Here is a 57,671-nt window from a genome sequence, read left to right as displayed (position 1 = left end):
TTAACAATTAATATGGTTATGAAAAAGTATATCTCACTTATATTTATTTTTGGATTTCTTTTTTTCTTTCAGAGCTGTTCATCACAGGGCTCATTAGATTCCAAAACAGTAGATGCACTGGTCAGTTCTCAGGAACTTACTTTTTATGGAGAACGCGCCAATCCAACCAACTATGATGTGATTAACGTTATGAATTCAATGCCGAATTCCACTTCAACCAGGATGCTGCAGCTTAATGGAGATTATACCATTGTTCTTACCAAAGACAATCTGGAAGTGGTGCTTCCTTATTTCGGAAGAGTATTCAACCCAAGCTACGGAAATCCGGATAAAAACAGTTACAGATTTACTTCGAAGGATTTCACCATCAGCAAATCCCAGAATAAAAAAGGAAAATGGACTTTAAGAATCAAGCCAAACGATGTAAAAAATGTAGATGAAATCAATCTTGAAGTCTTTAAAAACGGTAAAGCCTTTGTTTCTATGAGAAGCAGTGACAGACAGCCGATCACTTATGACGGATATGTTTCAAAAAACGAGGAAAAAGCTAAAGAAAAGGACAAACTTTAGTCTTTTGATAAGAATTTTTCAACAAATATTTTTGCTTCAGTACTTGGATTAGAAACCATTTCTGAAGCATTTTTTTTGTGCTGTACATAAGCTTCTTCCACAGAGCTGCTTCTTTTCATCATGGCCAGAATATATTCCTGAACCCAATATTCAAAACGCTTTTCTGCCTGCTGGGTACGGACTTCATTGAAACGCCCGGTTTTCTTTTTAAGATCAATGAATTCATTGAGTTGGGTATAAATCTCATCAAGACCTTCATTGTAAAGAGCGGAGCCCAGTAAAACAGGAATTTTCCAGCCTTTTTCTTTAGGTGGAATAAAATCCAGTGCGCGCTTCAGCTCAAGTCTTGTATTTTTTGCTTTCTGCACATTGTCCTGATCCACCTTATTAATAAAAATAACGTCCACCATTTCCATGATGCCCCGTTTGATGCCCTGCAACTCGTCTCCTCCTCCGATGATTTTAAGGAATAAAAACACATCGGTAATATCTGATACCAGCACTTCAGACTGTCCTACTCCAACTGTTTCAATCAGAATATAATCATAACCTGCCGCTTCGCAGATCATCATGGTTTCAAATGTGGTATTGGCAACACCACCTAGAAATCCTGAACTTGGGGAAGGGCGGATAAAGGCATTTTCCTCCTTGGCCAGTTCTTCCATTCTGGTCTTATCTCCCAAAATACTTCCTTTGTTGATAGATGAACTGGGATCAATAGCCAGAACCGCTACTTTCTTTCCGTTAGCAATTACCAATCTTCCGAAATTCTCAATAAAAGTAGATTTTCCGGCACCCGGAACCCCTGTGATTCCAACCCTGACAGAATTTCCTGTAAAAGGCATAATCTGCTTAAGAAGTTCTTCTGCCTGAGCTCTGTGTTCAGCTTTTTTACTTTCAACTAATGTAATAGCTTTTGCGATCAGACGTTTATTACCTGACCTTATTCCTTCAATTAGTTCTTCTGTAGAAAATTTCATTGATTCAAAAGTATAAAAATAACCTTCAAACTCCCATACAAACGGGCATTAATTTTATTTCTTCTAAATTAAAACTAGAGGTCATCTTATCAACGGGAGAGGGAAATTCCTACATTTGTTATTCATCAAAATTAAGAAACATGAAAAAAATATCCGCTGCTGCATTATTTATCTGCCTATTAATGGCTTCCTGTACTCCAAAGGCCTCCACAGCCGGACCTATAGGGCCTGCCGTTTCTACTGCAGAACAAATAGCACAAGGAAAAACAATCTTTGAAAATGCGTGCGGAAGATGCCATAAACTCCCGGATCCTACAGCGCACACGTCTGTACAGTGGGTAGGAATCATGAATTCGATGGCACCAAAAGCGAAACTGACCGATGAACAGCACCAGTGGGTTTACGATTATATTGTTTCTGTGAAAAAATAATCACCAAATCAAAATATGGGTATGAAAAAAATAATCTTAAGTATGGTGGCAGGTGCCGTGTTTATGGTATCATGCGGACCCAAAAGTACAGCTGTAACCGGACCAAAATATACTGCGTCTGAACAACTGGTTCAAGGGAAAACTATTTTTGAAAACTCATGCGCCAAATGCCACAAACTCCCTGACCCGGCTAAACATGACGATCAGGGATGGATTAAAACATTAAGCAGAATGGCTCCGAAAGCTAAATTAAACGATGAGCAGCACCAGATGGTTTATGATTATCTGATTTCTGCAAATAAGAAGTAGTGTTGGAGAGTTGGAGAGTCGTTGAGTAGGAGCGTTTAAGAGTATCGGTGGGCAAAACTTATCACTCATAACTTATAACTCTTTCAAACAGATTCCCAAACCTGGTTTTCCGGATAGGATTATTTTTCCGTTTTCCACACAATTTCCGGAGGCATAGTCGTTGGAGATCAGATTGGCTCCGTCTAGATCTGCAAAATCGGTAAGACCTGCCAGTACACAACCTGCGGATATACCAACGGTAGATTCTGTCATGCATCCGATCATTACTTTATAGCCCAGTTCTTTTGCTTTTCTGATCATTTCCAATGCCGGAGTGAGCCCGCCACACTTCATCAGTTTGATATTGACACTTTTGTAATATGGCAACAGCTCTTCAAGGGAATTGAGATCCTGACAGTCTTCATCTGCCATCCAGTTGGCCGGACTTTCTTTATTGAGAATTTTGTAATTTCCAACCGCTCTTGGCTGTTCAAGATAGGAAAACCGGGCTGTCATTTCATTTTCCTGAAGCCAAAGACAATCCTGATCTGTAAAGCTGGCATTGGAATCCAAAGCAATATGCCGGTTTAACCTCAACAATTTCTCAATATTATCCTGATGCAGCCCTTTACATTTTACTTTGAATCTGTTCCACTTGCTTTTTTCTATTTTCCGGATCTGGTCATTGATATCGGCCACAGAAATTGTAATGGAGCTTTCCACTAAATGATCGGAAGGAATCGTATTTAATTCGATAAAGTTCTTATTTTCAAGCTTTCCAAACAAGTCCCAATAGGCACAGTCCAAAGCAGACATTAAAAACGGATGCAGATTCATTGTTGAAAGGAAAGTGAAAAATTCACTGGGATGAATGATGGTCTGGTTTTCCAGCAATGTCTTTATCTCCTTTAATTTGGCAATAAAATTTTTAAGGTCAATCTGATAATAATCTATCGCTATACATTCGCCATAGCCTTTAGAGTTTAAATAAGATAATTCCACCAACAGGGCTTCCCTTTTGTCATAGTTTCCATAGGCAATGGAGAAGGTTTCTTTTAACTTCAGTTCTTTTATTTCCCAACTTATTCTCATACTCTAACTAATCCATTGTTCTACTATTTTAATCTCAACCCATTTACCGTTGATTTTCTTGTAAATTGCTGTATACCCACTCCCACTCAAATAGCCGCAGGAGATAGAATTTTCAACGATACACATTGTCTTCTCTTTATTAAAGAAAGGTACCGATAACTTTCGAAAACATTTATTCCCAAATTTCGTGCGAAATGCAACCCAAAAATCTTTTTTACCATTTTCTGTTAATTTGTCGAGGCCTTCCTCTGTAGCATACTGTAATGGTCTCTTTATTTTTGTTTTATCCAATTTGAAATTAAACGTGGTTTTTGCCTGATTTTTATAGTACGCAGAATCCCTCATTAAAAAAACGGAATCATACTTTAGGATAACACTTAACGGCAGGGATTCATCTTCTCTTTTTTCAAAAAGATAAACCGACTTTAATGGGACAATAAATATATCATTCTTCTCCTCAGTAGACATACGTTCATTATCAATTAGCTGATTCAAAACTTCATATCTTAAATCTAACTCTTCATCTATAACACTGGTATTCAGATTGATTTCACTTTTCTTACATGAAATCATTAATAATAAGACCAAAAAAATATACCCTTTCATATACTAAAGCTACAAAAAAAGAGACCACAAGTGATCTCTTTCATTATTTACAGCTTAATAATTTTATCTTACGATCAGTTTTTCAGTCTGTGCTTTTTCACCCTGCGTGATACGCACCATGTATACTCCTTTTTGAAGCCCTTTCGTAGAAACTGCTTTTTTAGACTGAGAATCTCTTGCGTCAGAGAATACTAATTTTCCGGACATATCAAACATTTTAATCTGAACGTCTTTTGAAGAAGTATCTAAATTACCCACAAAGAATTCATCATACGTCGGATTCGGGAAAATAATGAATTTATGATCTTCATTTTTAATATCCTGAGTGGCTAAAGCCGTATTACACTCATCAGGAACAATAAAACTTTCCACCTGATCATTCGCCGTTGCTCTCACTCCTGCTGAAGCACCTGTTCCCAATCCTCTTTTGGCAAATGCCTTCCAGATCATACATTTATCAAGACCGGCATTTCCAACTAAATCGGCCTGAAGGATGGCGTCACGCCCATCAATAAATGTCGGACTGCAAGCCTGCAGTTTAAGTCCATCTACAACTAGCTGCAGCGCTTTTGCATTCCCAGAAGTAGTACTTACCAGTACATCACTGTTATATCCGTATTTTTCGATGTATTTCCAGGTAAGATCCCAAAGCATGCTTGCCCAGATGAATCCTATAGCGTGTGAACCTGAAACCGTATTTGTATTTCCGTAGGTATAATTGTTTACAGCAAAATCCGGAGAATATTTTGCAGGTCTGATTCCCGCTCCTGTAGTAGGCTCTCCTTTTGTATACGTTCCCATTCCTCTTGCCAAAGCAGATGTATCACCCGGTCTTGTGGTCAGCATTAAAGCAAAATAATCAGACCAACCTTCACCCATCTGTTCTGCACTGTTGGTTGCAGAAAGACAGCTGTAGCCCTGACCTGTCAGTCTGTTTGAAATTCCATGCCCGTATTCATGGGCAATGATCCCATTATCAAGACTTGAATGTTTAAAACCATTAAAATCATTTCCTAAGGTAGCATTGATTGTGTTTCCGTTTCCAAGCTCGGTCACCATATACAAACCTTCTGTTTTTCCGATATTAATAGAAGGAATGGTTACCTGTCCTCCTGAAGTTCCTCCTCCCATAGCGATAGGGGTATCAGTAGACGGCCTGTAAACAATAGCTCCTACTGCACCGGCTTTCTGTGCATTTAAAACTTTAAGTCCATATTCACAGCTTGTGCTTGTAATCACTGCTATTTTTCCGGTAAGACTTCCCAACACGGGCTGAGTACATGCATCTGCAGGCACTGAAACGGCAAGATCACCTGTCACAGTCTGTCCGTCAAACAAAAGTTTTCCAAAAGATGCACTTCCGGTCATTACCTTAGGTCTGCTGACCGCTGTTGCCGGCGTATTATACTGATATCTTGAAATAGGGTCTGCTGCCGTCTGCGTTCTGTCATAAATGTACATCTGCATCCTTGGAGCAGCCAGATAAACCTGTCCGTTAATGGTTGTCTCATATCCTGAGCTGAAATTGGCGTTGTTCAGACCACTTCCGTCATACGCTTCTGCGTTTACGGCATCACCACCCATTCCTAAGTTCGTGAAGTTTTTGGTCTGATAATTTCTCGCAGCTTCCGTAAAGCCAAATTTATAGAAAACATCATGCATCTTATTATTCATATAAAAAAGATTCGTGATGGCTGCATCTCTGTGTGTGAAAGGGCTGATGTATCTTCCTTCGTCAAAAGGAAAATCAAAGTTCAGCGTACTTCCTCCGTCCGGCGAATATCCCGGACTATTGGTATTGTTCTGATCAGAATAGGCATACACGTTATTTCCTCTTGTATTGGTATAGCTGGTCACTCCATCAGAATGCCATCCTTCAGGAGAAAATGTAATATCCCAAGGACTATTAAGGAGAACACGCTGCCCAAATGTAGGTGCTTCTACAGGAAGTGGAAAAACATTATATGAAGCATTGGTAGGAGCAAGCAGACTGTTGGATGAAAGTTTATCCGATGCTCCTGCAAAAACTGCTGTAGCCGGTTCAGAACCTGAATACTGAGTACCGTTTGATTCTGATTCACTGTCTGAGTGGCTTTCATGCGTAAAATTACAGTCTAAGGTTAGATTATCTTTAGCAAGAACTTCTCCCGTATCTGCATCCGCTATTAAATGCCATACATCTGCTGAGTTTTTATCTGAAACAAAGAGTTCTTTTGCCAGTACATACACTCCATTTTTTTCAAAATATACGTTGGGAAGGTAGTCTACTTTAGAAATTTCATTCAGTTCCAGCTTCTGTTTAAGAAGATCTTCCGGGAAACTTTCTTTAGCCTTTTTCTGGCTGGCAACAGTGATGTCTTTTTTAAAATCGTTTTTTTCAGAGATAATTTTATCTTCTTTGATCATTACTTTACCCAAAGCATTGTAGACTCTAAGTCCTGCGTAGGTCTGCTGAACATTCACCACATTTACGCCTAAACTTTTGGAAGCATCTTCACTTAAAATAATAACTCCTGCTCCTCCATTTTTTTGAGCGATCTGTCCACTTTTCTGATAGTAATTCTGAATAAGCCCGTTTGAATTTTGTGCATTCATTTTGCCAAAAGCAAAGAATACGGCCACCGACACCGGCCATAAAAATAATTTTCTATCCATAAGGTTGTTTTTTTCGCAATAAAGTTATGATTTTTTAACAAAAAAAGATATTTGATCCGATATTTTTAATTAAATAAGATTTATTTTTTGCTTTTCTTTGATTTTTCCATTTTATTTTTAATAAATTTTATTCTATCCTTTAAAAAATTAATCATATTTTGATTATAGCTGTATTTTTTCGCTTCAATTAAAGGTTTCAACGCTTTTTTATATTCGAATCTGATCTCAAACAATAATGATTTTTGGATCAATATCCTTGATTTATCAATTCCTTTAATTTTTAAAGCATAATTGATGAGTTTTTCGGCTTCATCCAGATCTTCATTATCCAAAAGGCATTTGATATAGTGTAAAGGCGTGTTGAGATTCGCCACATTGCACTGCATGGCTTCTTCAAAATACATTTTTGCTCTTTCATAATCGGTGAGCATTTCGCTGTATATTCTTCCCATCAGACACAGACTGTCTGCATCTTCGGGATCGTAGGACAAAGCATAATTCAGGGCTTCCAGGCAATCCGGAAGGCTGTATGGGTAGTTGTCCAGAGCTTCAAAATAATATTTACTTTTAGTTAAGGTCATATCTGTCGTTTTTTAATTCTTTTTTCAGGATATTCCGTTGTTTTTTAAATGATTTATCCTGATGATTCTTTTTAAAATCTGTTCCTGAAAATGTACGGACCGGATTTCCTCTCTGCACCTGCAGATGATTGCTCCACGTGTCCCGCATTCTTTTTTCAAGCTGTTTGATATAAAGTCCGGTTACTTTTTCTTTCAACCGCATAATGGCCAGTTTTTTATTTTCCAGCTGCGACCGCGAATCCTGGGCAAATACGCTTTCTCCGGTGGGTATATGCACTGCACGGACCGCTGTATTTACTTTGTTCACATTCTGGCCTCCGCTTCCCTGACTTCTCGTAGTCTGAAACTGAATGTCTTTTTCATTGAAATTGATTTTCTCCAGCCCTTCCAGCTCGAAAACACCGATAAACCAGTTGCTTCTTTTGTGGAGTTTCCTGAACGTACTTTTCCCGGTCCAGCATATGCTTCCCAACCATGTTTTTAAAAATGTATCCAATTCTTTTGCTTTTAAAAGTAAGGTTACAGACTTTAAGGTCAGGTTTTCATCACCATTCTCGCGGTGAATGATTTCGTAATCTATTGTATTATTTTTTATTTCCTCAAGGAAGACCTTCAGTACTTTAGCAGTCACCCACTGGCATTCTAAAGGTCCTCGTCCTGAGGTTATTTGTATGAGTTTTTCCATTTTAATCTACTTTAGGAATTTCATTTAATTTTGGATGACCAACAGGGTCAATTCCTTTTTCCAGCAAATTTTTGGCAGCCATTACAGCCCAGCATTTATCACTGGAATGGATGTTTCTGTAAAAAGTCAGCAAAACATCCGGCTTAACAACAGTAAAACCTTCTATCTCAATCGTTTCGAGATCATTTTTTTCAAAGAAATCTATGGTAATTCTATGAGATTTCCCGTTTTCGAGTTCTACCGTTTTCTCATATCTCCTGAAATTTTCTTCACTCTGCAGATGATCATACCGGGTCCATACTTTCTGAAAACCTTCGTGTTGAAGGATCATGACTGTTTCTGCTGCATTTTCTTTTTTTACAAAAACATCAATATCCTTATGGTCGTGGGAATGTTTGTATTCCGTATGTCCTTTTTCCGACATAAAATGCCACGCCCAGCCACCGGATATGATGACTTTATCCTTTAATTTATTTAAAATTTCAAGTCCATGGTGGATTCTAAATTCCGGCCAGACTTCTCCATATCTTTTTATGTTATGAGGTGCTCCCATTTTTCTGTTTTTTATTGATTAATACTGATAAGAATCTATATTAACTCGGTTGTTTATAAAACCTTATAGGTTCTTTGAAACCTATAAGGTGGAAAGCTGTAGGTTGATAATGAAAAGCAGCGTTCTTCTCACTGACAACTCTAAACAAGCAACTTCATTATTTGTCCATTCTCACTATTCGAGGTTGAAATGTTCCGAGAATGTCTACCAATTCACTCTGTGCATTCATCACTTCGTGAATGTCTTTATAAGCCATCGGAGCTTCTTCTGTGTTACCGCCCATCAAAGTGACTTTCTTCAGCTTCAGTTCTTTTTTGATATCATTCTGAGTGAAAAGATTTCTGCATTCTCCTCTCGAATGGGCTCTTCCGGCTCCATGTGATGCTGAGTTCAAAGAATCAGGATTTCCTTTACCACGGACGATAAAGCCTTTTGCCGTCATAGATCCGGGAATCATCCCCAATTCATTTTCATTGGCTGGTGTTGCACCTTTTCTGTGGACAATCACCTCTTTTCCTTTATGAATTTCCTTCCATGCGAAATTGTGGTGATTCTCGATTCTGGCTCGTACTCTTCCGCCGACAGCTTTTACAAGTCTTCTGTGAATGTCATCATGACAGGCAGAAGCATAATCACCGGCAAGATTCATCGCCGTCCAGTATTCCAGACCGAGATGGGTATTCAGATCCAGCCAGGCAAACTGTTGCGCTTCTTTTGGCAGCGGACACTGCTCTGCAGCTACTCTTGAGTAATATTGCGCAATCTCAGCTCCCAAACCTCTGGAACCACTGTGAGAAAGTATTCCCAGGTATTTTCCTTTCGGCAATCCGATCTGGTCATCTTCTTCCGTGATCTCCACTTCTCCGAATTCCACGAAATGATTTCCGCCTCCGGATGAGCCCATCTGCTTAATGGCTTTTCCTTTTAATCTTCTTAAAACCGGGATCATATCGAACGTATCTCTCTCAAAAATTTCATGATCTATGTGAGATTTATGTGTTTCGTACATCCCGAATTTGGTGTGTTCAGCAAGCGCTTTTTCATATTTGTCTCTTGCTCCGTCCAGATATGACACCGGTATATCCAAAATACTGAGGCTCATCCTGCAGCCGATATCCATTCCTACTCCGTAGGGGATGACTGCGTTTTCTACCGCCAGAACTCCTCCTATCGGAAGTCCATAACCGCTGTGTGCGTCGGGCATTAGAGCGCCCTGCGTTGAAATCGGCAGTTTTAAAGCCGTATACAGCTGGTTTTTGGCTTCTTCAGAAATATTGGTTCCAAAGATCTGGAAGGAAGCCCTCTGGCTATTGAGCATTCTTTTTTCTGTTTTTCTGGATGAAAGCAGCGACTCTGCGATCTGTCCGAAAGTCAGGTCTTTTTCAAAGTTTTCCGGATTCAGGAGGATGTCTTTTAAAATAGATTTTACATGGTGAATGTTCTTCGTTGCAAAATTTCTTTTCATGACCTCCAAAGCCACGTTGACGCTTTGATTATTTGGATATCCCAGTTTTAATATATCTTTTCCTTTTAGTTTTAAATTTCCCATTGTTTTTGTTTTAAATCATATTGGACCTTATGAGTCCTCAAAATAGGCTGCAAGCTCTGTTGCAGACATGATGCAGTCGGTATATTTCCTGCTTTTGATAAGATTTGTTTCATATGTGATGAAACAGAAATTAGATGTGAGATGTTAGAATTTAGTTCTGACAAGTCACAACAATTCCTTACTCAACTAAATTTTAAGTTGATTTATTTTACGATATTGAACAGCATGAAACATGATCGTACGTGATCTTTTCATTTTGTTCTTAATGACACTAAAAAATTTCGGGTAAACTGGAGTTTAGATATTGCGCAATAAAAAACCCGAAATCTTACGACTTCGGGTTTTGATATTTCGTTGTACTATTATTCTAAGAGTATACCAAACCACGAAGCCTTACCACCATAAGCGGTACTCCAGCTGAAGAATTTTGATTCGTTTTGAACATTGCTTCGTTGTTTTTTAATGGGTTAAACTTTATTTTCAGGTGCAAATATAATATTTTTTCTGAATATCAAATTATTTTTTTTACTTCATGTGGATCAGACACAGAAAAATACCGTCTATTACTTTAGTCATTCTAGGAAGATCCAGTGTTTCCACAGTATCTGTTGTCTCATGATAATTTTTATTCCTGAAAAACGATGTATCCGTGATCATCAGGGCAGAATAACCAAATTTCCAATAGTTAAGATGATCTGAGAAATCGGTTCCTTTTACGAATTTAGGAGCGGTAAAAGTTTCTGTTTTGATCTGGTTGGCTTCTTTAAATTGGGTCCTGAAATTATTTACAAAATCTCCGGCTCCAAACTTTTTGACCAGCGTTATAAAATCTCCTTTATTCCCATAAACCCAAGACAAAATCCCTAACGGATAGCTTTGTGAGTCCTTTTCATCCTTGAAATACCCGATCATTTCCACGCTAGCCATTCCGTATACATCGATGTTGTGATCTTTTAAATACTGAGCATGAATGTTGCTTCCCATATTTTCAGTCCTGAAATAGGGAGGTTCTTCTAATGTGTAGGCCACCAGATCTATTCTGTAATTCAGTTTTTGGCCCTTAAGCATTCTGGCAAGCTCCAGAAGGGCGGTCACTCCGGTAGCATTGTCGTCTGCTCCCTGCTGATCTCCGCAAACGTCATAATGGGCACCGATAATGATTCTTTTTTGATGTTCCGTACCGAAAGACGTGATGACATTTTTAAAGATTTTGCCCTCAACATTATATTCCTGAAAGGTCGTACTGTCCCCGTATTTGCTGAAATCCTGTTTAATATAATCCGCAATGGTATTCAGCTGATCCATATTTTTGTGATTCCTGAATTCAGGGGTTTGTGTAAGGGCTGTGAGGTGACTTTTAACCAGATTGATATCTGCCGGCACCGGAGATGTCTGAACCGGTCTGTTTCCAGAGTCTGCTGCAAAACAAAACACAGCTATAAAAATTAAGCCTGCAACAATAATGATCTTACTGGCTGCAGGCTTTGTTATATTTTTAAAATTCATCTCACGGTACTTTTATGATTGGAGAACTGAAATTAGTACTTTTCAGCCAATCTGCACAGCGAGTGAAGTTTTATTTTAGTTTTCTAAAAATTTCTGTAGGATTTCCACCGCGCATTTCGGGAGGTTGGTTCCCGGACCGAAAATAAAATCGGCACCGTTGGCATACAGGAATTCATAATCCTGTTGCGGAATAACGCCTCCTACTACGATCGTTACATCATCGGCTCCCAGCTTCTTAAGTTCTTCCACGACCTGAGGAACAAGGGTTTTATGTCCTGCTGCGAGAGAAGAAACTCCGAGGATGTGGATGTCGTTTTCTACGGCCTGTTTGGCTACTTCTTCAGGGGTCTGGAACAATGGCGCCACATCGACGTCAAATCCCATATCTGCGAATGCGGTAGCTACTACTTTGGCCCCTCTGTCGTGTCCGTCCTGGCCCATCTTAGCCACCATAATTCTTGGACGACGGCCTTCTGCTTCTTCAAATTTTTGAGTCAGATGAAGGGCTTTTTCAAAATATTCGTTTTTCCCGGCGTTCATAGCGTATACTCCAGAGATTGTTCTGATATTGGCTTTATATCTTCCGAAAGTTTCCTCCATGGCATCACTCATTTCACCAAGGGTCACTCTTCTTTTTGCCGCTTCGATGCATAAAGCTAAAAGGTTTCCGTTTCCTGTTTTGGCACTTTCCCTGATTTCGTTCAGGATTTCCGTTACGGCTTCAGGATTTCTTTCTGCTTTTATTTTCTCAAGTCTTTCGATCTGCTTTCTGCGGACTTCTGTATTGTCAATATCCAGGATCTCAATTCCGTCCTGTTTTAAGGTTGTTCTGAATGAATTCACTCCGATGATGAATTCTTCCCCGCTGTCTATTTTAGCCTGTTTTTTGGCTGCGGCTTCTTCAATTCTCATTTTTGGAATTCCGGCCTCAATGGCTTTGGTCATTCCTCCTTCCTGCTCTACCTCATCGATGTATTTCATCGCTTCCTCGATCATCTGTTGGGTAAGACTTTCCACAAGGTTACTTCCGCCCATAGGATCTACCACATCACAGATTCCACTTTCCTGCTGAAGGATAATTTGGGTATTTCTTGCAATTTTTGCTGAATAATCGGTAGGAAGTGCAATGGCTTCATCCAGGGCATTGGTGTGTAACGACTGGGTTCCTCCTAAAGCAGAAGAAAGGGCCTCAATAGCCGTTCTGGTAATATTATTAAATGGTTCCTGCTCGGTAAGCGACCATCCTGAAGTCTGAGAGTGGGTTCTTAATGCTAAAGATTTTGCATTCTGTGGGTTGAACTGTTTTAAAAGCGTTGCCCAAATATATCTTGCAGCACGCATTTTTGCAATTTCCATGAAGTGATTCATCCCGATCGCCCAGAAAAATGAAAGTCTCGGAGCAAAATCATCTACATTCATTCCGGCTTTGATTCCTGTTCTTACATATTCAAGACCGTCTGCCAGCGTGTAGGCCATTTCCAGAACCGGAGTGGCGCCTGCTTCCTGCATGTGGTATCCTGAGATGGAAATAGAGTTGAATTTAGGTATATTCTGTGCAGTGTATTCAAAGATATCTGCAATGATCTTCATGGAAGGAGCCGGCGGATAGATGTAAGTATTTCTTACCATGAACTCTTTCAAAATATCATTCTGAATGGTTCCGGAAAGGAGTTCCTGTTTTACACCCTGCTCTTCAGCAGCTACAATATAAAAAGACAAAATAGGAAGTACAGCCCCGTTCATCGTCATGGATACTGAGATCTGATCTAATGGAATCTCATTGAACAGGATCTTCATATCTTCCACAGAATCGATGGCTACTCCGGCTTTACCGACATCACCTACTACTCTTGAGTGATCAGAATCATATCCTCTGTGTGTGGCGAGGTCAAAAGCAACGGATAATCCCTTCTGCCCTGCGGCTAGATTTCTTCTGTAAAATGCATTGGATTCTTCTGCGGTGGAGAAACCGGCGTACTGTCTCACCGTCCATGGTTTCTGTACATACATGGTGGAATACGGGCCTCTGAGATAAGGAGCAGTTCCTGGAGAAGTCTGTGTTAAAGATTCATTTTTTACATCTTTTTGGGTGTAAGATGATTTTAACTCTAAACCGTCTTTTTCAAAATTATAGATCTCTCTTTCCAGAGGGTCTACGCTAAAATCCGGTTTTTTCACAGAAATTGTCTTTCGCATTCCAATAATTTTTGTCAGCGTAAAGTTAATTTTTTTGAACGAAACATGAAACTTATGTTAACATTCAGTTTTCCTGAATTTTAAGCATAAAAAAAGACCGGACAAATGCCCGGCCTTTATTATAGATATACTTACTTATTATTTTTTGATAAGTTTAGTATTGTATGTGTTTTTGTCATCTTTAAGAGTGATCACATACATTCCTTTGATCAGTGATGCAACATTAATTCTGTTGTTACCATCTGTCTGACCTTGCTGAACTAATCTTCCGTCTGCACTGAAGATGCTGTAGTCAGCTTTACCTTTCAGGTTTTTCACTTCTACGAAAGTATCTGCAGGGTTTGGATAGATAGATACTTCAGAAGTCTTAGGTCCGCTTACATCATCTACAGCCAATCCGCTGGTGATTTTTACCGGAAGATCCATAATACCTCCTGCTCCTGAAGCCAATTCTCCACATGCACTATCTAAAGCAGATGTTGCATATTTTGCAATAACTCTCATTCTAAGCAATTTACTTCCTGCATAAGCAGTAGCCGGAACCGTAAAGGTCTGTGCCGGGAAAGCAACACTTCCTACAGGAGAATTTCCTCCTACAGTGGTTACTCTTTCTGAAGCTTCAAACTGTCCGTTTCTGTTATAATCAATCCATACGGAAAGGTTAACAGGTCTTGTACTCATTTGGCTATAAGCAGATGACATTAAGATCACGGGGGTCAAACTATACTGTGTTCCTTTTGTCAAATTAACTATTTTAGTAGGATCTTCACTTAGGTCTTTATACGTTCTGAATGTAGGATCATCATAAACGATATTCGCAACCGTTACACGTCTAATTGCTGAGTAATCAGATATTCCTGAATTAAGAATACAGTAGTCAACACCCGTTGTCAGGCCTTTTGTTTTAAGCGCATAATTAGCAGAGAAAGTTCCAGGAACACTGTTTACTACTGCAGCTACCTGTACTTCATAATTAGTTTCATCTTCAAGGCTGCTCAGAACCACAGAATTTGTAGGGCTGGTTGCATTAGACCAGTTTGTAGTTCCAACTTTTCTGTAATTGATTGAATACGTAGCACCCGGTACACTGTTCCAGCTTATTCTCGCTGTTGTTTTGAAGATCTCCGTATTAATTGCAGTCACTCCCGTTGGAGCATTTGTCGTTGAAGTAGGAGCATCGCCAACCGTTACTGCAGGAGAAACTGCGTAGAAAACATTTCCAATTGAAGATATTCTCAATTTAATTGGTCCCGTAATCGTAGATGGCATTTGAACCGTATAGCTCCCTGTATTTGGTGTAGAAGCCACTAAATCTGTCCATGTAGTACCATTGTTAGATGTATAGTCGATTTTTACGTTAGGCGAGTTATACGGCGCAGTATTGGTATTGGCAACTTCCCACTGAATCGTGTTATTGGCATTTTTATACAGTACTGAAGAAGCAGTAAGTCCATTAAATTTGAAAGGACCATCATTTCCGATAGTTGTTTGTATTTCAGCAGAAGACAACATTGGTCTTTGTGCATTTTCATCTCTTACCGTTACTGCATAATGTAAAACTCTTGGAATGTAAGATACCGTTTCCCAGTTTATGTTTGGATTATTGGCAGCACTTGTTTTATTGGTTAAAATCCCATTCATCACTAATGATAAGCTTGGGAAATATCTTCTTCCGCTTGTTGTTCCAAAATAAGATCTTGTCAACGCTCCTTCTGTGTTATATCCCCATCCAGCGTCACCAGAGATTGAAGCTCCATCAGTTACACTGTCATTTTGCTCCCATGTATATTTAATAGCGTCACCCTGTGGATCTGTAGCAGAAGCATCAAGATAATAAGCTGTTCCTTTAGGAACAGTATAAGCCGTAAGAGCACTAATTACAGGTGGTGTATTCACTGTGATTTCTTCTGAAGTACCACATGCAGGCTTACCCTCCAGACTTGTAAGAATCTGATCTATAGACTTATAATGGAAATACGCGTCAGAGTTTGACTGAACGTTATCATCCGTAATTCCGGCATATCCCATAATAGTAGTTCCGCCTCCCGGTTCTACGTTTGCATTTGAACCTTCGGATTTATTGGAAAATGTGTGATTTCCTCCCAGCTGGTGGCCCATTTCGTGAGCTACATAATCTATATCAAATAAATCTCCGCTTGGGTTTGTATTTTGAGTAAAAGCAGAACCTTTAGCCAATGTAGTGGCAGTGGCAGGGTTTACACATGTAGATCCAATAGAACCGGCATTTCCGTTTCCACCGGCCGCATTAAACACGTGCCCCATATCATAATTATCATTACCCACCTGTGCGGTTAACGTTTGCTGCAGGTTTAGGTTCAAATTCCCTGTAAAAGGGTCTGTAGCAGCATCTGTATAAATAATATTTGGTAAATTCTGGATAATTGCTTTAATTCCAAAGTCTTTTTCAAAAACTCCATTCACACGGGTCATCGTGTTGTTCATTGCTACAAGAGCAGGAGCCTTTTTCTGATCTTCCGTTGCAGTAGCAGGTACCCCTGCCAAATTCATAAAGTATTGTGTATATTCTCCTGTAACTGCAAGAGCCAGTCTGTAGGTTCTATACTTTGTGCTGGACGGTCTGTTGTTAATCCCCAGATTAGAAAGATTTTTTTTTCCGTTAGCTTCTAATGATTTGATGTCTTTCAGATTCTCTTCGTCTGTACTGCATTCAAAACCATGCGCCCCTGCGGTTCTTTTTGTTTTATAGAAAACACCATACGTTTTCTTATCTGTTGTAATAGGTTCAATGAACTGGAATACCCCATCTTTAATGATCATAGACTGCATCTCATTGGGAGAAGTACTGAATCTTACAAATTTGGATGGATCATCAATACCGGCACCTATATAAGAACCCAGCTGAAATTTATCTGCCATAGATTTCTCCATAACAGGATCACTATACACTGCAAATTTTTCAATTTTCCCTTCTGCTGTAGGCAAGGAAATAATAACAGGCTTTGCATTCTTACCTGTTTCTACTGCATCTTTTAGAATGTTTCTAAGTGATGCAAGGTCTACTCTGTAAGAGTGTTTTACCTCAACTTCATTTCTGATTTGAGATGATTTCTGCGAAACAGGTTCCCATCTCTGTGCGTTGAAACTGGCTACACCGGCTGTCAATGCACAAACTAGTAAAATTCTTTTTTTCATAACTGAACTACATGAATAGAATTAATAAATTTTAAATATCCAGAACAAAAGTAACAATTTAATGCATAGTACCATCAAAAAAAATGGCTAATTTTAATAAAATTAGCCATTTTGGTTTCTTTTTTGTTATTGATAACTATTTACTAATTCCCATTTCATATAAAGCAAATGAAATAAGGTCCGCATTTTCACTGATCACCTGTTCAGTGGCTCTTCCCGCACCATGACCTGCATTTTTCTCAATTCTTAGTAAAATAGGATTTTTGCATCCTTGTTTTTCCTGAAGTTCTGCTCCGAATTTGAATGAATGCGCAGGAACTACCCTGTCATCATGATCACTGGTAATGATCATTGTGGAAGGATAACATGTTCCTTTTTTCACGTTGTGAACCGGAGAATAGGATTTAAGATATTCAAACATTTCTTTGCTGTCTTCCGCCGTTCCGTAGTCATAAGACCAGCCCGCTCCAGCCGTGAACTTGTTGTATCTCAGCATATCCAAAACGCCTACACCCGGGAAAGCTACTTTAGCAAGATCAGGACGCATCGTCATGGTAGCTCCTACAAGAAGCCCTCCGTTTGATCTTCCGGACAGCGCCATATATTCTTTTGAAGTATAGCCTTTCTTCTGTAAATATTCTCCTGCAGCAATGAAATCTTCAAAAACATTTTTCTTTTGAGTCTTCGTACCTGCATCATGCCATTTTTTACCATATTCACCGCCACCTCTGATATTCGGTACGGCATAGATTCCTCCGTTTTCCATCCAGATGGCATTCACTACAGAGAATGAAGGTTGCAGACTGATGTTGAATCCACCGTAAGAGTAAAGGATCGTAGGATTTTTACCATTAAGCTTGGTTCCTTTTTTATAGTTGATCATCATCGGAACTTTCGTGCCGTCTTTTGAAGTATAGAATACCTGCTCAGAAACGTAATCATCCGGATTGAATTTCACTTTCGGCTTCTGATACACTTCCGATTTTCCTGAATCTGCATTAAATTTATATGTAGTTCCCGGCGTGATATAGTTGCTGAAAGAGTAATAAAGCTCTTTTTCCTCTTCTTTACCACCAAAACCGCCTATATTTCCTTTTCCCGGAAGTGTAATTTCTCTTACCAGTTTTCCGGCCTTATCAAACTGTTTTACTTGGTCGATAGCATCCACCATGTAAGTGGCAAAGAAATATCCTCCTCCGTAAGAAATTCCCAAAACATTTTCTGTCTGTGGAATAACATCTTTCCAGGTTTCAGGGGAAGGATTGGTAATGCTTGTTTTTACCAGACGCATATTAGGAGCATCTTTATCAGTAAAAATAAAAAGATCGTCACCATCCGTATCCACAATATTGACGTTGATATCAAAGCCTTTGTTGATCTGTACAAAATCACCGCCTTTCTTCAGGTCTTTGATGTACAATTCGTTTCCATTGGTAGCATTGGCAGCAGAAATAATCAGGTATCTCTGGTCTTCAGAAACACCGGCTCCAAGATATCTTCTAGGCGTTTTATCACCTCCGAAAATCAATTGATCTGCAGGCTGTTTGGTTCCTAATTTATGGAAGAACACTTTGTGCTTATCCGTCATTCCGGAAAGTACGGTTCCTTCTTTTGGCTTATCGTAGCTTGAATAGTAGAATCCTTCATCACCCTGCCATGAAATTCCACTGAATTTTACATCAACAAGTGTTTCATCGATCTGTTTTTTAGTGATCGCATCGATAATGATGATCTTATTCCAGTCGCTTCCGCCTTCAGAAATGGAATAGGCAGCAAGATTTCCTTTTTTGTTGAATGAAAGATTGGAAAGTGAAGTGGTTCCTTTTTCTGAAAATTTATTCGGATCCAAAAAGATTTCCGTTGCTTTGGTCTTATTGTTTGTTCTGTATAGGACAGACTGCGCCTGAAGGCCGTCATTTTTATAATAGTAGGTGTAATCTCCCTCTTTGAAAGGTGCTGAAATTTTTTCATAGTTCCAGATATCTCTCAGCTGATCCTTGATCTTATTTCTGAATGGGATCTTAGATAGATAGTTCTGGCTGTAGGCTACTTCATCATCTACCCATTTTTTTGTAGCATCAGAATCATTTTCAAGATCTCTGAAAGGGTCAGCCACAGCGGTACCGAAATAGGTGTCTGTCTGACTTCCTTTTATGGCATTAGGATAATTCATTTTTTGAGCATAAAAAGTTGCTGAAAACAAGACTCCAGCGGTTAATAAAAGAGGTTTAAAATACATAATCAAGGGTTTTATCAAAAATACATAAAGTATATGAAATAAAAAAAGCCCTGAAATCAGAGCTTTTAGTATAGAAATATTTTCTACAGTTCGTTATTTAGACCCGAAACTTTCAAAGTAAAAATCGGTTAATCCTGAAACTATTTCATCAGGGCCGCCATTCCAATAGTACGTTTTTCCACCTTCATTCAACTGATACAGACTAAACTTCTGGTCGGTAACTACCGTTTTATCAGCAGCTTTGAAATCTCTTACACTTTGAACCAGGTATTTTTTCAATTCTTCGGGCTTTACGTTTTTAATATCACCAGGTGGAATATCGGAAAATTTCGCAGGAACCCTGAAACTTACGGAAAAATTTACCTCAGCAATTTTCTGATCTTCTACATGTTCATTCTGTACTATTTTTACATCTTTAACGGTGAGCTTTCCTCTCTTGAAATTCTCCATCATTGCACTAAAGTATGCTTCTGCTTCTTTTCTGCACGCATCGGCAGTTTCTTTGGGAAAAACAGATAAAAAATGATCGGTGCTTTCTTTCATCATTTCCAGCGAAACGGTATTAAAATCAACCTGATAAGCCGTTTCACCTTCTACGGTTGGCCTTAAATAATCATTCAACTTGTTCAGGACAGCAGTATCATTGTTCACGAAAGCACCAAAGTACATTTCAAAGACTTCAGAAGGTTTTTTCACCTCGGTCTGAGCCATCAGATTCTGACTTAGAACAGCCAGCATCAGTAGTATGATGATTTTAAAATTTTTCATATTGATATTTTGTTTTTTAATGATTTAAGGATTTAAAATAGGACTCATTCAGCTTCCAGACTAATTCCTGCGGGCCGCCGTTCCAGTAATAGGTGTTTCCTTCCTTTTTAACCTGATAAAGTTTAAAAACCTGTTGTACCGTCGTTTTCTTCTCTGATTTTGCAAAAGCTTTCGTTTTGTTTTTTAAATAGCTCTTCAAATCTTCTGCCGTCATTTTTTTGGCCTCTTCAAGTTTTAATGCAGAAACGTTTGTCGGAACAGGAAAGCTGAGATCCACGCTAAGTTCTGTCACCCAACTGTTATCTGCATATTCATTTTTAACTTCTTTTGTGTTTTTTATAACGTATCCGGTGTTCTTTACATTGTTTAAAAGGGCACTGAAATATTCTCCCGCTTCTGCCCTGCATCCGGCCGCCGTTTCTTTTGGAAGATGGGCAAGGAAGCTTCCGGTAAGATTTTGAACTTCATCATTAAAAGATTTGTTCATGTCTATTGTATACGTGTTTTCCGCTCCGAGGAATGGTACAAGATAGTCATTAAGCTGCTGGAGGGCACGCTCATCCTGTTTTACAAAAGTATTAAAATACATCCCGAATACCTGCTCCGGTTTCAGAGCATCCGTTTGTGCAGACAGATTCTGAATACAGAACAGCAGCATCAGTAATACAACTCTCATCGTTCCTTTCATAATGTAGTTTTTTAATATGCTGAATTTAAAGCAAAAAAAAGCTCTTGAAATTCAAGAGCCTGATTGATATATCTGTTTTTAATAGTTTTCTTCTTCTCCCTTCATTTTCTCTGCGTTTTCCGCCATGATCACGGCATCAATCATTTCAGAGATATCTCCGTTCATATAGGCATCCAGATTGTACATGGATTTGTTGATCCTGTGATCTGTCACCCTTCCCTGAGGATAGTTGTAGGTTTTGATCTTTGCAGAACGGTCACCGGTAGACACCATTGATTTACGCTGTGCTGCAATATCACCCTGAACTTTCTGCAATTCGATATCGTATAGTTTGGTTCTCAACATTTCCATTGCCAATTCACGGTTAGCCAGCTGAGAACGTGCCTGCTGACAAACAACCACCATCCCTGAAGGTTTGTGCGTCAGCTGAACTTTCGTTTCAACCTTGTTTACGTTCTGACCTCCGGCTCCACCTGAACGGGATGTCTGCATTTCAATATCGGCAGGATTCAGTTCGAAATCCACTTCTTCAGCTTCCGGTAATACGGCAATTGTAATCGCAGAGGTGTGAACTCTACCCTGAGATTCTGTTTCAGGAACACGCTGTACACGGTGAACTCCGGACTCGAATTTCATAATTCCGTAAACGCCTTCTCCTTCCACCTTCATGATGAGTTCTTTGTAGCCTTTTGCCGCTTCATTGGAATCGGTTACTTCATGTCTCCAACCTTTTGTTTTGAAGTACATGCTGTACATTCTGTAAACATCTTCCACAAAAATAGCAGCTTCATCACCACCGGTACCGGCACGTAATTCCACAATAATATTTTTGTCGTCTGCAGGATCTTTAGGAATCAGTAAAACTTTCAGCTCTTCTTCCAGTCCCGGAAGTTTAGCCTGAGCTTCCATTTTTTCTTCTTTCGCAAGATCTACCAGGTCTCTGTCTGAGCCATCAGCGATGATTTCATCAGATTCTGCAATATTATCTAAAGCACCTTTATACTGATCGTACACTCTTACAATCTTGCCCAAATCACTGTATTCTTTGTTCAGAGAAGAATATTTTTTTTGATCTGAAATAATATCAGGCTGTATAATAAGGTCTGCAACCTCATTATATCTTTGTTTAATAGCTTCTAGTTTTGGAATTAATGATTTAGACATTCTGCAATTTTTGAGAGTGCAAAGATAAGAATTATTAATTCAAATTAAAATTCCTTTATACAATCAAATCAGCATAATTTTTTGAACCATTTATGTTTATGATATTTTTAAGATAATTAAAAGCTGTTTTAGCTTAAAACCGACTAACATGTTCAGTTGAATCATTATTCAGATGGCTTTTTAAAAAACTTTTTATCAACAACATATAAAACAAGTCCAAACGCTACAATTCCCAGTCCTATGATACTCTCTTTAGGATTATGGATGAGGGTAAAATAGAGAATATAGATGCTGAAAAGCAGAAAAACTGCAGGAAATATGTAAAACAGATTGGATTTGAAAATTTTCCGCTGATCTTTTTTAAGAAAGAAAACCGTAGAAATAGATAGGCTGGCGAATAGTTGCAGAATAAATGCGGTATAGACAAAAATCTCTTTAAAACTTCCCGTCAGGATAATCACCGAAGCAATCACCGCATGGGCAAAAATGGCTCTTACCGGAATTCCTTTTTTATTATTGACTGCCAGTGATCTCCATAAATGATTTTCCTTTGCAAAAGCCTGCGTCAGTCTTGATCCTACCCATAAATAACCACTGATCGTCGCAATCAGTTGCAGGGCAATAAAAATATTGACGATTTTCCCGAAACCGATTCCCAGCATATTACCCGCTGCTTCGCCCATCACATCTTCTTTTCCGGCCATCTGGCTTACAGGCGCATGTTTCAGCATGATAAAATTGACCAGCAGATAACTTACCGTAACGAAAACTGTTCCCACAATCAAAGCTCTGGGAAGGTTCCTCTGCACCTGTTTTATTTCTCCCGCGATGTAGGATGCAGAATTCCAACCGGTATAGGAATAGGTGACAAAAACCAGCGAAGTGGCAAAAGCGGGAAGCATGATTTCATCCTGCCAGTTGTTTCCAAATTCCAGACTATTTCCTGCCGCAGATCCCGGAAGTACAACGCCAAGGATGACCAGAACAATAATAAAAGCAATTTTGATAAAGGTGAAAAAGTTATGAAACCTACTGGAAGTCTTGAGGCTGAATGATAATGTCGCAGCCACCAGAAATATGAATCCGATCGCAAAACCGTTTCCAAAGGTGTAATTAAAAGCTGATAGGTATTTTGACATTGCCAGGGCAGCCAGAGCAACCGGTGCAGAAAATCCGATAATCAGGGAGATCCAGCTGACCAGATATCCGAAAACCGGATGATAGGTTTCTTTGAGGTAAATATAATCTCCCCCGTTTCCTTTGAAATAGGACCCAAGCTCCGCGTAGCAAAATGCCCCGAACAAAGCGAGAATCCCGCCAATGATCCACAACAGGAAAATGCTGTAGGTATTGGTAATATCAGACAGCTGAAAACCTAAAGTCGTAAATATCCCCGTCCCAATCATATTGGAAACGACAATAGCGGCAGCGGTTTTCCAGCCGATCTGGTGTGTAGCAGTACTCATTGATCTGTTAAAAATTAAAATTAAGCCTTCCGAAAAAGTAATTTCCCAGCGTTCCCATCTGAACCGGCGCATATTTAAAGACACCATAATAGGAATTCGCATAGATCTGAAGATCCGGGAAAACATCAAATACATTATTGGCTCCCACGGTCAGATTGATGGTTTTCGTTATGTCATATCCCACACTCACATCCGTTACCACCTTTGGAGAGAAGTTCTGTACTTTTCCGAACGGATAACCGTCTCTGATGACCTGACCAAAATACGTATTTCTTACCATGAAATTGAATTTTCCGATGGCGTAATTCAGTCCCAGTGAAGCTTTTGTTTTAGGTGAAAGGGTTTCTATGATGTTGATCTGATCCGGCCCGAAAAACTGATCCTGCGTAGGCACGAGCTTTTCAGGAAAATGGAAATCTTTAATCTTCGTTTCTGTATAATTTCCTGCTAAGTTGATATTCAAATTTCCGCCGCCGAGTTTCCAGTCGTAAGTGACCACGACATCAACACCTTTTGTCTCGGTATCAATGGCATTGGCGAAGAATCTTCCGCTTTCTACGTTGTACTGAGCCAGTCTCGGATCATCAATATTACTCGTGATCACAATTCTGTCTTTTACTTTAATCCAATATCCATCAATGGTTATAAATAATCTGTTGGCAGGTTTCAGTGTAAATCCTGCGCTTGCGTTTACTGAAGTTTCCTGTTTTAACTGATCAAATCCGAGTGCTTTTGCCGCATCACTGTCATTCCTGAAAATTCCTTTGGTCACAATTCCCGATCCTGAAGTAGAAATATCTGCGTAGGAATTATTAAAATACTGCTGCTGAAGAGAAGGTGCTCTGAAACCTGTTCCCACAGCCGCCCGTACCGCATAGTTTTTTACAAACTCATACCTCACCGCCAGTTTTCCGTTCAACGTATTTCCAAAATCTGAATAATTTTCAAATCTTCCGGCCAGATCTATATTCAACTTTTTAGCGATATCATAAGAGACATCGGCATACACCGCCGCTGAATGTCTTGATTTTTTTACAGCATTGTCCGGTGAAAAACCGATAAACGACTGTGAACCTCCATTTCCTTCCACTGTAGAACCCGGAACGGCCGGATTTCCATTGATGTCATAGCGTGTATAGGATGCTTCATCTCCCGCCTTGATTTCGTACTGTTCAAAACGGAATTCTCCACCAAATGCAACATTAAACTGATTTAGATTTTTAGAAACATCAAGATTAACGGTATTTTGAAGGAAACTGTGCGCTCCGGCATAAAAACTGGTGGGAGATTTTGCACCTAATGAAGCGTTGTTGGTATTATTAACATTGTAATTGAATGTATTGCTTCCGAATGTGTTGCTTAAATCAATAAACCAGTTATTCACATTGTATTTCGCACCTACAGCATATGAAAAATCATAAACCTGCGAGCCCAGAGAAGCCTGGAAGCCGTTGGGATAAATAGAAGACACCACATTGGATGTTTCACTTGGAAGTCTTCTGAAACCAAAACCTTTTCCTTCTTTAATACTGAAACCTCCAAAAGAATAGAGTTTCAGACTTTCACTTAACGGATATTCGGAGTTAAAAAATAACTGCGCCTGTCGGATCTGTGCATCGCCGATCTGAAAATTAAAATCATCACGGGTAAGCCCTCTTTCTCTTAATTTCTGATCATCAAGTGCCCTTGCTCCTTCCGGGTCATCTGCAAATTCATAGGCGAAATTTTCCCCGAAGATGTCAAGATCATGATTTTGAGTTCTTGTTGTCTTTCCCCGGTGGCTCAGCTGTAGTGAAAGATTCACATAGCTGTCTTTTTTACCCAAAGAAGATCCGTAATTGATTCCTGCCTGATAGGTTTCCCCATCATTTCTCCCACTGATTCCGTAGGACGCAGAAGCTGATGCTCCGATGTCTTTCTTGAGAATAATATTCACCACTCCAGCGATTGCATCTGAACCGTACTGAGCGGCTGCTCCATCTCTTAAAACTTCAATCCTGTCGATAGCGATCACCGGAATGGTACTCAAATCCGTTCCTACAGAACCGTTTCCTACCGTGTTCTGATAATTAACCAATGAAGTACTGTGTCTTCTTTTACCGTTGATCAGCACCAAAACCTGATCAGGTCCCATTCCTCTTAAAGTTACCGGATCGATATGTTCCGTCCCATCTGAAGCAGACTGTCTCACGGTATTAAATGACGGAATCACATAGTTCAGAAGATCCTGAACCGTAGTCTGAGGGGCAGATTTCTGCAATTTTTCTATATTGATAATGTCTACAGGCACCGGTGTTTCCAGTTTTGTTCTTTTGGCATTCCGGTTTCCTACGATTACCACGTCTTCGATCTGAGTTCCTTTTTCCTGCTCCTGTGCATTCACTAAAACAGCTCCCAGGAGTATCACAGACAGACTTAATTTTTTCATCTTTCGTTCTTGTAAATTAATAATAAAATGCTTCCGCAGACCTAATCCGCAGTTAATAAAAAGACTTCAAGAAATGGAATTGTTGTCAGAATAGTGACTTTGCTCATCTTCCCCGCAACGGGCTGGAATTAGCACCTTTACACTTTTTAGAGACGTGCAGGTTGCTAAGGTTTCATAGGGCCAAATCCCTCCACCTTTCTTGATAAATCTACTGCAAAAGTAGACTAATATTTTTAATTACCAAAAAGTAGATTTACATATTCTCCGGTGAGAATAAAAAAGGGATAACTTTCATTACCCCTTTTGTTTTTATTATTGAATGATCATCTTCTGAATAGCTGTACCTGTTTCAGAGCGGAGATGAACGAGATAGGTTCCCGGCGGATAATCTGCTTTGAGTTCATAGGTTCCGTTTTCCTGATTTAATTTAAATGAATCCATTCTTTTACCACTCATATCAAAAATAACGATCTCTCCGTTCTTCGCTTTATGGTAAATTAATTTTGCAGAGCCGTTTTTCACAGGATTATCTGCAATCTGAAGGGACAGTTTGTTGGCAGCATTCACATCCATTGTTGACAACGCTCCTGCGTAATTTCCAAAAATTCTGAATTCTCCCGGCTGCAGCATAACCGGAGTTGTTGTAGAGGCAAAATTTGAGATGGATTGATCCATCAGATTCTGCCATTGTCCTGCATATGGGAAATAGGGGATAACATTCTGAGCCGAAGTGCTGTAATTAGCCAGAACTACCACATTCTTCACTCCGTTTATGGCATTATCGTACACATAAATCCTAGTGATCAGACCCGCAGGATCATTAGTAAGGTTGTTGGATTCTATGGTATAGGTTTTTGACTTGAAAACCGGATAAGTCTTTCTGATATTGATAATTTTAGCCCAGGTATCATAAACCGCTTTTCGGTTTGCATGGGTATCATAGCCCAATGTGAAGGCAACCGGCTTTTCATCTGTACGGCAACCGCTGTTGATGCTTCCGTTTGCACAACGGTTGATACTGAATTCATACCCCAGTTCTCCAAACTGCCAGATCATTTTCGGGCCGGGAATGGTAAAGAAAGTCGCCCCGAATGTCTTCATTCTTTCAAGGGCTGTGTTCAGATTGGTGACATTGTAGCCGCCGTTCACTGCTCCGTAGGCAAGGTTCTTGAACATCAGTCTTTCTTCATCATGACTTTCTCCATATCCTACAGCATGCATATTGGTAAAGCCGTGAAGCGCGTGATTCATTCTGTCATAATTGCTGTTCTCCGCATATCCCATCGTATTTTGATTGTATGGATCTGTCTGCTTATTCCACAGCATTACGCCTTTTCCTTCAGCAACTCTGTAGTTCGCCCACTGCTGCTCTTCCGCATCTGTTCCCAAATGTTCGAAAATCATATAAGAATTGGGATCTATGGCCCACTGCCTGTCTGCATAATGTTTCATAATATCTACTCTGTCCTGCTGGTAAGCATTGGTACAGGCTTCATCATTTTCAGAACAGTTTTGGGTAAAACCTTTCGTTAAATCCCAACGGAATCCATCGATATGATACTCGGTCAGCCATTGCTGAAGGCTTCTTTCAACGTAATATTGAGTTGAAGGACTAGTGTGGTTAAAATCGTTGAATACATTATAGGAATGTTTGGGAACCTGATTGAAATAAGGATTGTTGGCTGCAATCTCCCCGAAACCGTCTCCATCAGGATCTATATTCCACAGTCTGGCCAGTGGAGAGCGTCCTGTTGCATGATTAAAAGCGATATCTAAAATAACAGCGATCCCGTTCTGGTGGCACAGATCTACAAATTCTTTGAATTTTTCGGGCGTTCCGTACGCTTTATCCAGCGCGTAGTGAAAAGATGTATTATAGCCCCATGATAAGTTCCCTTCAAATTCCATAATGGGAAGCAGCTCAATGGCATTGATATTTAAGTTTTTCAAATAAGAAATCTTATTGATGAGTGACTGCCAGTTTTTTTCCTGTGTAAAATCTCTCAGCAATAATTCATACACCACCAAATCTTCCTTTGCCGGTCTCTGAAAATTGGTCACCTGCCAGCTGTAAGGAGCCTGCCCGGTTTTAAAGGTTGAAACTTCGAAGCCCTGACCTGCAGGAAACGGAGGTAAATTGGGATACGTTGTACTTGAAATCCACTGATCATCATAGGATGATAAAATCTGCGGTGAATAAGGATCCGCTACTTTTTTAAGATCATTGGTTCTGTATTGGAAAGTATATAACTGTTGTGGAGTCAGTCCATTTAATTCAATCCAGTAAAGATCAGGATTGGCAGTATCTCTTTTCATTAAATAGGCATCATTCACCGCCCAGTTATTAAAACTTCCGATAACGTGCACAAAATTTTTATGAGGCGCGTACAGGGCAAGTCCCACTTTCGTCTGGTCTGAAGAATGATAATTAATCCCCTGTCTGATCCAGCCGGGAATGGCTTCTGAAAATACAGTCCGGGGAATCTGCAGCAGAAAAGCAGCGTTCTTTGAGTTGGAATTTATATCAGTAGCAATCAGTTCCATGTTGGCATCCTGAGTCATCGTATAGCTATAGATGTAAGATTGTGAAGGAGCAGATGCCGTATTCACAACCGTTCCGTTTGCCTTTAACTGAAATGTAGCATCTACATTAGTGGTCGCTGTAATATTAACAGAGGTCCCTGCAGGAATTGTGGTCAGACTATTCGCCGCCGGGTTGGTCAGCATTAAATTTAAAACCCCAACATTGACAAAAATATCCGGGGAGGTCTGATGGGAACCTGTTTTATCTTTTAGCAGAAACCCGAACCTCCCGATTCCCGTTCTTCCGAAAAAAGCTGTTGGAGTCATGGTTAAGGAATAGGTATCTGCAGCTGAATTATAAGTGAGTTTATTCAGATCGCTGGAACTGTTCCAGCTTCCATTGGTAGGACAATCCTGGCTGTTCTGATAATTGGTATCAAATGACCATGACCAGATGTAGATGGCATTATTTGAAACATTCCAGGCTGATTCATCGATCTGGTCTCCTGGAATGGTCAGGGTAATCGCATCGGTTTCACTGAACGGACTGGGAGTAACGGCATAATTGATCTGCCCGAAAACCAGTGCTGCAACAAACAGATAAACAAGGGAATAAAACTTCTTCATTTCTTTATTTTTATCGAATATAGTATTAATTTTCTTTGTTATACTTCATTTCACCGTGAAAAAATAAGTCATAAAAAAAGACCCATGAAAAATTTCATGAGCCTTTACGATAAAAGTAATTGTAATGAACTTTTTTAAAATAAATCAATGTATGCCTTTACAACAAAGGGCTTTCCTAAAAAAGCCCCTGCTGATCAATCAAACGTATCGGGACTTAGTTTTTAATAATTTTCTTAGAAAAAACCTGTCCGTTCTTTAACTTTAATTCTACAATATAAATTCCATTCGGAAGTCCGTTCATATTGATCTGGTTATTGGAAAACTGGATATTATTCAGTTTCTGTCCTACCATATTGATGACACTGACACTTTCGATCAGTGCATCTGCTTTGATATTAAGAACACCGTTCGTAGGGTTTGGATAAAATCCTACTGCCGATGTATTTTTGATGATATCTGATGTTCCTAAAGCCGAACCCGTCTTGATGCATCTTACCGCAGATCCCTGTCCTCTCATCGCTCCTGAAGAAGGATTCGCAATAGTAGCCCCTATGTATAGGTATTTTCCACCTGAGTTGGACGTGTCAGAGCTCCAGAAATATCCTCTTTGTCCTGCGAATGTAAGGGCTCCGTTGGAAGAGCTTCTGTATCCTGAGGCAGGCAGCTTCAGATAACTGTTGTAGGCTGTTCCCGGATTTGCGATATGATCGGACTCTACAGCCGCTGCCCATTCAGCCTGAGAAGGCATTTTCCAACCTGGTCCTACAGCCATACAGGGATCTGCTCCTACGTTGACAGATACATTCGCCGCATTGGAAGCGGTCCATTTGTCGGTAGCGGCAAAAGTACTCCACCATGAAGGTGATCCGATGATGAAAGCACCAGAACCAGCCAGTCCGTCCGGTGAATTCGGTGTTGTAGGCGCTGCCGTAGCCGAATTTCTCAGCTGGTGGCCATCATCCCATCTTCCCCACTGGAAAAGATCTCCGTACGATGCTTCATCCCCTAATGAAGATGCTACCTGGGAACTTCCAAGGTTTTGCTGCATCCAGATGTTTCCCTCGGCTCCTCTTACCGTTGAATACGTTACCGTTTGTCCACGGTAAGTAAAAGTTACACAGCCTGTATCTCCTGCATTGCTTCCAGGATCTGTATTGGTACATCCCGGAGGCGTTCCGTTCAGTGGAATTCTTTTCACTTTGGTACCATCCTCGGAATAAGCAAGGACTAAGTAATTATTCGCCTTGTCAATTGCAAGGTCATTATATTTAGCTTCTCCTGTGGAAATAAAATCTCCACCGTAGGTTACCCAATTCTGCGCAGCAGTATCGAATTTATAAACTGTATTTCTTAATAAGTCGTTGTCCTCAAAACGGCTGGCCACTACAAATGGCTCTCCGGATGCCGTCACTGTAATCGCTACATGCTGTACTCTGCCATTAGAAAAATCAGCCTGACCAAGCTGTATCCATGCATTTCCGTTAAATTTCTTAACGTTAAGTTTCTGACCGTTTGCTGAACTGGCAACATATGCTACATAAAGATTGTTGTTACCATCTATCGCAATATCAGAAGTGTATTGTTCAGAAGAAGAAGCCGCATCTACGATCGTTCCTCCCACCAGTGTCCATGTATCTGTAGCTACCGCTGATGTGCTGTTCTCATATACTCTTACACCCGATGCGATGTTGCATGTATAAATTTTCTGATTGGATCCGATCACCATTTCTGCAAATGATGCTCCGTTTGAAAAACCTGTATTTCCTACCTGCTCCCAGGCTCCGTTTGCATAACGCTGCACAGTTCCTGAGTTCTGTCCCCCGAATGTAAACAGCACATTAGATGGAGAAACCGCAGAAGCATGATAGTTGGCAGCAGATTCCGTAGCTTTTGGAAGCTGTGTCCATGAAGTTCCGTTAAACTGACGGACTGCAATTCCGGATCCCGGATATCCTACCTGATTGGTGTAAAAAATATTTCCTAAACCGTCAAGAGATAATGAATTAAAGGTTGCTGTACCTTCTGTAATTCCTGCTGTTCCGCCTACATAAGACCATGAAGTCCCGTTGAATTTCTGCACAGAACCTTTAGCCACTGAAGTATCATAATAAGAAAGATAATAGTTTCCAGCCTGATCTACTGCCAGATTGTTATAACTGCTTCCACCCGCTGAAACTCCCTGCACGCCTCCTACATCCTCCCATTGCTGGGCATATAGATAACTTCCTGCGATGGTTAGCAAGGCCAAACCAGCTCCTATTTTACGGATCGCAAAATGTAAATTTTGAAACATATCTAATATTATTTTTAATTATTCTAAATTTAATTTAATTTTGCACAAAATTACTTTACATTCTTAACCCTGAGTTATCATTTCCAAACTTTTTGTTATCTGATGTAAGGCTTTTGTTTCAAATTGTACCATGCCCGTAAAATCATTTCCTATGAAGAATCTCTCCAGGAGTGGACTGTTATTCAGTTCAGACAACATCAAGATCGTCATGCAGGAAGACCCACAGCCTGAAAAGTTTTCAAGATTGCATATGATTGAAAGCAGGGCAAGCTTCAGCCTGCTTTTTCTGCTGAGCCCGAACATTAAACTGGAAGCCAATGACTGTGAGACCAAATTTCTATTCAGGAAAAACCAGTATATCCTTCATTATTCATCCCAGGAAAGTACCGCAGAGCTTTGGACAGAAAGCCAGGAAGCCTTAAAATATTTTCAGATTCAGATTAATTATCAATATATTTTTAACCTCATCGATCCGGAATCTAGCAAGGAAAATGCAGATATTCTCGAAAACATGATCCGGAACAATTATATTTTTCTTCATCAAAGAACGCCGCCTTATATGACTGTGGAAATGCATATGATTCTGAACGAGCTGATCAGTTATTCAAAAAAAGGAATGGTGCAGCGGTTATTTGTCGAAGCCAAGATCATTAAACTTCTGATTTTAATTTTTGAACAGTTCAATGAAAAAAACACCATACAAACAGAGCCTGGAACTTCTTTTGTGATTAAAAAATTCATTGATGAAAATTATCACAAGAATATCCGTGCGGAAGATATCGGGAAGCTTACGGGAATCAATCAGAATAAGATCAGGAAGGAATTTAAGGCGCAATATCAGATGACGGTTTCCGATTATATTTCAGAACTGAGAATGCTGAAAGCAAAGAAAATGATCATCGACAAAGGTATTATGATCAAAGAAATTGCTATTGAATGCGGATATGAATATGTTCAGAACTTTACCCGGGCATTCAAAAAGAAATTCGGGGTTTCTCCGGAAAAACTGAGAAACGGATACTAAACAGAAAAACCGCCTAAAAAATTAAGCGGTTTATATATGTTGTTTTGCTTTGATATTACTTTTTCAGAATTAAGGTGAAAAAGCAATGACAGTCAATTAATGATGATGTCCGTGATCGTGTAGGAAAGGTCCGTTTCCTTTAGGATTGCTGAAGACTACTTCTACGCCTTCCTGCTCATTAAGCTCTTTTCTTCTGATATCTTCCGGATCAAAAGGTTTTACTTTTCCGAAATATTCTTTCAGACCTTCAGTTAACCACATTGGGATTACCAAACCGAAGAACATGAAGATACACCAGAACCCTACTAAGAACATAATTATAAAGAATACAGTCCATAGGAACTGGTAGAACGGCCAAAATGCTGATAAAATCGTTATCATTCTCTTAAAGATTTTAGGCAAAAATAGGACTTTTTTGCGTTGTACACAAAACATACAAGCCCTATTTTCTAATTTATTTTGATTTTAAACTAATTAATGGGCAAGATCCGCGAAGAAGTCGTTGCCTTTATCGTCCGTAATGATGAACGCCGGGAAGTCTTTTACTTCGATCTTTCTTACTGCTTCCATCCCTAATTCAGGGAAGTCTACGATATCTACAGACACAATATTGTCTTTGGCCAAAATTGCTGCCGGTCCGCCGATAGATCCCAGATAGAAGCCTCCGTATTTACCGCAAGCCGTGGTCACATCTTTACTTCTGTTTCCTTTGGCCAACATAATCATGCTTCCACCGTGGCTCTGGAATTCATCTACATAGACATCCATTCTTCCGGCAGTGGTAGGCCCAAAACTTCCTGAAGCCATTCCTTCCGGTGTTTTCGCAGGTCCTGCGTAGTAGATCGGGTGATTTTTGAAATATTCAGGCATCGGTTGTCCGCTGTCGATGATCTCTTTGATTTTTGCGTGGGCAATATCTCTGGCAACGATCAGCGTTCCGTTTAATTTTAATCTTGTTTTGATAGGATATTTAGACAGCTCGGCCAGTATCTCAGGCATTGGCTTGTTCAGATTGATTTCAACAGCTTCCTCCAGGTGTGGTGGCGTATCCGGTAAGAATCTCTTTGGATTTTCTTCCAGCTGCTCAAGGAAAATACCTTCTTTTGTGATTTTCCCTTTGATATTTCTATCTGCAGAACACGAAACTCCCATTCCTACAGGACAGGAAGCAGCATGACGCGGAAGTCTGATCACTCTTACATCGTGGGTAAGGTATTTCCCTCCAAACTGCGCTCCGATAGCACTTTCCTGGCAGATTTTCTGAACTTTAGCTTCCCATTCAAGGTCTCTGAAAGCCTGTCCGCCTTCATTTCCTTCTGTCGGAAGGTTGTCGTAATATTTTGCAGACGCTTTTTTCACAGCAGCAAGATTGGCTTCAGCAGAAGTTCCCCCGATCACAAGAGCCAGGTGATAAGGCGGGCATGCAGCGGTTCCAAGGTCTGAAATTCTTTCTTTTACAAATGCTTCAAGAGACTTTTCATTCAATAATGATTTTGTCTTTTGGTATAAGAATGTTTTGTTGGCAGATCCTCCTCCTTTCGTTAAAAACAAAAATTCGTAATAATCTCCTTTTTTAGCATAAATATCAATCTGTGCCGGAAGATTAGAACCTGAATTTTTTTCGTCAAACATCGTCAAAGGTACCACCTGAGAATATCTTAGGTTTCTTTTCTGATAGGTATTGTAAATTCCTTTGCTCAGGTATTCTCCGTCATCCACTCCGGTGTAAACACTTTCTCCTTTTTTACCCATGACAATGGCCGTACCTGTGTCCTGGCAAGAAGGAAGAGCTCCTTCCACCGCCACAGCAGCATTCTGCAAGAGATTGTAAGCAACGAATCTGTCGTTATCTGTAGCTTCCGGATCATCGATGATTTTTCGGAGACTTTCAAGGTGAGAAGAACGAAGCATGAAAGAAACATCGGCCATGGCTTCTTCGGCCAAAAGCTCCAGTCCCTTCGGATCAATGGTTAAGATCTCTCTTTCTCCTAATTGTTCAACCTTTACATAGTCTGATGTCAATTTTTTATACACCGTATCATCTTTCTGGATCGGATACGGATCCTGATATCTAAAATCCATTCAATTTTTGTTTGTGCAAAAATACGTCATCCTTAAAAAAACATGAGTAAAATCACTCATCCATATTGATATTTATAATGGTTATAAATTGCGGGATTCTGCGTTTATGATTAACTTTATAAAAATTTCAATCACAATGAATTACAGAATCGAAAAGGATACTATGGGAGAGGTTCAGGTGCCTGCTGACAAGTTTTGGGGAGCACAGACTGAACGTTCAAGAAACAATTTTAAGATTGGACCTGAGGGTTCTATGCCTCACGAAATCATTGAAGCTTTTGCATTTTTAAAGAAGGCAGCTGCTTATACCAATACGGATCTTGGTGTTCTTCCCGCAGAAAAAAGAGATATGATCGCTAAAGTATGTGACGAAATCCTTGAAGGAAAACTTAACGACCAGTTTCCTCTGGTAATCTGGCAGACGGGTTCAGGGACACAGTCCAATATGAATATCAATGAAGTGGTTTCCAACAGAGCTCATGTGAACAATGGCGGAACTTTAGGCGATAAATCTGAAATTCATCCGAATGATGATGTGAACAAATCCCAGTCTTCCAATGATACTTACCCAACGGCGATGCATATTGCTGCGTACAAAAAAGTGGTTGAAGTAACAATTCCGGCTGTTGAAAAATTAAAAAACACGATTGCTGCAAAGGCAGAAGCATTTAAAGATATTGTAAAAATCGGGAGAACACACCTTATGGATGCCACTCCTCTTACCCTTGGGCAGGAATTTTCAGGCTACAAAGCTCAGCTTGAATATGGTCTGAAAGCGTTGAAAAATACCCTTCCTCACCTTTCTGAACTTGCTTTGGGCGGAACTGCCGTAGGTACAGGACTGAATACACCCAATGGTTATGATGTAAAAGTAGCTGAATATATTGCGAAGTTTACGAACCATCCATTTGTTACGGCAGAAAATAAATTTGAAGCTCTGGCTGCTCACGATGCTATTGTGGAATCTCACGGTGCTTTAAAACAACTGGCTGTTTCTTTATTCAAAATAGCTCAGGATATCAGATTGCTGGCTTCAGGACCACGTTCGGGAATCGGGGAAATTCATATTCCTGAAAATGAGCCGGGATCTTCTATTATGCCAGGGAAAGTAAATCCTACGCAGAATGAAGCAATGACAATGGTTTGCGCTCAGGTTCTTGGAAATGATACGACGATCTCTTTTGCAGGTACTCAGGGGAATTACGAGCTTAATGTGTTCAAACCTGTAATGGCATACAACTTCCTTCAGTCTGCTCAGTTAATCGCGGATGCATGTATTTCATTCAATGATCACTGTGCGGAAGGTATTGAACCGAATCATGAGAGAATTAAAGAATTGGTAGACAAATCATTAATGCTTGTTACTGCTTTAAACACGCACATCGGTTACGAAAATGCAGCGAAGATTGCAAAAACAGCCCACAAAAACGGAACGACTCTAAAAGAAGAAGCGGTAGGCCTTGGCTTTTTAACAGCTGAGCAGTTTGACGAATGGGTGAAGCCGGAAGATATGGTGGGAAGCCTTAAATAGATAAAGGTTTGGGAGATGGAAGATGGAGGCTGGAAGTTACTGTTCGGCATTAATTTTTTAAGAAATCACTTAAAATACATTAAGTGTCATTTAAGAATTAATAAAAATTCACTGTAGTATGTCTTAGAGCCTTAAGCTTCCTGACATTCAAATAGATTAAATACTAGAAAAAACCTCAGAAATTCTGAGGTTTTTATTTTTATTAAAATGTTGAATTACAATTTCTTATCAAAATACATTGTGCTATTTAATTTTTTCCTATATTAGTGATATACAAAACTATTCTTATGAAAAATTTAAAAAAACTAAACAGAAATCTCTTAAAAGAATTTCTAGGAGGACACACCTGTCCGGGTACTACGATTCATTTACAATATAACGGGTATCATGTCTGCTGCATCAGAATGCCTCCCGGCGGTAATCCATGTAAAGGGACGTTATGCCTTATTGAGGAAGGAACGTGTTCAGGAGATCCTATGTAAAATAAAACTTTAATTAAACTATTTCCCATGAAAAACCTGAAAAAATTCAACAGAGCCAGCCTGAAAGACGTATTCGGAGGGGCTGTTGTTCCACGCTGCCCACCGAACTGGTATCTTGTCCAATACAACGGTTATTACGCATGCTGTAGCGTTCCTACAGACAATCCCTGCCAGGGAATGTGTATGGTGCATGTTGATATGTGTGCTACACCGATCGAGGAAGATCCTATTTAAAATAATTGATGGAAAGGCCGGAAACAAGTTCCGGCCTTTTTATTTATCCTGAAAATTCATCCAGCATATTTCTGGTAGGAACAAAGAAAAGCGTTCCGGTAACTGCTGTACTGAAATCTAAAATTCTGTCGTAATTGCCCGGCGGATCTCCGATGAACATATTCGTCAGCATTTTCTTCGTTGTGCTGAATGTACTGGCATAAGCTATGAAATACGTTCCGAACTCATTGGAAGAAGGACTTCCAAACGGCATATTGTCTCTTACAATCTTAAGCTCTTCACCATTATCCCCTTCAATATTAGCCAAAGCAATATGGGAATTGGATGGTTTTACGGAATCAGACATTTCTATATCATTCTCTTTTGATCTTCCAATTACTTTTTCCTGCTCTTCTTTGGAAAGCCTTTTCCAGGCATCCATATTGTGAAGATATTTCTGAACAAATAAGTAGCTGCCGCCTTTATACTGAAGATCTTCATCGCCAATTTTCGCAAAATAATCGCGGTCTTCTCCATGCGGATTTTCGGTTCCGTCTACAAAACCGAGAATGGAACGGGCATCCCAATATTTGAATCCATGGATTTCAAGAATACTTTCGGCAACGGAGCTCAAAAGTTTTGAGATCTCTATCGCCATATCGAAAATAAGGCTTTTATTATCTGCTCTCAGGTGAAAATGAAGATCTCCGGGTGTAGAAACAGCCGTATGTTTTACTCCTTTAATTTCTTCAAAACTGATCAGTTCTTTCGGTAACGGTGTCGGAAGTTCCAGTTTTTTCCAGGCATCAGCACCAATTCCCATTACGCAGCTTACTCTACTGTCCGGAAACCTGTTGAAAGCCGAATTATTAAGATTGAGGACCAAAGCACAAAGCTGCTGGAAAACATCTTTCAGCTGCGGGCTTTCATTCAGTTTCCACACCATAAAAATAGTGTTGCTGTTGGGATAGTCTGTGACGTTTTGGGATTCTATACTCATTATTTTTATATCAGTTAAACTTCTGCCGGCATAGAAACCTGATCTGCAAAATACTGCTCCAGATCCTTCAATGTTTCCGGATTGGTCTTGATGTCTTTCACAAGCTGTCCTTTATTCACTACGACAATTCTGTTGCATACTTCGGTTGTATGGGAAAGGTCATGGCTAGAGATCAGAAAAGTAACCCCGTCCTGCTTTGAAAGTTCTTTAATTAAATTTTTAAGTTTAATCTGGGTTGATGGATCCAGATTCGCAAAAGGTTCATCTAAGATAATGATTTCCGGATTTCCGATGACAGCTCCGATGATTCCTACCTTTTTCTGGTTTCCTTTTGATAAGTCACGGACATATTTTCCAGAATTAAGAATTTCTCCATTGAAAAAATCATGGAAAGGTTTTAAAAATTCGTCTACAGAAGCTTTATTCTGACCTCTCAATTCGCCGATGAAATAGAAATATTCTTCAGGCGTCAGATAGCCGATCAGGAAAGTATCATCTACAAAAGCAGACACTTTGTTTTTCCAGGCTTCAGATTCATTGACTTTAATATCCTCGATGCTTACAAAGCCTGTCGTAGGCTGGATCAGGTCAAGCATAAGACTAAAAAGCGTGGTTTTCCCGGCTCCATTATTCCCTACCAGCCCAAAAGTTTCACCGTTAGGAATTTCAAGATGCTCAATATTAAGAACTGTCGCAGTTCCGTAGGTCTTGGATAAGTTATTGATGGTAATCATAATTTAGTCTTTGTTTTTAAATGCGTCCAGCGTACTGTATTTTTCGCGTTTGTATTGTTTAACGATGATATCGAATATTTTTTCTCTCAGCATAAATCCTACAAGTCCCAGAATTCCAATGCTTACAACGCCTGCAGTGATTCCGAAGAAATATTTTGACAGAGCAAAAACACCCATTGGGAGTAACATTTTCGGGATTAGAAGAAGCATGGATTTCAGATTAAAACTGTTTTTCTGTCCTATCCTTTTTTCTTTTGAATTAAGATCGATCTGCGTTTTATTATACGCACCAGACCAAAGGGTAAGTTGGGAATTCACCCCGATATTATAAATCCCTGCCGCAAAAAATGTGATATAGAGCTCCCACCCGAAATAGGCATAAAATAACGCAATGATAATTGAAGCTGCTGTCATGATGTTGATCAGCCACCATTTTGCTTTGAGATATTCTTTGTAAGGAACATTCAGGGTCATCATTAATGGGTAATAAGAACTGTCGAACGAAGGAACTCTCTGCCCGAAAAGAAACTGAAAACCTCCGGTCACAAACAGCCCCATAAACATCATCATGGCCGGCGTTTTGTAAATTGTAGAAGAGAACATCAGCAATCCGTAGAAAAGGAAGAAAAAACTTCCAATCAGAATTCCTTTGGTGACTTTATTCCGTCTCAGCATTTTGATATCATTGTTGATAAATGTTCCGATGACACCGTATTTATTTAAGAAGGCGATATTTTCGGTTTTCCCAAACTGCTTCTTCGCTTCGAGTCCCTGATCCAGATAGAATTCTTTGCGAACGTAGCTGAAACAGATTCGCCATAAGCCGAAAAACAGGACAATTGGAATTATAATCCAGTAAGGAGTCTGGTAGAAACTATAAATAAATTTCTCAGAGTAAGAAAGTACCGGCACAATATTGTAATAGCAAAGCGCACCCACTCCGGCAAATATACAGCCTATGACAACGGCAATCGTTTCTTTATCATTGAACAGGATATTGATAAAATTATTCAAATAAAATAAAAAGGAAATTCCGATGAACCAGGTTAAAATACCTACAATACTGTATCCATTGAACATCGCAATGATTGAGAATGTAATGAAAAATAGGGAATTCAGCCAGCTCAATGCGGAAAGAAAGGTTTTCACGAGCATATAATTGACCAATGTATTTTTAGGAATATTCTGGGTCAGGAAAGGCTTGATATTCTGGGTAGACATTTCCTGCCAGATGTACTTGAGGATCAAGTCTACAGCCCATGCTATCACTAAAAATTTTGAAACGACTTTTAAAGGATCCTGATGCATTTCGTCCCGTACGTAGAAGAACGCCGCAAAAGCACCTCCTGCCAGACAGGCCATAAAATAAAGGATTCCTATAAAACGAAGGATTTTCATGGCCAGATTCACGCCTACAGAAGTACCGCGGAAAAAGCTCTTGATTTCCAGTCTGAGGAACTTTAGAAACATATGTTAGTTTTTTTATATTAGTAAATATAAAGTAAAATATGTTACAGTTTTTTAGCCAATCAATTCTTTTGCCTGTGCCAGTGCAGCCTCAGTAATTTTGCTTCCGGACAGAAGCTGGGCGATTTCATTCAGTTTTTCTTCGTCGTTCAAAGGAATGATGGTAGATTGTGTTTTGCCGGAAATATCACGTTTTACAACTTTATAATTGTCATTTCCTTTCGCTGCAACCTGTGCGAGATGGGAAATAACGATAAGCTGCATATCCGCAGACATTTCTCTCATCAGGTTTCCTATTTCTTCGGCTACTTTCCCTGAAACCCCGGTATCAATTTCATCCAGAATCAGGGTTGGAAGTTCATCACTTTCTGCAATGATCTTTTTCACCGCAAGCATTACCCTGGATCTTTCACCACCGGAAATAGCGGTCTGAATTGGTTTTAAAGGAAAACCTGAATTGGCCTGGAAGAGTAACTGTATGTTTTCTTTTCCAAATGCATTAAACTCAGCTGTATCCTGAAGTTCAATATCTACGGTTGCTTTTTCAAGACCTAGTTTTTTCAGAAGCCCTTCTGCTTTTTTGATGAAGACAGGAACGGATTTTTTTCTGTTTTTCGACAGCTTTTCAGCAAGAGCCTGAAGCGTTTTTTCTTTTTTGGAAATATTTTCTTCAATCTCCGCAATATGATCTTCGAGTTCCGAAGCTCCTTTCTGCTCACCTGCCAGCTGATCTCTGAGCGCTTTCAGTTCATCCAGATCAGAAACACTATGCTTCAGAAATAAAGCATTGATTTTATTATTAAGCTCAACAAGGATCGCGAGATTGGCTGGATTGATCTCTATTCTTTCCGATTCATTTTCAAGTTCGGAAATGATGTCTTTCAGTTCTACAAAAGAGGTTTCCAGTCTTTCATCAAGTTCTGAAAAGCCATTGGATACTTCTGCAATTCTGGAAAGTTTATGTTTAGCTTCGTTAAAAAACGACAGAATTCCTACTTCTTCCTGGTGAAATCTAGAAAGGATCTGTACAAGATTTTCGGAGATCATCTCTGCATTTTCCTGAATAGATAACTGATTCTGAAGGTCTTCATAATCTACATCATCCAGTTTCAGTTCTTCCAGTTCGTTCAGAAGAAAATCTTTGTAATCACTTTCTTTCCTGTTTTCAGAAAGCTGGGTCTGAAGTTTTTTAAGCTGTATTTTTAAACTCTGATAGTCTGAAAATTCATTCTGATAGTCTTCAATGCCCTTTTTGTTTTCAGAAAGTCCGTCAATAATTTTGAACTGATATTCTGAAGTAAAAAGGTTCGAAGTTTCAAACTGGGAATGAATATCGATCAGTTTTGAAGACAGTTCTTTAAGTACATCAAGGGTCACCGGCACATCATTGATGAACGCTCTGGATTTTCCCGAAGGAAGAATTTCCCTTCTGATGATGGTGTTATGCTCATAGTCCAGATCATTTTCGATAAAGAATTTTTTGAACTGGTTATTGAGATCAAATTCGGTCTCTACAATGCTTTTCTCTTCCGATTTGGAAATAGATTTTACTTCTGCCCTTTCGCCAAGGATCAGCCTTAAGGCCCCTAAAATAATGGATTTACCAGCTCCGGTCTCCCCGGTAATTACCTGCAGACCGTTATTCAGTGATACTTCAAGGGTATCAATCAGGGCAAAATTTTTAATGTAAATTCTCGAAAGCATGGATTAGCTGATTACTTTAAGTAATGCAAATATAGAATTTAGTATTCGGTATTCAATGGCTAAAGACGGCAGATTTTATTTCCACTTGCTCCATTTATTCTCAGAATATTTGGGCGTAAAGATCATCATCAGCTGCTTAAGGTCATTCATGACAAGCCCTCCATTGTTTCCTGAATTGAAAACATTGAAAATTTCGTCACTTTTATTATCTAAGAAAAGATTGAAATAATAAGACTGCTGGAATGAGTTTTCATACATTTTCAGCTGCATCAGTGCATCAAAGATCACTTTTTTTGCGGCCGTCTGATCCTGATTGAACAGATTATCCAAACCTGCCCTGTGATAGGTATACATCGTAGATCTTAATTGGCTCCAATTCGGATTAATGATCTCATTGATCAGTATGGTACGGCTTCGCGGCTCATTGATGACATTCCATCCTTCATAGTTTCTGTTCTGCGAATTTTGGGCAATCTGCTGCGCTTTTGAGAACCATTGTGTTCCTCCCATAGACTGGAAGCTGTCTGCATCATACCCTAAGATGACGTAAACATAAAAACTGATCACATCGATCAGGTTTTTTCCAGAAAACTGTCTTTCATTAAACACAAGGTTTTCATTTTCCACATATTCAAATGCAAATCTCTGGTCCTGAAGGTTGACTAACGGTGACTCGTAACTTGTATTGTACACCGGACGCACAGCCTGGATCACAATGCTTCCTTTAAAACGGTTTCCATCTCTTTCAGCAACTACGACTGCAAAATTACATTTGATCTTCTCGAAATTCTGAAGTTTTTTCCCCGTCCAACTGGTATTGTTGATAAAGTCTCTAAGACTTTTCTCCAGTGCTTTATAGGCCTGCTGGTTACTTCCTCCCAGCTGTTGGGAGTTGATCTGTACTGTTGCAAGCAGTTCCTGGGAAAAACTCAGATTATATATAAAAAGCAGCAAGAATAGGCTTATGATTTTTTTCATTATCTATTAAAAATTGAGAACGGAAATTTATTAAAATTATTTTAAAATCTGAGACTCAACAAAATCCAGAATATCTTTAGCCACTTCATCTTTGGATTTCAGATCGAATTCCTGTTTTCCTGCTTTGGTCAATATCTTGATTTTATTGGTGTCGTTTTTAAAGCCTGCGCCTTCATCACGAAGGGAGTTCAGGACGATCATGTCAAGGTTTTTCTTTTCCAGCTTTCCTTTCGCATTTTCTTCTTCATTCTGGGTTTCCAGGGCAAATCCTACCAGAAACTGATGGGTTTTCTTTTCGCCCATGGTTTTAAGAATGTCCGGATTTTTCACCAGTTCGATGGTTAAATTATCATCATTCTTTTTAATTTTCTCCTTCGCCACCTCTTTTGGAGCGTAATCTGCTACAGCAGCACTCGCAATACCAATATCCACGCGGTCATAAAATTCAAAAACTTTATTCAGCATCTCTTTAGCAGAGGTTATTTTATGAAGTTCAATATTCTTATCCTCAGTTGTCTGAGAGCTTGGCCCGGAGATCAGGATCACTTTGGCTCCTCTCTTTGAAGCTTCTTCCGCAAGAGAGAACCCCATTTTCCCGGAGGAATGATTCCCGATAAATCTTACAGGATCAATGGCTTCATAAGTAGGGCCGGCGGTAATCAGCACTGTTTTTCCTTCAAGGCTTTTGCTGTGATTTTGAGAAGCAAAGAATTGGTCAACGGTTTTGAAAATCGTCTCCGGTTCTGCCATCCTTCCCTGCCCGATCAGGCCACTGGCCAGCTCACCACTTTCTGCAGGAATGATAAAATGTCCGTAATCTTCCGCCATTTCAAGATTCTGCTTGGTGGAAGGATGCGCATACATATCAAGATCCATGGCTGGAGCAATAAATATGGGGCATTTCGCCGACATATAGGTGGCAATCACCAGATTATCACACATTCCGTGGATCATCTTGGCTAATGTATTGGCCGTGCATGGCGCAACGATAATGACATCTGCCCAAAGGGCCATTTCCACATGACTGTTCCAGGTACCGTTATCACTGTAAAAATCTGAATATACAGGTTTTTTTGAAAGCGTTGAAAGACTTAGTTTCGTTACAAACTGTTCTGCATCGGGCGTCATAATCACCTGAACTTCGGCACCTTTTTTCACAAAATCCCGGATCAGGAAATGAATTTTATAGGCCGCAATTCCTCCAGAAACAGCGATAAGTATCTTTTTACCGGAAACACTCATTTAGTTTTAATTTTTGAAATACTAAATTACTTATTTTTTCGCACAAAGACGGGTACAAACAGACAAAGGTCATAAAAGAATTGAATTCCCTTATGACCTTCATATGTTTAAAAACAAAAACAATTATTTTCTGTCTTCTGTCTTTCTGAAATAGATATCTTCATTCAGCCATTCTTCGATAGCAATAGAAGTAGGCTTAGGAAGTTTTTCGTAATGTTTAGAGATTTCGATCTGCTCTCTGTTTTCGAAAACTTCTTCCAATGTAGAATTGTGCACAGCAAACTCGTCTAGTTTATTGTGAAGCTCCGTACGGATCTCCGCGTTGATCTGCTCTGCTCTCTTTCCCATGATAACAATAGCTTCATAGATTGAACCTACTTTATCTTCAATCTTGTCTTTATCGTAAGTAATAGTATTTACTTCTGCTTTTGTATCTTTTACACTCATTTTGAGAAAATTATTTTATTTTAAGATGGCAAATTTACGAATTATCTTTGGATTTTGAAAGTGGCTGCCGGAGGAGGGGTACTAAGTGCCGCACTGTCCCTCTGGATCTGCATTGCCTTCTTTTCGTTGCTGATCTGATCTTTGATCTGCTGCTCCGTTTTATTTTTTTCAGCCGTCTTTTCAGCCTCTTTTTTCTGTCTTGCCGTTAATGCTGCAATTCTTGCATCAGTTTGTTTTTTTACAACTGCAAAGTTGGTTTTTTCTTTTTCCAGTTTTTCTCTCAGATCCAATGCTGTTTTGGAATATTCTGTGTTCGGAAGTTCTTTTTCTACGAGTTTGGTGTAAGCCAAAGCACTTTCTAAACGTTCCCCTTTAAGTTCATAAACTGATTTTGAAGCCAGTTCGTAACGGGATTTCATGATAAAGTCATAAATCTTTGGACGAAGTTTTGTACTTGGAAAATCTTCCAATACGTTTTCTAAAGCCACGTTAGCCGCTTTATACTCACCCATTTTGAAATACTGTCTTGCATTTTCGTATGCTTTGAATTCTAATTTATAAGACAGTTCATCCACCAGCTGGCTGATATTTTTAGATCGCTCAGAATTTGGATAATTCGTCAGGAAGTCCTGAAGCTCATTGATCGCTGTTTCTGTAGTAGACTGGTCCAAGTTATAATCCATAGAACCTTCGTAGTAGCATAATGCAGACATATATGCAGCTTCTTCAGCTCTTGGGTCTTTCGGGAAGTTTACGGCAAAGTTTTTAAACTGATGTCCTGCCAGTTTATAGCTTTTGTCATAATAATTGGCATAAGCAGTATTAAAACCTACGTTTGGAAAGTCATCTGTTCCCGCTACCAGGTTAGTCAACCTGTCATAGAGAGCCAATGCATTTTTCCAATTCTTTTTGGCGAAATTTTCATTCGCTGCTTTTAAGATAACGTTCTTGTCAGCACTCTTCATTGCCCTTTCCTGCTGGCTTACGCATGAAGAAACAACTGCTACAGCAAAAAGACCTAAAATATATTTTTTCATATAAAAAATTCAACAGTTTTCGGATTCTACAGCCGATTTACTAATTTGCAAAAATATAACTTTTTTGTCAATAGATTTTTTTTTATGAATATTTAACGTAAATTTAGTCTGCAGCGTATCCCAAAATAGCAAAAACACTGAGTAAAAGATTCATTCTTACTTTTTTCTCCGCTTCTTTTGTATAAGCTTCCTCATTTTTACTAGGAACATACAGTTCGTAGAAATTTTTATTCCGGATGACAAATAATGTAGAACCAATGATCATCGTCAGGATATCTTCAGGTTTGGGAGTAAAGGTAAATACGCCTGAAGCCACCCCTTTTTTAATGACATCGTCCAGCTTTTTTACAAACAGCTGATAGAAGTCTAGCAGCTCGTCTTTTAAGTTTTCGGTATGTCTGAGTTCCTGGGTAACGAATCCGTGGAAATAATTGTATTTGAATAATTGGGAAACAATATATTTAATGATCTCTCTCAACTGCATTTCAGGCTTGCCGTCCTTGATGGTATCTGCAAATTCTGAAAAGTTCTCTCTGGTCTTCAGCACCCGGTACTGATAGAGGTAAGACATCATTTTTTCTTTGGAACCAAAGTAATAGGAAATCATGGCCACATTGATATTGGCCTTGGAACAGATATCTCTTACAGAAGTTCCCTCATACCCTTTTTTGGCAATAAGTTCCTCTGCAATGTCCAGGATATGGATCTGTTTTTCCGTAAATTTTTTTCTCATGAAGTGCACTTTGAGTAAAGTTAAGAAATTTTTAACACAATTATAAACGTTCGTTTAATAATTTTAAATTAATTTTCTGAATAATCGTACTTTTGTTAATGGATTTTTTTGATTTTCACCACCATAAGAAGAATACGCTCTATGGGATTTACAATATAGACTTCGGAACTGTTCCCCCGGAATCTCCTTATTCTATAGGCATACATCCTAAAGATATCACCGTGGATTCTGTGGAGGAACAGTTCAGCTGGCTGGAATCAAATATCACTGAAAACTGCCTTGCCATCGGAGAATGCGGGCTAGACTCCATGGTTCCTATTCCACAAAAGATTCAGGAACAGATTTTTTTAAGACAGATGCTTATTTCCAACGAGATCAAAAAACCACTGATTATACACTGTGTAAGAAAATTTTACGAGGTGATTTCTTTTAAAAAGAAAGCCAGACAGGCCGTTATTATTCATGGTTTTAACAAAAAGGAACGCATTGCGGAGGACCTGCTGAAAAATAATTTTTATTTGAGTTTTGGAAAAGCTGTTTTGTATCATTTATCTTTGCAGGAAATTGTAAGGAATACTCCCCTGGACAAAATGTTTTTAGAAACTGATAATGAATGCTTTAATATTGAAGAATTGTATTCAAAAGTTTCGGAGTTAAAGGGAATTTCTTTGGAACAACTGAACGAACAGATTTTAGAAAATTTAGACACGATAAAGAATGGATAAGTACTGGCTGGAGAGAACGGAGCTCCTAATGAAAGAAGAAGGACTGGAAAAGCTTAATAAGGCCAATGTCCTGGTTATAGGTTTAGGAGGCGTAGGTTCTTTTGCTGCAGAATTTTTGGCCAGAGCAGGTGTGGGACATATGACGATTGTAGACGGCGATACCGTAGACATCACGAATATCAACAGACAGCTTCCGGCATTGCGCTCGACAGTAGGACAGCATAAGGTAGAAGTCGTGGCAGAAAGACTATTGGACATCAATCCGGATCTTAAATTAATCAAAATCAATGAATTCCTGAATCCGGAAAGAATGGATGAAGTGCTTGATTCTGATAAGTTTAATTATATTTTAGACTGTATTGACAGCATTACGCCAAAACTGTTTTTAATTAAAGCCGCCAAAAGAAGGAAAATAAAACTGGTGAGTTCTATGGGTGCCGGCGGAAAAACAGATCCAAGCAAGGTCATGGTAAGAGACATCAGCAAAACGCAGAACTGTTTCCTTGCCAGACAAATCAGAAAAAGACTTAAAAAAGAAAATATCAATAAAGGTTTCAGGTGTGTTTTCTCCAATGAACTTCAACAGGAGGAAAGTCTGAAACTAACGGACGGGGCCAACTATAAAAGGTCTTTCTACGGCACTATCAGCTATATTCCTGCAATTTTCGGATTGTATGCAGCGGCTGAAGTGATTAATTATTTAGTGAAACAGGATTAATGAACTACACCTACTCCAGAGAAGAAAAACTCAAGAAAAACACTGAGATTGCTTTACTTTTTGACAAAGGTAAATGGAGGACCTGTGGAAACCTAAGGATTATCATTCTGAAAGATAAACCTAACCTGCAGGTAGACAGCCATAAATTTGGAGTTTCTGTTTCTAAAAGGTATTTTAAGAAAGCGGTGCACAGAAATCGTGTCAAAAGGCTTTTAAGAGAATGTTACCGTCTGAATAAAGATTTATTTAAAGAAGCTTTCGGAGAAAAAACGATGGCGATGATGTTTTGGGTTTCACCTGAAATGCCGGCTAAGTTTCAGGATGTGGAGGAGCAGTTTATTAAGCTGTGCAAGATGCAGAAGAGATCTTGATAATTTTATAATGTAACAATGGAGCAGTGTAACAGTTTACCAATGAAATAATGCGTAAAATGGCTGTTTACTTAGTTGCTTTTTTATTTTTTCTTACTGATCAGACGGATTTTCACAGATGAGAGAGGGGAATCAATGTTTCTTCATCTAATAAATCGACACCTTTTTTCCGTCGCGATGCACGAAATTTTATAAAGAAATTCGGGTATTTATATCTTAAAAAGATGATATTGGTTTAAATTTTTATAAAAGCTTGCTTAGTTTATGTAATTTAGGGAAAACAATAAATCTGAAAATTAAAATGTTAGATCATATTCCCTACCTTTCTTACATCCTCAGTGCCTTTATCGGTATCGGGCTGGCAGCGGCCACCGGCTTCAGAGTTTTTCTGCCGATGTTTGCGGTAAGTCTTGCTTCTTATTTTCACTGGATCCCGATGAATGAGCATTTTGAATGGCTTTCCGGGCTTCCTGCACTTATTACCACCGGTATTGCGACTATCGCTGAGATATTAGCGTATTACATCCCTTTTGTCGATCATTTGCTGGATACCATTTCGGTGCCGCTGGCTACTGTAGCAGGCTCTGTTTTATTTGCCAGCCAGTTTGCAGATCTGGGAACTTTTCCACAGTGGGGCCTTGCACTGATTGCCGGGGGAGGAACTGCAGCTACGATAAGTTCGGGTTTTGCAGGGATTCGGGCGGCTTCTACCGCTACAACGGGTGGTTTGGGGAATTCGGTGGTGGGAACTACTGAAACAGCCGGAGCGGGCATCATGTCTGTTCTGGCGATGGCTGCACCGGTGATTGCGGCTTTGTTTGCTGTTATTCTGATTATTCTTGTGGTAATTTTCGGCCGGAAAATATGGCGGAAATTCCGGAAAAAGAATGTGGAACCGCTTTAATTCTTACACGGAAGATTCGCTTTGGGGCTATCTTTGAGAATGATTGAACGGACTCTTTCTGTATTTTCTCTGGATTTAAGAAGGCAGTAGAATTTAAATACTTTTGTTAAAAGACCGATATCATTGTTGGGAATAAGGGCCTCAAATTTTTTCAGACTTTCTACAGCTTCTTTATTTTTTTTAAGCTGCTCATAATTGAACACACTTAGCAATAGTAATTTTGTCCTGTCTGTAGGAGCAAGTGTCTCTTTTCCATTATCATCCTCAATGGTTTCAAAAGCTTTTTCGGGATCTATTCCAGCTGTGAGCTGTACTGTTTTATGGGTTTCCTCAAGAGCTTTTTGATTCTGTCCGGTCGCCATAAGAGACTGGATTTTAATATTTTTATAGGTCAATATCTCAAAATCAGCCAATTCTGTATTCTTCTCCGCTAAGTTGATCGTATTGAGAGTCTCTGCATATTTTTTCTTGGCAAAAAGAAGTTGGGCTTTATTGAAAAGAGCCAGGCTGTTTTGAGGATCTGATGCCAGAATTTTGTTATTGATTTTTAAAGCATCTTCACTCTTTCCGGACGATGTAAGGTCAGCTGCTTTATTCAGCTGAATATCTCTATTTTCGGCAGCAGTGGTGTTTCCTGAAAGGTATTTGATTATCAAAGATTTAAACTCCTGTGACATGGCCTGATAATACTCAAGATACTTAACATCATAGAAAGAATTGGGTTTTCCGTCTGATTCAAGAAATTTTTCGAAATTATGGGTAATCAGTTCTACCTGAAACGCTCCTTTCACATAATGTATAGTAGCTGCGCAGGAGAAATTATAATTCCTGTCTTTTGTTTTATTTATTTTTTGAAAAATGACTACCGATTCTATTTTTTCAAATGAAGTAAAGGAAGAGGAGGATTCATTCCAGTCTTTATTTTTAAACAGTGCTGCCCTTGGAATTTCAAGGAGTCTCGTGATCACGGTTTCTTCCTTAAGGTTCTTTGCAGGAACTGTAAATTCATGAGTCAAAGTAGCTACAGGAAATACTTCGCCCGGATTTACCTGTGCCGAAGCAAAGGATAAACAAGCAAACAGAAAAATACAGACTAAGCGCGCCATCATTTATTTTCCGCTTTTGATGATATTCACCTCTTCGATTCTGCTGTCGAAATAAGCAACTCTTTCAGGATATTTTTTCTTTAAAATCCCAAAGGCTTTAATGGCTTTTGAATACAGTTTTTGTTCCAGATACAGATTAGCCAGTGTTTCTGTCATCAGGTGAGAAATATCGTCGTTCTTTTCTCTGACAACATAGGTGCTTTCGTCTCTTAACTGACTGATCTTAGGATTGTTTTCGATAAAGGCTTCAATAACCTTTTCCTGGATAGGGATTACTTCTTCTACCTCTTCTTTCTGTACAACAACCTCTTCTTCTGCCGGCCTGTCTATTTTAAGCCAGCTCTGCCATGTATTGATAAAACCGGGAACATTGCTGTCAGACGGTGTCTGTGCAGTATTTTGAGCTTTAACTTCCTGAACAGGCTCATCTGCCTGTATGTTTTCTTTTTCTCTTTTTTCTACGGATAAACTTGAGATATCTGAACCGAAGAAAGAAACATTCATCACGGGAGCTTCTTCTCCTTTAGGTGTTTTTGTTTCAGTAACTTCTTCAGAGGCTTTACCATCTGTATGCTGTTCTTCTGCCGTTTCAGGCGTTTCTTCTGCGACAGGTGCAACTTGCTGTTCTGAAACTTTTTCAGCTTCTTTTTGAGGCTCTTCGGTCATTTCTGCAGCAACTTCTTCCTGCTTTTCTTCTACAACAGGGATGTTTTCCTGTTTTGGAGCTTCAGTTTTAGGAGCGGGAACTGTTTGTTCTTTGGAGATCATAGAATCCGGTACATTAGATTCCAAGCTCATAGGTTTCCATGCGGAGACTTCTTGTGCGACGATCTTCTGTTCCTCCGGTTTTTCTACTATTACTTCCGGTTCTTCGTTTTGTATAGGTTGTTCTGTGGTCTCTTCCTCTTTTTCAGGAGCAGATTCCTCAGTCGTTTTCGGTTCTTCTTTTTCAGTGGACCAGAAGTGGAAATTTTGGGTCTCGGCAAAACTGATTTCGTGGTCGGCAGTTTCAGGTTCCTCATTGTCAACCTTTGGAGCTGACTGAGCTTCTTTCATTTTCTTTTCTACCTCTTCGATCAGACGTCTCATTTCTTCCTCATGCTTATTAACATTCGGTTTAGAGACTTCCGGAGCTACCGCTTCATCATCACTGTTTGCCTGAATTTTAACATCCGGCAGGAATTCATCCATTCCATGGAAACTGATTTCCGCATGTGGTTCGTCTGTATTTTCAACTTCAGTTATAACTTCAGAGTTCTCCTCTGCTTCAATGGCTACCGGTTCTTCAACAGTTTCTTTCTGTTCTTCTGCCTCCTCAGTAACTTCTGTTTCCGGTACGATTGCTTCTACTTCGTGGAAGCTTACTTCTTCCTCATTATCGATTTCCTGTTCCTCAGCCGGTTCATCGATTTGATCTTCATCAACAATCAATTCAGGAGTGAATTCTACTCCGGCTTCTGAATCTTCTGACGGTTCATTATTTTCTGCTCCTACTTCCTGTACAGATTCTTCTTTAAGATCTTCTGTAACAGGTTCTGTTTTTTGAGTCACAATTACCCCTGATTCCAGTGTGGATTCAAGATCTATAACTTCGGAATGGGTTTCATCCAGGAAGTTTTCTTCTCCTTCAAAAAGAATTCTGTTTCTCTCCCCATTCACATGGATATGTTTGATTTCCTGAGCAGGCGGTATCATAGATGCTGCTGCCTCATACTGATCCTGCTTTTTATCGGTAGGCTCTTCTCTTTTTATAGGGAAAGCTTTGTCTTTGTAGGAATATTTCACAGCCTTTTCTGTTGTTTTGGAAGGCTGTTTTTCTTCTGCCGTTTCTGGCTTCGGTTCGCGCTGAATCTTCCCGTTGATCAGCTGATAAAGAAGTTTTTTGTCGGTGGTATAGGCCGCCGTTGTAGAAAGTTCTTTCTGATAGTTTTCTTTATCATAAAGGTGTACCCCAAACAAATGAAGTGCCCTGATGTTCTGGACATAAGGAAAAGCATGGATTTCTTCTTTCAAAAGACCGAGATCTTCTGACTGAATATTTTTGGGGTTCTTTAATAATTCTAAAACTCTGGGATTCATCTTACCAATTGGCTACAATATCGTTAAATATCTTGTTAATAATTCTGTCTGTCACCAGCTTCACCTGGGAAGCTTCTATCTGACTCTGTGTCAGGTCACTATTGAAAACCGCTTCATCCGTATAAGTCCTGTCGAAACTGGAGTCGGGATGTATTTTGTTTTCGTAATGTACTTTTACACTGATCGTCAGTTTGCTCTGTGCCTGCTGTACTATACCGCCCGAGGGGTTCTGTGTAGTATTGGAGCTGATCGTAGTAGGTGAGAATCCGTAGTCGGAAATTTCACCTTCTATCAAAATATCAGGATTTGATTTTGTTCCTTTTAAAGTGGTTCTCTGCAGGAATCTGTTCTGGATATCTGTAGAAAACTGCTGGGAAAGCGTGGGGTTTACAAGGGCTGCATTATTGGGAAATTCATTGATCTGAACGGTCTTTTCATCCGTCAGTGAAGATCCTGTAAATGAGTAACACTGATGAAACAGCGAAAGAATGACAAACCCGAATATTATTTTTAATTTACTCATACCGTTTTTTGATTTAAAGACTCCAAAACATCTTTATAAGCAGCATACTTAATGCAGATTCCCAAAGGTATAGAAAACAGGATTCCTATTCCGCATGCAATGATTCCAAGCTGGGAAATGAAGCCTACTACAATTGAGAATAAAAGGATCATAAAAAAGTTTTTCTTGGCAATTTTCCAGGAAAGTCTGTATGCTTCTCTTACGCTTGTGATTCTGTACAGCGAGATCAAAGGTTGTATAAAATACATAGATATAGAAAGAATCATAATAAATATCATAATCATCATCACCCACAATCCCATTCCACCTGCCAGCAATGCTGCACCGGTATCTGATACCTGTCCGCCTTCAGTGTCGGCAGCAACTAAGAACGGAACCAGCGTAAACTGTATCGGAATCATGGCCACAATACATATCGCGAAAATAAGCAGAAACAATTTCAGATACACTACGAAATCCGTAAAGTCGAAAATATCTCCTGCTGAAACCTGCTGACCCTCATCTACTTTTTTGCAGATCTTATAGAAGTTACCCAGTCCAAGAATACCACAGAAAGGGATAAAGCTAATGACAAACAGGAGCAGTGTAGCTACGATAAAACCACCAATATCTTTTTTGAACAGATCTGTTCCCTGGGATACATATTTCCCGATATTAAAATCATAATCTTTTACTTCTAAATTCTTCATTCCTGTGTATTAGTCTTCTAAGTTATATTGTTTTATTTTTCTGTATAATGTTCTCTGTGAAATACCAAGCTCGTCCGCAGCTCTGTTCCTGCGCCCTTTATGCTTCTCTAACGCTTTGATAATTAAATCCTTTTCATTATTCTGAAGCGATAAAGATTCCGGTCTGTTCTCTTCTATTTCGATATCTTCAATATCTTCGTAGCTGTCATCAGCATTTGAAATAATGGTTGGTGACGTTTGTACCACCGGTGATTTATCTTCGAAATAGAGCAGTGAATTCTGTGCTACAGGCTGGTTCTGTTCTGCAGAATAAATCCTGTTGATCAGGTTTTTTTCCTGATTGCTCAGATCAGCAGTTCCTTTGTTTTTGATCAGTTCTGAAGTTAGCGATTTTAAATCATTAATATCACTTCTCATATCGAAGAGAATTTTATACATGATTTCTCTTTCGCTTCCGAAATCACTCTGCTTCTGGGAGTTCTGAGTATTGACCACCATCGGAAGGTGGGTTTCCATAGGAATATATTCCGCGAGCTTTTCCACTGTTATTTCGCGGTTTCTTTCCACCACGGTCATCTGTTCTACCAGATTTCTTAGCTGACGGATGTTTCCCGGGAATGTATAATTTTCAATATAATGAACGGCACTAGGCTCAAGCTCCAGTTCCGGCATTCTGTATTTTTCTGCAAAATCTATAGAAAACTTTCTGAATAACAGATGAATATCTCCTTTTCTTTCTCTCAAAGGAGGCATATCGATCTGAACGGTATTTAAACGGTAGAATAAATCCTCACGGAATCTTCCGTCGTGAATGGCCTTCATCATATTGACGTTCGTAGCCGCCACAATTCTCACATTCGTTTTCTGAACCTGCGAAGAACCCACTTTCATAAATTCACCACTTTCCAGGACTCTCAAAAGACGAACCTGGGTCTGAAGGGGAAGTTCTCCCACCTCATCTAAGAATATGGTTCCACCGTCTGCCACTTCAAAATACCCTTTTCTGGTCGCTGTAGCTCCGGTAAACGCTCCTTTTTCGTGCCCAAACAGCTCAGAATCTATCGTTCCTTCCGGAATCGCTCCACAGTTGACGACGATATAAGGCTGATGTTTTCTTTTGGATTCTGAATGGATGATTTTCGGGATAAATTCTTTCCCTACTCCACTTTCTCCGATGACCAGAACGGAAATATCTGTAGGTGCCACCTGAATTGATTTTTCCAGAGCCCTGTTCAGTGCAGGAAAGTTTCCGATGATTCCAAAGCGGTTTTTTATGTTTTGTAAGTCGTTGCTCATAAGTAAATTTTTGATTATTGATTTAATAATAATCTACAGGGCCTCAATCTGTTTCCTGTAAACTTTGTTAAAGTGATGAGTGTAGACATCTTTCATGGTCTTGCCTTCATCATAAGTCCTTAATGCTAAGGTTTTTAAATCCAAATAATCTTTGTTCCTGATCTTAGAAACTTTACTTTTAAAATATATATTCTCCGCAAAGTCGTATTCTTTGCTCTGTTTTTCGAAATTTTCTGAAGCTTTATCGTATCTGCCCAGCTCGAAATAGGTTACTCCCAGCTGATAATGGTCATACATGCCTTTGAAATAGCCCTTTGACAATAAAGCTTTTTCAATAATGGCTGCCGCTTTTTCTTTATGTCCCAAAGCACTGTAAGCCATGGCTTTCACTACTTCCAGATGATAATCTCCGTTTAAAGATCTGCCTAAGTCTTCAGGATAGTATTTTTTTAATGCTTCTAAATCCTGAACAGCTCCGTTGTAATCGCGCAGAAACTGGAATTTACACCAGCCTCTGTAGCCCAGATGCATCTTAGGATCTACGGCAACCGCTTTATCAATAAGGACTTTCCAGGTTACAAAATCTCCATTCTTAAGATATGGAACGGCCTTTTCCATATAGGAATTGGAGAAATCGGGGCACAATCCGATGGCTTTATCAAAAGCTTCCTGAGATTCCCTGCTGCCCTGTCTGTCCGAAGCCCAGTTGTATAACTCACAAGCTTTTTTGCAGTTCTCACCCTCTACTGCGTTACAATTGACCTGCGCAATAGTATTGGTGTAAACGATAAGCATCAAAAAGCTAAGGTAATACCTCTGAAACTTTTCCATTTTCAATTTTATAGGTTAAATACTGATAATAGCCTACTTTAAAACCTTTTATCTCTTTCGGGATCCAGCCGTCCAGAGATTTTGTAAACCTCAGCAAACGGTCTCCCAGTTCTTTATCTAACACTGTTTCTTTAAGTTCTGCATTCATTTGCTGAACTCTGAACAGTCCTGTTTTTCCTTCACAATTTACTAAAAATCTTACGGTAATATACCCGTTCGTTTTAGTTTCGGAAGATATTTTTTCTTTTTCCAGTTTTTCTGTAATGGCGATTTTCTCTCCTTTATAGTCAAACTCTTTTGATCCCTGATAATACTGAAGATTGACCAGCTTTTCCGTGGCGCATCTTTTAAATGCAGGATCATCCAGTTTTTCATCAAATTCAATATCTCCAACGGTTAAAGGATATTTGCTCATGCTTTTTTCAGTCTGACATGACATCAGCACAAAAGAAAATAATGCAAAAAAACAAACCGCTTTGATCAAGATCTTAAATTATTCTGCTGTTCTCCCTAAAAGTGTGCCCTGTGTGTTGTCATAGACAAAAACGTTCACAATGTCACCAATTTTCTGTCCTTCCAGCACATCAAATACACAAACCGCGTTTTGAGAATTTCTTCCTTTCCACTGGTTTTCATTTTTTCTGGATGTTCCTTCGATCAGAATCTGGTGTGTTCTTCCTACATAAGTCTCCATTCTTTTTCTGGATAACTCGCGTTGAAGTTCAATCACTTCATTCAGACGTCTCTGCTTCACTTCAAATGGAATATTATCCTCCATTTTTTTATGCGCAGGCGTTCCTGGTCTTTCTGAATAGGCGAACATATAACCGTAGTCATATTCCACTTCCTTCATCAGGCTTAAGGTATCCTGGTGATCTTCTTCCGTTTCATTACAGAAACCGATGATCATATCCTGAGAAAAAGCAATGTCCGGAACGATCTCCTTTGCTTTTCTGATTAAATCTAAATATTCCTCGCGGGTATGCTGTCTGTTCATGGCAAGAAGCATATTGTTGCTTCCGCTCTGTACAGGAAGGTGAACGTAGTTACAGATGTTGTCGTGTTTTGCAATCATTCTGAATACATCCAGACTCATATCCTGAGGGTTGGAAGTAGAGAATCTCACTCTCATTTCCGGAACGGCTTTAGCCACTAAATCAAGCAGCTTTGCGAAATTAACAGCCGTAGCTTTCTGCATTTCAGAAGCTTTAACGAAGTCTTTCTTTGGACCTCCTCCGTACCATAAGTAAGAATCTACATTCTGGCCTAAAAGGGTAATTTCTTTATACCCGTTATCTAAAAGATTTTTACATTCTTCAATGATAGAGTGCGGATCACGGCTTCTTTCTCTTCCTCTGGTAAACGGAACCACACAGAACGTGCACATATTATCGCAGCCCCTGGTGATGGTTACAAATGCCGTAACGCCGTTTCCGCCTAAACGGACCGGGTTGATATCTGCATACGTTTCTTCTTTGGAAAGGATTACGTTGATGGCATCTCTTCCGTCTTCCGTTTCCTTAAGCAGGTTCGGAAGGTCTCTGTACGCATCAGGGCCTACGACTAGATCTACCAGCTGTTCCTCTTCTAAGAACTTGGTTTTCAGTCGTTCTGCCATGCATCCTAAAACGCCAACCGTCATGCCTGGTTTTTCTTTCTTCAGTCTTTTGAACTGAGCAAGGCGCATTCTTACGGTCTGCTCCGCTTTTTCACGGATAGAACAGGTATTTAAAAGGATAAGGTCTGCTTCTTCTACTTTCAGCGTGGTATTGTACCCCTGCTCATTAAGAATAGATGCAACAATCTCAGAATCAGAAAAATTCATCTGGCAGCCGTAGCTTTCCAGAAAGAGCTTTTTAGAATTCTCAGGACGTTCAGCGATGGCAAAAGCTTCTCCCTGTTTTGTTTCGTCTATATATTTTTCCTGCACAATGATCAATTTAAGTTCAATGTTTAAGAGGTAAAGTTCATTCTTGATTCATGAATTTTCACGCCTAAACAGATTAGTCTGCAAAGATACAAAATATTGTGACAGAATGGCAGGAGATTATTTAGGAGGATGGAAAGTCATCGGAAGCCTGAAAAATGAGTCTATATGCTGCCCATCTTTGCTGGCTGGGGTCCATTTTTTCTTTCTGATTCTTTTTATTCCATCCAGAATTCTTTGGTCGAATTCGGCATTTCCTGAAGACTCTTCCAGTTTTACATTCTCCATTTTCCCTTCTTTGCTTACATTAAAAGTAACCACTAGCTTAAAAGGTTCATTCCAGATAAAATCACTGAGATCAATTTGCTTGGCTACTTCTGCCCGAAAACTATTGAGTCCTCCGGGCATAGATTTATCTGAAGAATTCTGTGTCGCTTCCTGCCCTGAAACTTTCAGAGAAAACATGGTCAGCAATAAAAACAGTATTCTAATCATGATCATATCCATTGGTACTGAAATCTACCTTCACTGTAATGTCAGAATCTACAGGTGTGCTTTTGTTCATGGCGGGTTTCCATTTCCCTTTGATCTTTTTCATCGCATATTTCACATCATCGATAAACATTTCACTGTTTTTAATTCTGGGAAGAACATTCAGACGATTCATTTTCCCATCCGGAGCAATATTAATTACAAAAATCACTTTCCCGTTGATCGCATAGCTCTGGGTATCTACATACGCATGAAGCATATCCATGAACTGCTT

The 57,671-nt window shown here is 39.4% G+C and carries 51 protein-coding genes and 1 riboswitch (1 of these 52 only partly in view); of the genes, 11 read left to right on the top strand and 40 right to left on the bottom strand.

The genetic code is table 11. The features are described 5' to 3' along the window. Window positions 1-18 precede the first annotated feature (18 nt). The gene (locus IW22_RS12280) at window positions 19-570 is read left to right on the top strand and encodes a DUF4251 domain-containing protein (RefSeq protein WP_034727041.1); all 552 of its coding nucleotides are present in this window, start codon (window positions 19-21) and stop codon (window positions 568-570) included. On the opposite strand, the gene meaB is transcribed toward IW22_RS12280, so the two are convergent. Next, the gene (gene meaB / locus IW22_RS12275) at window positions 567-1,550 is read right to left on the bottom strand and encodes a methylmalonyl Co-A mutase-associated GTPase MeaB (RefSeq protein ID WP_034726900.1); all 984 of its coding nucleotides are present in this window, start codon (window positions 1,548-1,550) and stop codon (window positions 567-569) included. The genes IW22_RS12280 and meaB overlap by 4 nt on opposite strands. A gap of 140 nt (window positions 1,551-1,690) precedes the next feature. Between meaB and IW22_RS12270 the strand changes: the two genes are divergently transcribed. Then, complete coding sequence (locus tag IW22_RS12270; RefSeq protein ID WP_034726899.1) at window positions 1,691-1,981, top strand: c-type cytochrome; 291 nt, start codon at window positions 1,691-1,693, stop codon at window positions 1,979-1,981. A gap of 21 nt (window positions 1,982-2,002) precedes the next feature. After that, on the top strand, window positions 2,003-2,290 hold the full coding sequence (locus IW22_RS12265; RefSeq protein ID WP_034727040.1) for a c-type cytochrome: 288 nt from the start codon (window positions 2,003-2,005) through the stop codon (window positions 2,288-2,290). A 72-nt stretch (window positions 2,291-2,362) separates the two neighbouring features. Here IW22_RS12265 and IW22_RS12260 read toward each other — a convergent pair whose 3' ends face one another. The 18 genes from IW22_RS12260 to IW22_RS12175 form a co-directional block, all read right to left on the bottom strand. Continuing rightward, entirely contained in the window at window positions 2,363-3,361 is a 999-nt protein-coding gene (locus tag IW22_RS12260; RefSeq protein WP_034726898.1) for an enolase C-terminal domain-like protein, read from the bottom strand. 3 nt (window positions 3,362-3,364) lie between these two features. Continuing rightward, window positions 3,365-3,967: a hypothetical protein gene (locus IW22_RS12255; protein WP_034726897.1), complete on the bottom strand. Its 603-nt coding sequence runs from the start codon at window positions 3,965-3,967 to the stop codon at window positions 3,365-3,367. A 63-nt stretch (window positions 3,968-4,030) separates the two neighbouring features. Continuing rightward, window positions 4,031-6,622, bottom strand: a complete 2,592-nt coding sequence (locus IW22_RS12250) for a T9SS-dependent M36 family metallopeptidase (protein ID WP_034726896.1) — start codon at window positions 6,620-6,622, stop codon at window positions 4,031-4,033. 80 nt (window positions 6,623-6,702) lie between these two features. Continuing rightward, entirely contained in the window at window positions 6,703-7,203 is a 501-nt protein-coding gene (locus IW22_RS12245) for a tetratricopeptide repeat protein (RefSeq protein WP_034726895.1), read from the bottom strand. Further along, a complete protein-coding gene (gene prfH, locus IW22_RS12240; protein ID WP_034726894.1) occupies window positions 7,190-7,888 on the bottom strand; it encodes a peptide chain release factor H in 699 nt (232 codons plus the stop codon). The genes IW22_RS12245 and prfH overlap by 14 nt, the downstream gene beginning before the upstream one ends. A 1-nt stretch (window position 7,889) precedes the next feature. Continuing rightward, entirely contained in the window at window positions 7,890-8,441 is a 552-nt protein-coding gene (locus IW22_RS12235) for a hypothetical protein (RefSeq protein WP_034726893.1), read from the bottom strand. Between the two features lie 157 nt (window positions 8,442-8,598). Continuing rightward, window positions 8,599-9,990: an RtcB family protein gene (locus IW22_RS12230; RefSeq protein WP_034726892.1), complete on the bottom strand. Its 1,392-nt coding sequence runs from the start codon at window positions 9,988-9,990 to the stop codon at window positions 8,599-8,601. Window positions 9,991-10,515: 525 nt separating this feature from the next. After that, complete coding sequence (locus tag IW22_RS12225) at window positions 10,516-11,496, bottom strand: M28 family peptidase (RefSeq protein ID WP_081873942.1); 981 nt, start codon at window positions 11,494-11,496, stop codon at window positions 10,516-10,518. Window positions 11,497-11,571: 75 nt separating this feature from the next. Continuing rightward, window positions 11,572-13,692, bottom strand: coding sequence for a methylmalonyl-CoA mutase (scpA, locus tag IW22_RS12220; RefSeq protein ID WP_034726891.1), 2,121 nt, complete (start codon window positions 13,690-13,692; stop codon window positions 11,572-11,574). Between the two features lie 138 nt (window positions 13,693-13,830). Then, window positions 13,831-16,866, bottom strand: a complete 3,036-nt coding sequence (locus IW22_RS12215) for a reprolysin-like metallopeptidase (protein ID WP_034726890.1) — start codon at window positions 16,864-16,866, stop codon at window positions 13,831-13,833. 136 nt (window positions 16,867-17,002) lie between these two features. Further along, window positions 17,003-19,105: a prolyl oligopeptidase family serine peptidase gene (locus IW22_RS12210; RefSeq protein WP_034726889.1), complete on the bottom strand. Its 2,103-nt coding sequence runs from the start codon at window positions 19,103-19,105 to the stop codon at window positions 17,003-17,005. A 93-nt stretch (window positions 19,106-19,198) separates the two neighbouring features. Further along, entirely contained in the window at window positions 19,199-19,873 is a 675-nt protein-coding gene (locus tag IW22_RS12205) for a hypothetical protein (RefSeq protein WP_034726888.1), read from the bottom strand. Between the two features lie 16 nt (window positions 19,874-19,889). Next, on the bottom strand, window positions 19,890-20,561 hold the full coding sequence (locus tag IW22_RS12200; protein WP_034726887.1) for a hypothetical protein: 672 nt from the start codon (window positions 20,559-20,561) through the stop codon (window positions 19,890-19,892). Window positions 20,562-20,639: 78 nt separating this feature from the next. After that, window positions 20,640-21,725, bottom strand: a complete 1,086-nt coding sequence (gene prfA / locus IW22_RS12195; protein WP_034726886.1) for a peptide chain release factor 1 — start codon at window positions 21,723-21,725, stop codon at window positions 20,640-20,642. A 164-nt stretch (window positions 21,726-21,889) separates the two neighbouring features. Continuing rightward, a complete protein-coding gene (locus IW22_RS12190; protein WP_034726885.1) occupies window positions 21,890-23,191 on the bottom strand; it encodes an APC family permease in 1,302 nt (433 codons plus the stop codon). Between the two features lie 7 nt (window positions 23,192-23,198). Beyond that, complete coding sequence (locus IW22_RS12185; RefSeq protein WP_034726884.1) at window positions 23,199-25,619, bottom strand: TonB-dependent receptor plug domain-containing protein; 2,421 nt, start codon at window positions 25,617-25,619, stop codon at window positions 23,199-23,201. Between the two features lie 100 nt (window positions 25,620-25,719). Further along, window positions 25,720-25,828, bottom strand: a riboswitch (SAM riboswitch). Between the two features lie 103 nt (window positions 25,829-25,931). Continuing rightward, window positions 25,932-28,769 (bottom strand): alpha-amylase family glycosyl hydrolase, encoded by a 2,838-nt coding sequence (locus IW22_RS12180; protein WP_034726883.1) that lies wholly within the window; start codon window positions 28,767-28,769, stop codon window positions 25,932-25,934. A gap of 214 nt (window positions 28,770-28,983) precedes the next feature. Next, window positions 28,984-31,062: a T9SS type A sorting domain-containing protein gene (locus IW22_RS12175; protein ID WP_034726882.1), complete on the bottom strand. Its 2,079-nt coding sequence runs from the start codon at window positions 31,060-31,062 to the stop codon at window positions 28,984-28,986. Between the two features lie 151 nt (window positions 31,063-31,213). On the opposite strand from IW22_RS12175, the gene IW22_RS12170 reads away from it, so the two are divergent. Continuing rightward, a complete protein-coding gene (locus IW22_RS12170; protein WP_165571886.1) occupies window positions 31,214-32,086 on the top strand; it encodes a helix-turn-helix domain-containing protein in 873 nt (290 codons plus the stop codon). Between the two features lie 96 nt (window positions 32,087-32,182). On the opposite strand, the gene IW22_RS12165 is transcribed toward IW22_RS12170, so the two are convergent. Both IW22_RS12165 and IW22_RS12160 read right to left on the bottom strand, forming a co-directional pair. After that, window positions 32,183-32,467: a hypothetical protein gene (locus tag IW22_RS12165; protein WP_175548930.1), complete on the bottom strand. Its 285-nt coding sequence runs from the start codon at window positions 32,465-32,467 to the stop codon at window positions 32,183-32,185. 93 nt (window positions 32,468-32,560) lie between these two features. Next, entirely contained in the window at window positions 32,561-34,168 is a 1,608-nt protein-coding gene (locus IW22_RS12160; RefSeq protein WP_034726880.1) for a fumarate hydratase, read from the bottom strand. Window positions 34,169-34,304: 136 nt separating this feature from the next. Between IW22_RS12160 and fumC the strand changes: the two genes are divergently transcribed. From fumC to IW22_RS12150, 3 genes are all read left to right on the top strand, one after another. Beyond that, window positions 34,305-35,699 (top strand): class II fumarate hydratase, encoded by a 1,395-nt coding sequence (fumC, locus tag IW22_RS12155; protein WP_034726879.1) that lies wholly within the window; start codon window positions 34,305-34,307, stop codon window positions 35,697-35,699. A gap of 287 nt (window positions 35,700-35,986) precedes the next feature. Further along, window positions 35,987-36,181, top strand: a complete 195-nt coding sequence (locus IW22_RS24015) for a hypothetical protein (RefSeq protein ID WP_228384039.1) — start codon at window positions 35,987-35,989, stop codon at window positions 36,179-36,181. A gap of 27 nt (window positions 36,182-36,208) precedes the next feature. Then, window positions 36,209-36,415: a hypothetical protein gene (locus IW22_RS12150; RefSeq protein WP_034726878.1), complete on the top strand. Its 207-nt coding sequence runs from the start codon at window positions 36,209-36,211 to the stop codon at window positions 36,413-36,415. Window positions 36,416-36,458: 43 nt separating this feature from the next. Here the strand turns inward: IW22_RS12150 and IW22_RS12145 are convergent, their stop codons facing one another. From IW22_RS12145 to IW22_RS12105, 9 genes are all read right to left on the bottom strand, one after another. After that, window positions 36,459-37,394: a Dyp-type peroxidase gene (locus IW22_RS12145; protein WP_034726877.1), complete on the bottom strand. Its 936-nt coding sequence runs from the start codon at window positions 37,392-37,394 to the stop codon at window positions 36,459-36,461. A 14-nt stretch (window positions 37,395-37,408) separates the two neighbouring features. Beyond that, complete coding sequence (locus IW22_RS12140; RefSeq protein WP_034726876.1) at window positions 37,409-38,128, bottom strand: ABC transporter ATP-binding protein; 720 nt, start codon at window positions 38,126-38,128, stop codon at window positions 37,409-37,411. Between the two features lie 3 nt (window positions 38,129-38,131). After that, window positions 38,132-39,598 (bottom strand): DUF5687 family protein, encoded by a 1,467-nt coding sequence (locus IW22_RS12135; protein ID WP_034726875.1) that lies wholly within the window; start codon window positions 39,596-39,598, stop codon window positions 38,132-38,134. A 51-nt stretch (window positions 39,599-39,649) separates the two neighbouring features. Beyond that, on the bottom strand, window positions 39,650-41,299 hold the full coding sequence (locus tag IW22_RS12130) for a DNA repair protein RecN (protein WP_034726874.1): 1,650 nt from the start codon (window positions 41,297-41,299) through the stop codon (window positions 39,650-39,652). A gap of 75 nt (window positions 41,300-41,374) precedes the next feature. Beyond that, window positions 41,375-42,277, bottom strand: coding sequence for a DUF4835 family protein (locus tag IW22_RS12125; protein ID WP_034726873.1), 903 nt, complete (start codon window positions 42,275-42,277; stop codon window positions 41,375-41,377). A gap of 36 nt (window positions 42,278-42,313) precedes the next feature. Further along, the gene (gene coaBC / locus IW22_RS12120) at window positions 42,314-43,519 is read right to left on the bottom strand and encodes a bifunctional phosphopantothenoylcysteine decarboxylase/phosphopantothenate--cysteine ligase CoaBC (protein WP_034726872.1); all 1,206 of its coding nucleotides are present in this window, start codon (window positions 43,517-43,519) and stop codon (window positions 42,314-42,316) included. A 123-nt stretch (window positions 43,520-43,642) separates the two neighbouring features. After that, on the bottom strand, window positions 43,643-43,966 hold the full coding sequence (locus IW22_RS12115) for a DNA-directed RNA polymerase subunit omega (RefSeq protein WP_027372958.1): 324 nt from the start codon (window positions 43,964-43,966) through the stop codon (window positions 43,643-43,645). 41 nt (window positions 43,967-44,007) lie between these two features. Next, window positions 44,008-45,003: an outer membrane protein assembly factor BamD gene (locus tag IW22_RS12110; RefSeq protein ID WP_034726871.1), complete on the bottom strand. Its 996-nt coding sequence runs from the start codon at window positions 45,001-45,003 to the stop codon at window positions 44,008-44,010. A gap of 103 nt (window positions 45,004-45,106) precedes the next feature. Continuing rightward, window positions 45,107-45,736 (bottom strand): TetR/AcrR family transcriptional regulator, encoded by a 630-nt coding sequence (locus IW22_RS12105; RefSeq protein WP_034726870.1) that lies wholly within the window; start codon window positions 45,734-45,736, stop codon window positions 45,107-45,109. A 98-nt stretch (window positions 45,737-45,834) separates the two neighbouring features. On the opposite strand from IW22_RS12105, the gene IW22_RS12100 reads away from it, so the two are divergent. The 4 genes from IW22_RS12100 (at window position 45,835) to IW22_RS12085 (ending at window position 48,454) form a co-directional block, all read left to right on the top strand. Then, window positions 45,835-46,461, top strand: a complete 627-nt coding sequence (locus IW22_RS12100; protein ID WP_034726869.1) for a TatD family hydrolase — start codon at window positions 45,835-45,837, stop codon at window positions 46,459-46,461. Next, window positions 46,454-47,179: a ThiF family adenylyltransferase gene (locus tag IW22_RS12095; protein ID WP_034726868.1), complete on the top strand. Its 726-nt coding sequence runs from the start codon at window positions 46,454-46,456 to the stop codon at window positions 47,177-47,179. Before IW22_RS12100 ends, IW22_RS12095 begins: the two co-directional genes overlap by 8 nt. Further along, window positions 47,179-47,550: a ribonuclease P protein component gene (gene rnpA, locus IW22_RS12090; protein ID WP_034726867.1), complete on the top strand. Its 372-nt coding sequence runs from the start codon at window positions 47,179-47,181 to the stop codon at window positions 47,548-47,550. Before IW22_RS12095 ends, rnpA begins: the two co-directional genes overlap by 1 nt. Before the next feature lie 301 nt (window positions 47,551-47,851). Next, on the top strand, window positions 47,852-48,454 hold the full coding sequence (locus IW22_RS12085) for a DUF4126 domain-containing protein (protein WP_034726866.1): 603 nt from the start codon (window positions 47,852-47,854) through the stop codon (window positions 48,452-48,454). Here IW22_RS12085 and IW22_RS12080 read toward each other — a convergent pair. From IW22_RS12080 to IW22_RS12035, 10 genes are all read right to left on the bottom strand, one after another. Further along, window positions 48,451-49,563 carry a tetratricopeptide repeat protein gene (locus IW22_RS12080; RefSeq protein WP_034726865.1) on the bottom strand — a complete coding sequence of 371 codons (1,113 nt, stop codon included), beginning with the start codon at window positions 49,561-49,563 and terminating at the stop codon, window positions 48,451-48,453. The genes IW22_RS12085 and IW22_RS12080 overlap by 4 nt on opposite strands. Next, entirely contained in the window at window positions 49,564-51,639 is a 2,076-nt protein-coding gene (locus IW22_RS12075; RefSeq protein WP_034726864.1) for a hypothetical protein, read from the bottom strand. It abuts the gene before it with no gap. 1 nt (window position 51,640) lies between these two features. Then, window positions 51,641-52,162 (bottom strand): LPS assembly lipoprotein LptE, encoded by a 522-nt coding sequence (lptE, locus tag IW22_RS12070; protein WP_034726863.1) that lies wholly within the window; start codon window positions 52,160-52,162, stop codon window positions 51,641-51,643. Then, window positions 52,159-52,851, bottom strand: coding sequence for a DUF4013 domain-containing protein (locus IW22_RS12065; RefSeq protein WP_034726862.1), 693 nt, complete (start codon window positions 52,849-52,851; stop codon window positions 52,159-52,161). Before IW22_RS12065 ends, lptE begins: the two co-directional genes overlap by 4 nt. A gap of 9 nt (window positions 52,852-52,860) precedes the next feature. Further along, entirely contained in the window at window positions 52,861-54,147 is a 1,287-nt protein-coding gene (locus IW22_RS12060) for a sigma-54 interaction domain-containing protein (protein WP_034726861.1), read from the bottom strand. Window positions 54,148-54,180: 33 nt separating this feature from the next. After that, window positions 54,181-54,978 (bottom strand): tetratricopeptide repeat protein, encoded by a 798-nt coding sequence (locus IW22_RS12055; RefSeq protein ID WP_034726860.1) that lies wholly within the window; start codon window positions 54,976-54,978, stop codon window positions 54,181-54,183. After that, on the bottom strand, window positions 54,950-55,393 hold the full coding sequence (locus IW22_RS12050) for a hypothetical protein (protein ID WP_131401729.1): 444 nt from the start codon (window positions 55,391-55,393) through the stop codon (window positions 54,950-54,952). The genes IW22_RS12055 and IW22_RS12050 overlap by 29 nt, the downstream gene beginning before the upstream one ends. 78 nt (window positions 55,394-55,471) lie before the next feature. After that, entirely contained in the window at window positions 55,472-56,908 is a 1,437-nt protein-coding gene (gene miaB, locus IW22_RS12045; RefSeq protein WP_034727037.1) for a tRNA (N6-isopentenyl adenosine(37)-C2)-methylthiotransferase MiaB, read from the bottom strand. Window positions 56,909-57,025: 117 nt separating this feature from the next. After that, window positions 57,026-57,400, bottom strand: a complete 375-nt coding sequence (locus tag IW22_RS12040) for an energy transducer TonB (protein ID WP_165571885.1) — start codon at window positions 57,398-57,400, stop codon at window positions 57,026-57,028. Then, window positions 57,393-57,671 carry the 3' portion of an energy transducer TonB gene (locus IW22_RS12035; protein WP_051891212.1) on the bottom strand. It continues 135 nt past the right edge of the window, so only the last 279 of its 414 coding nucleotides appear in the window; its start codon lies beyond the right edge, outside the window — the gene reads right to left on this strand; the stop codon is at window positions 57,393-57,395. The genes IW22_RS12040 and IW22_RS12035 overlap by 8 nt, the downstream gene beginning before the upstream one ends.

Origin of the sequence: Chryseobacterium sp. JM1 (assembly GCF_000737715.1) — a bacterium.
GTDB lineage: Bacteria > Bacteroidota > Bacteroidia > Flavobacteriales > Weeksellaceae > Chryseobacterium.
Note: the sequence above shows the minus strand (reverse complement) of the source record. Positions and strands in the feature narration are given on the sequence as shown.

What these genes read in the sequence shown, in the direction of transcription:
- IW22_RS12280 (WP_034727041.1), top strand. Translation starts at nt 19, where the DNA reads ATGAAAAAGTATATCTCACTTATATTTATTTTTGGATTTCTTTTTTTC.
- meaB (WP_034726900.1), bottom strand. Translation starts at nt 1,550, where the DNA reads ATGAAATTTTCTACAGAAGAACTAATTGAAGGAATAAGGTCAGGTAAT.
- IW22_RS12270 (WP_034726899.1), top strand. Translation starts at nt 1,691, where the DNA reads ATGAAAAAAATATCCGCTGCTGCATTATTTATCTGCCTATTAATGGCT.
- IW22_RS12265 (WP_034727040.1), top strand. Translation starts at nt 2,003, where the DNA reads ATGAAAAAAATAATCTTAAGTATGGTGGCAGGTGCCGTGTTTATGGTA.
- IW22_RS12260 (WP_034726898.1), bottom strand. Translation starts at nt 3,361, where the DNA reads ATGAGAATAAGTTGGGAAATAAAAGAACTGAAGTTAAAAGAAACCTTC.
- IW22_RS12255 (WP_034726897.1), bottom strand. Translation starts at nt 3,967, where the DNA reads ATGAAAGGGTATATTTTTTTGGTCTTATTATTAATGATTTCATGTAAG.
- IW22_RS12250 (WP_034726896.1), bottom strand. Translation starts at nt 6,622, where the DNA reads ATGGATAGAAAATTATTTTTATGGCCGGTGTCGGTGGCCGTATTCTTT.
- IW22_RS12245 (WP_034726895.1), bottom strand. Translation starts at nt 7,203, where the DNA reads ATGACCTTAACTAAAAGTAAATATTATTTTGAAGCTCTGGACAACTAC.
- prfH (WP_034726894.1), bottom strand. Translation starts at nt 7,888, where the DNA reads ATGGAAAAACTCATACAAATAACCTCAGGACGAGGACCTTTAGAATGC.
- IW22_RS12235 (WP_034726893.1), bottom strand. Translation starts at nt 8,441, where the DNA reads ATGGGAGCACCTCATAACATAAAAAGATATGGAGAAGTCTGGCCGGAA.
- IW22_RS12230 (WP_034726892.1), bottom strand. Translation starts at nt 9,990, where the DNA reads ATGGGAAATTTAAAACTAAAAGGAAAAGATATATTAAAACTGGGATAT.
- IW22_RS12225 (WP_081873942.1), bottom strand. Translation starts at nt 11,496, where the DNA reads ATGAATTTTAAAAATATAACAAAGCCTGCAGCCAGTAAGATCATTATT.
- scpA (WP_034726891.1), bottom strand. Translation starts at nt 13,692, where the DNA reads ATGCGAAAGACAATTTCTGTGAAAAAACCGGATTTTAGCGTAGACCCT.
- IW22_RS12215 (WP_034726890.1), bottom strand. Translation starts at nt 16,866, where the DNA reads ATGAAAAAAAGAATTTTACTAGTTTGTGCATTGACAGCCGGTGTAGCC.
- IW22_RS12210 (WP_034726889.1), bottom strand. Translation starts at nt 19,105, where the DNA reads ATGTATTTTAAACCTCTTTTATTAACCGCTGGAGTCTTGTTTTCAGCA.
- IW22_RS12205 (WP_034726888.1), bottom strand. Translation starts at nt 19,873, where the DNA reads ATGAAAAATTTTAAAATCATCATACTACTGATGCTGGCTGTTCTAAGT.
- IW22_RS12200 (WP_034726887.1), bottom strand. Translation starts at nt 20,561, where the DNA reads ATGAAAGGAACGATGAGAGTTGTATTACTGATGCTGCTGTTCTGTATT.
- prfA (WP_034726886.1), bottom strand. Translation starts at nt 21,725, where the DNA reads ATGTCTAAATCATTAATTCCAAAACTAGAAGCTATTAAACAAAGATAT.
- IW22_RS12190 (WP_034726885.1), bottom strand. Translation starts at nt 23,191, where the DNA reads ATGAGTACTGCTACACACCAGATCGGCTGGAAAACCGCTGCCGCTATT.
- IW22_RS12185 (WP_034726884.1), bottom strand. Translation starts at nt 25,619, where the DNA reads ATGAAAAAATTAAGTCTGTCTGTGATACTCCTGGGAGCTGTTTTAGTG.
- IW22_RS12180 (WP_034726883.1), bottom strand. Translation starts at nt 28,769, where the DNA reads ATGAAGAAGTTTTATTCCCTTGTTTATCTGTTTGTTGCAGCACTGGTT.
- IW22_RS12175 (WP_034726882.1), bottom strand. Translation starts at nt 31,062, where the DNA reads ATGTTTCAAAATTTACATTTTGCGATCCGTAAAATAGGAGCTGGTTTG.
- IW22_RS12170 (WP_165571886.1), top strand. Translation starts at nt 31,214, where the DNA reads ATGAAGAATCTCTCCAGGAGTGGACTGTTATTCAGTTCAGACAACATC.
- IW22_RS12165 (WP_175548930.1), bottom strand. Translation starts at nt 32,467, where the DNA reads ATGATAACGATTTTATCAGCATTTTGGCCGTTCTACCAGTTCCTATGG.
- IW22_RS12160 (WP_034726880.1), bottom strand. Translation starts at nt 34,168, where the DNA reads ATGGATTTTAGATATCAGGATCCGTATCCGATCCAGAAAGATGATACG.
- fumC (WP_034726879.1), top strand. Translation starts at nt 34,305, where the DNA reads ATGAATTACAGAATCGAAAAGGATACTATGGGAGAGGTTCAGGTGCCT.
- IW22_RS24015 (WP_228384039.1), top strand. Translation starts at nt 35,987, where the DNA reads ATGAAAAATTTAAAAAAACTAAACAGAAATCTCTTAAAAGAATTTCTA.
- IW22_RS12150 (WP_034726878.1), top strand. Translation starts at nt 36,209, where the DNA reads ATGAAAAACCTGAAAAAATTCAACAGAGCCAGCCTGAAAGACGTATTC.
- IW22_RS12145 (WP_034726877.1), bottom strand. Translation starts at nt 37,394, where the DNA reads ATGAGTATAGAATCCCAAAACGTCACAGACTATCCCAACAGCAACACT.
- IW22_RS12140 (WP_034726876.1), bottom strand. Translation starts at nt 38,128, where the DNA reads ATGATTACCATCAATAACTTATCCAAGACCTACGGAACTGCGACAGTT.
- IW22_RS12135 (WP_034726875.1), bottom strand. Translation starts at nt 39,598, where the DNA reads ATGTTTCTAAAGTTCCTCAGACTGGAAATCAAGAGCTTTTTCCGCGGT.
- IW22_RS12130 (WP_034726874.1), bottom strand. Translation starts at nt 41,299, where the DNA reads ATGCTTTCGAGAATTTACATTAAAAATTTTGCCCTGATTGATACCCTT.
- IW22_RS12125 (WP_034726873.1), bottom strand. Translation starts at nt 42,277, where the DNA reads ATGAAAAAAATCATAAGCCTATTCTTGCTGCTTTTTATATATAATCTG.
- coaBC (WP_034726872.1), bottom strand. Translation starts at nt 43,519, where the DNA reads ATGAGTGTTTCCGGTAAAAAGATACTTATCGCTGTTTCTGGAGGAATT.
- IW22_RS12115 (WP_027372958.1), bottom strand. Translation starts at nt 43,966, where the DNA reads ATGAGTGTAAAAGATACAAAAGCAGAAGTAAATACTATTACTTACGAT.
- IW22_RS12110 (WP_034726871.1), bottom strand. Translation starts at nt 45,003, where the DNA reads ATGAAAAAATATATTTTAGGTCTTTTTGCTGTAGCAGTTGTTTCTTCA.
- IW22_RS12105 (WP_034726870.1), bottom strand. Translation starts at nt 45,736, where the DNA reads ATGAGAAAAAAATTTACGGAAAAACAGATCCATATCCTGGACATTGCA.
- IW22_RS12100 (WP_034726869.1), top strand. Translation starts at nt 45,835, where the DNA reads ATGGATTTTTTTGATTTTCACCACCATAAGAAGAATACGCTCTATGGG.
- IW22_RS12095 (WP_034726868.1), top strand. Translation starts at nt 46,454, where the DNA reads ATGGATAAGTACTGGCTGGAGAGAACGGAGCTCCTAATGAAAGAAGAA.
- rnpA (WP_034726867.1), top strand. Translation starts at nt 47,179, where the DNA reads ATGAACTACACCTACTCCAGAGAAGAAAAACTCAAGAAAAACACTGAG.
- IW22_RS12085 (WP_034726866.1), top strand. Translation starts at nt 47,852, where the DNA reads ATGTTAGATCATATTCCCTACCTTTCTTACATCCTCAGTGCCTTTATC.
- IW22_RS12080 (WP_034726865.1), bottom strand. Translation starts at nt 49,563, where the DNA reads ATGATGGCGCGCTTAGTCTGTATTTTTCTGTTTGCTTGTTTATCCTTT.
- IW22_RS12075 (WP_034726864.1), bottom strand. Translation starts at nt 51,639, where the DNA reads ATGAATCCCAGAGTTTTAGAATTATTAAAGAACCCCAAAAATATTCAG.
- lptE (WP_034726863.1), bottom strand. Translation starts at nt 52,162, where the DNA reads ATGAGTAAATTAAAAATAATATTCGGGTTTGTCATTCTTTCGCTGTTT.
- IW22_RS12065 (WP_034726862.1), bottom strand. Translation starts at nt 52,851, where the DNA reads ATGAAGAATTTAGAAGTAAAAGATTATGATTTTAATATCGGGAAATAT.
- IW22_RS12060 (WP_034726861.1), bottom strand. Translation starts at nt 54,147, where the DNA reads ATGAGCAACGACTTACAAAACATAAAAAACCGCTTTGGAATCATCGGA.
- IW22_RS12055 (WP_034726860.1), bottom strand. Translation starts at nt 54,978, where the DNA reads ATGGAAAAGTTTCAGAGGTATTACCTTAGCTTTTTGATGCTTATCGTT.
- IW22_RS12050 (WP_131401729.1), bottom strand. Translation starts at nt 55,393, where the DNA reads ATGAGCAAATATCCTTTAACCGTTGGAGATATTGAATTTGATGAAAAA.
- IW22_RS12040 (WP_165571885.1), bottom strand. Translation starts at nt 57,400, where the DNA reads ATGATTAGAATACTGTTTTTATTGCTGACCATGTTTTCTCTGAAAGTT.